The following is a 55,923-nucleotide window of genomic DNA, read 5'->3' on the forward strand; positions in this document are numbered from 1 at the left end:
GATGAACTGGCTGTTGAAGGTGCGCGGGAACTCGCTGCGACCTTCCGTGCTGAGGGTGTCAGCGGCCTGGTTCACAGTGCCCATGTAGTTGGCGATCATGCCGTCGTAGGCGGCAGTGTGTTCGAAGGCCTTGAGCATCAGGTCGAAACGCTGGGCGTAGGTCAGGCCGCCGGCTTTCAGGTTTTCCAGGACGCTGGCGTAGTCGCTGGCGTTGACCACGATGGCCACGTCCTTGTGGTTCTTGGCTGCCGAACGAACCATGGTCGGGCCGCCGATGTCGATGTTCTCGATGGCGGTCGGCAGGTCGCAGCCAGGCTTGCTGATGGTGGCTTCAAACGGGTACAGGTTGACCGCTACCAGGTCGATCGGCTTGATGCCGTGTTCGTTCATGATGGCGTCGTCGATACCGCGACGACCGAGGATCCCGCCGTGGATTTTCGGGTGCAGGGTTTTCACCCGACCGTCCATCATTTCGGCGAAGCCGGTGTAATCCGCGACTTCCACTGCGGCAACGCCGTTGTCCTGCAGCAGCTTGAACGTCCCGCCGGTGGAGAGGATCTCGACACCCAGGGCTTCAAGCTCCTTGGCGAATTCGAGGATCCCGGTCTTGTCGGAAACGCTGATCAAGGCGCGGCGGATCGGCAGGCGGGTAGTCTGGTCGGTCATCTCAATTTCCATCAAAAGCAAAGGAAGTCAGCAAAAAAGGCGACCGGTCTTACGCGGGCGCCTTTCTGGTTTGATTGAATGCTTACAGCAAATCGTACTGCTTGAGTTTCTTGCGCAGCGTGCCCCGGTTCAGTCCGAGCATCTCGCTGGCCTTGGTCTGGTTGCCCTTGACGTAGTTCATCACGCACTCGAGCAGGGGAGCCTCGACTTCGGAGAGCACCAGGTTGTACACGTCCGTGACGGCAGCGCCCTCAAGGTGGGCGAAATAATTGTGCAGCGCCTTCTCGACACTCCCGCGAAGGGTCTGGCCTTCTTCGCTTGGCGTATTGAGGTGCTGTTTCAAATTCACGTTGTCGCTCACGGGTGCAGTTCCACTCACTAAAGTCTCGGTCATCATCGTCATGCGGCCACCCCTTTTGCGTCCCCTGTCAGGCTCTTGAACCGTCCGGCAAAGAAGCCCTGGACGTTGGCGCATTGTGCTTCCGTATCTTCCAAACGATTGAAGTGGGCGCGAAACTCCCTGGCGCCCGGCAAGGTTGCGAGATACCAGCCCACATGCTTTCGAGCAATGCGTACGCCCATCACGTCTCCATAGAAGGCGTGCAGCGCAGCCAGATGCTCTAGCAGAATGCGTTCCACTTCGATCAGGTCCAGCGCCGGGAGCTTCTCGCCGGTGCGCAGGAAATGGTCGATCTCGCGAAAAATCCATGGCCGCCCCTGGGCGGCCCGGCCCACCAGCAGGCCGTCGGCACCGGTCGCGTCGAGCACGTACCGGGCCTTCTCTGGCGAATCGATATCGCCGTTGGCGAAGACCGGCATCGACACCGCCTGCTTGATCGCGGCAATGGTGTCGTACTCGGCCTCGCCGGTGTACAGGTCGGCACGGGTGCGGCCATGCACCGCCAGCGCCGTAATACCGGCCTGCTCGGCGATCTTCGCCACCGTCAGGCCGTTCTTGTTGTCCCGGTCCCAGCCGGTACGGATCTTCAGGGTAACCGGCACATCGACCGCAGCCACGACGGCCTGCAGGATCTCGGTGACCAATGCTTCATCCTTCAACAGTGCGGACCCGGCGGCCTTGTTGCAGACCTTCTTGGCCGGGCAGCCCATGTTGATATCAATGATCTGCGCGCCCAGCTCGACGTTGGCCCGGGCCGCATCCGCCAGCATCTGTGCGTCACCACCGGCGATCTGTACCGAGCGTGGCTCGGGATCACCTTCGTGGATCATGCGCATGCGAGACTTGCGGGTGTTCCACAGACTCATGTCGCTGGTGACCATTTCCGAGACTACTAGCCCCGCGCCCAATCGCTTGCACAGCTGACGAAAGGGTTGGTCGGTGACACCCGCCATCGGGGCGAGAATCAAGCCGTTGTGTAATGTGTATGGACCGATGCGTACCGCCGACATAGGACTTCCCTGTTGTGGGGCCGGATCATGAGAGTTCGAAAAAGGGTTGGCATGATACCCGCTCTCGATGACTGGATAAAGGCTGAATTGAACAAAATCTGAACAGTTATTCTGTTATCGCCAGCGGTTTGGTCCGCGCGGGCAAAGTCAGAAAGCCGTCGTCAATCGCCGGCCAGTGAATCGATTCACTCGGGCGAATGGAAGCTCAGGCTGTAATTCACCGCCTTGGCGCCTGGGTCGAGGATGTCCAGAGCGATGTGAATGGGCGTTTGCGGAGGCATTTCCACCCGGCCTTCGAGGTCGCCATTGAGGTACTCGCCGGGTTTGAAGCGGCGGCTGGCGATCAAGTGGCCATTGAGGTCGGCAAAACGCAGCTCCAGCAACGGGAAGGGCTGCGAGAAGGTGGCCCGGTTGTAGATGATCGCATCGACCACCAGGGCGCCACTGAACTCCGGGTGGCTTCGGACCACCAGGTTACTGCTCTTGATTTTCGCGATGTCGACCTTGGAGGGCACCGTGCAGCCGATTTGCGGGCACAGTTGCTGGAACCAGGGGCGGTACTGGTCCTGGCGCGCCAGTTCGTCGAAATGATAGGCGACATACTGGCCGACGAGTGCGCCGGCGCCCAGCAGTACCAACAAGAGCCAGAGCAGCCGGCGACCCCAGGGTGAGCGACGTTTTTGCCAGTCCAGTTGCAATGGGTCGTCGGTCAGGTCCTGCAGCACTTCTGCACGAACCCCGGGTTCGCTGCGCTCGCGGCGCTTGCGTGGCGGCTCGATCGACGGCAGGTCGTCGTCGATCGCTTCGGTTGCTGTCAGGCGTGGGTGATGCGCTGGGGTGTCGAGCGGATCGTTCAGGCGCAGTTGCGGGGGCTGCGGTTCATCGTCCAGATCCACTGGTTCCAGTGACAGCGATGGCTCGGTGCGCTCGGTTTTGCTCGGCTCGCTCGGTGGCTCCGGGGTATCCAGTGCGTCGAGCGTCTCGAGGGTATCAAGTGTGTCGGCCGCTTGGGCGCGATCGGCAGCCGATTCGCTGAACAGGCTGTCGGGCCAGGGGGCTTCGTCGTGCTCGGCGCTGTCGCGGCGAGCGCTGAGCGTGTCTTCGCGGTGCCGGCCGAACTCGGTGGTCGGCTGGATTTCCCGCTGTTCAAGCCGGGCGAGTTCTTCGTCCAGGTCGAGGCTGTCCAGGTCCAGCTCGGCGGCGCTCCATTGTTTTTGACTGATGGCGCGCGGCTGTGGCGGTTCGACAGTCTCCCGGGGTGCCGGCGTCGGCACGGGGGCTTCCTTGCCGGCCTGCTCCAGCAGTTGCTTGGCGGCGTTGAACACCTGCAGGCATGAGCCACAGCGAACAACCCCGCGCGCCACGCTCAATTGGGCATGGTTGACGCGGAAGCTGGTTTGGCAATGCGGACACTGGGTGACGAAGCTGTCGGTCATGCGGCAATCCGGTAGATGCAGACGCCCATTCTAGCGCCGACGGCCAGTGATGCGCACCCAGCCATCGCGATTGGCGATCGGGTCCAGATCGAAGTCCTTGGCGTAGGCGGCGGCCACTTCGTCGCCTTGCTCGGCGAGGATGCCCGACAGCGCCAGTCGACCGCCCGGCTTGACCAGTCCCGACAGCTGCGGCGCCAGGGAAACCAGCGGGCCGGCGAGAATGTTGGCCACCAGCACATCGGCCTGGACCTGCGGCAAATCTTGCGGCAGATACAGAGGGAACAATTCATCGGCGATGTTATTGCGCCCGGCGTTGTCGCGGGAGGCTTCCAGTGCCTGGACGTCGATGTCGGTACCCACGGCCTCTTTGGCACCCAGCAGCAGGGCGGCAATGGCCAGGATCCCCGAGCCGCAGCCGAAATCCAGCACGTTGCAGCCTTTGAGGTCCTGGCCGTCGAGCCATTCCAGGCACAGTGCGGTGGTCGGGTGGGTGCCGGTGCCGAAGGCCAGGCCCGGATCCAGCAGCAGGTTTACCGCGTCTGGCTCGGGGGCGGCGTGCCAGCTCGGCACGATCCACAGGCGCTGGCCAAAACGCATCGGCTGGAAACCGTCCATCCAGCTGCGTTCCCAGTCCTGGTCTTCGATCACTTCGCTGTGATGCTCGGGCAGCGGGCCGCCAGTCAGCAACTCAAGGTGGGCCAGTACCGGGCCAGGCTCGGTACCACCTTCGAACAGCGCCAGCAGGTGGGTGTGGGACCACAGCGGCGTGGTGTTGAGTTCAGGCTCGAAGATCGGCTGGTCTTCGGCGTCCATGAAGGTCACCGACACGGCGCCCACTTCAAGGAAAGCGTCTTCGTAGGTTTCGGCTTGTTCTGGGCTGATGGCGAGGCGTACTTGCAGCCAAGGCATGGCGGGCACCTTTGAAAAATATTGATTGCAGCCTAGCGGGCTGCGAGAAGCGCGCAAGTTTACGCGAGCGCGGAGGTTTTGTGGGAGTGGCTTGGTTTGAGCATCAACACATACCCTGTGGGAGCGGGCTTGCTCGCGAATGCGGTGGCACATCCAACATGGATGCCGACTGACCCACCGCTTTCGCGAGCAAGCCCGCTCCCACAGGGGGTGTGTTTGGGTTCCAGAAACAACAAAGCCGCCCGAAGGCGGCCTTGTCGATCGGGTCGAAGCTTAGTGCTTCTCGCCAGCCAGCTTGTGCTCGAGGTAGTGAATGTTCACGCCCCCTTTGCAGAAGCCTTCGTCGCGGGTCAGGTCGCGGTGCAGCGGGATGTTGGTCTTGATCCCGTCGACCACGATCTCGTCCAGCGCATTGCGCATGCGCGCCATGGCTTCGTCACGGGTTGCGCCGTAGGTGATCAGCTTGCCGATCAACGAGTCGTAGTTCGGCGGAACGGCATAACCACTGTACAGGTGCGAATCGACGCGAACGCCGTTGCCGCCTGGAGCGTGGAAGTGCTTGACCGTGCCTGGGCTCGGCATGAAGGTTTTCGGGTCTTCGGCGTTGATCCGGCATTCCAGCGCGTGACCGCGGATGACCACGTCATCCTGGGTGAACGACAGCTTGTTGCCGGCGGCGATGCTGAGCATCTCCTTGACGATGTCGATACCGGTGACCATTTCCGAAACCGGGTGCTCTACCTGGACACGAGTGTTCATCTCGATGAAGTAGAAGCGACCGTTCTCGTACAGGAACTCGAAAGTACCTGCGCCACGGTAACCGATGTCGATGCACGCCTTGACGCAGCGGGCGAAGACTTCCTGGCGAGCCTTCTCGTCGATGCCCGGTGCCGGCGCTTCTTCGAGAACTTTCTGGTGACGGCGTTGCAACGAGCAGTCGCGGTCGCCCAGGTGGATGGCGTGGCCCTGGCCATCGGACAGGACCTGGACTTCCACGTGGCGCGGGTTGGTCAGGAATTTTTCCAGATAGACCATCGGGTTGCCGAACGCTGCGCCCGCTTCGGAGCGGGTCAGTTTCGCCGAGGAAATCAGGTCTTCTTCCTTGTGCACGACGCGCATGCCGCGACCACCACCGCCGCCAGCGGCCTTGATGATCACCGGATAACCCACTTCGCGACCGATGCGCAGAGCGGTTTCTTCGTCTTCCGGCAGCGGGCCGTCGGAACCCGGAACGGTTGGAACGCCAGCGGCGATCATCGCGTGCTTGGCCGAAACCTTGTCGCCCATCAGGCGGATGGTTTCAGCTTTCGGGCCGATGAAGGCGAAGCCGGAGTTCTCGACCTGTTCGGCGAAGTCGGCGTTTTCCGCGAGGAAACCGTAGCCTGGGTGAATGGCGGTGGCGCCAGTCACTTCCGCCGCGGCGATGATGGCCGGGATGTGCAGGTAGGAGTGGGCGGCCGATGCCGGACCGATGCAGACGGACTCGTCTGCCAGGCCCAGGTGCATCAGTTCCTTGTCAGCCTTGGAATAAACGGCGACGGTCTTGATGCCCATCTCTTTGCAGGCGCGCAGAATCCGCAGTGCGATCTCACCGCGGTTGGCGATCAGAACTTTTTCCAACTTCGCAGTCATCAAAGGCTCTCCGCGGTTCAAACGATGGTGAACAGCGGTTGGTCGTACTCAACCGGCTGGCCGTCTTCGACGAGGATGGATTCGATCACACCGCTGGTTTCAGCTTCGATGTGGTTCATCATCTTCATGGCTTCAACGATGCACAGGGTGTCGCCTTTCTTCACGGTCTGGCCGACTTCCACGAAGGACGGCGAGGTTGGCGAAGACTTGCGATAGAACGTACCGACCATTGGCGAACGGGCAACGGTGCCGTTCAGCACTGGCGCGGCCGGGGCAGCAGGGGCGGCAGCGGCAGCCGGAGCGGCGGCAGCGACAGGCGCGGCAGCTGGAGCAGGCATTGGAGCCGGTGCGTAGTACTGCTGAGCCGGGGTCTTGCTATGACGGCTGATGCGTACGGACTCTTCGCCTTCCTTGATCTCGAGCTCGTCGATGCCGGACTCTTCCAGCAATTCGATCAGTTTCTTAACTTTACGGATATCCATGAATCATCAACTCCCAAGGGTCGGTCAGGGGCGTTTAACGCTTGTAGTTCAAGCTGTAGCCTGTTTTTCAAGCTGCTCTAGTGCAGCCTCCAGGGCCAGTCGGTAACCGCTGGCGCCAAGGCCGCAGATCACTCCCACCGCTACGTCGGAGAAGTAGGAGTGATGGCGGAAAGGTTCGCGTTTGTGCACGTTAGACAAATGCACTTCGATGAATGGGATGCTCACCGCCAGCAGCGCGTCACGTAATGCGACACTTGTATGCGTAAAAGCTGCTGGGTTGATCAGAATGAAGTCCACGCCTTCGCTGCGGGCGGCATGGATGCGGTCGATCAATTCGTACTCGGCATTGCTTTGCAGGTGCAGCAAATGGTGTCCGGCTTCGCGGGCGCGGCGTTCCAGGTCCTGGTTGATCTGCGCCAGCGTCGTGGCGCCATAGGTGCCCGGTTCGCGGGTGCCTAGCAGGTTCAGGTTGGGTCCGTGCAATACGAGTAGCGTGGCCATCGACTGTTCCTTGGTTATCCGTGTGCATTTGTCAGAACCCGGCGACTATGCCGCAAAGCCTTTATGACTGTCCAGTTCTCTGCAATAGCCAGCACGATGACCGATGTTTGCGCGAAATATATGACCGCGTGATTAAATCCGGTCATTCGCCGTGGCGACACGTTCGGCGAAGTCCGCCGCATTGATTTCGCCGATCACTCGCACATCGACGCGTTCGACACCGTCCTTGCCGAAAAACATCAATGCCGGAGGGCCGAACAGCTTGTAGCGATCCAGCAGGGCGCGTTGTTCGGTGTTGCTGGCGGTGATGTCGAAGCGCACCAGGCGATAGCCCTTGAGGCGTTCGACGACGATCGCGTCGTCAAGCACCTGGCGTTCGATGACTTTGCAGCTGATGCACCAGTCGGCGTACCAGTCGAGCAGCAGCGGGGTCCCGGACGCCTGGGCTTGTGCGAGCACGCGGTCGAGTTCTGCCGGGGTAGTGATGGTTTGCCAGGCGCTGGGCTGTTGCGTGGGCTCGTTGCCAACCACCATGGACGGCTGGGCGATCGGGTTGAACGGGTCGGTCTGACCGCTGAAGGCGCCGTACCAACAGGACAGCGCATAAAACAGCAGGAACATCCCGAGCAACTGCCCCAGGCGCTTTCGCGGCGGTTTATAGACGAACTCCAGTGCGCCCAGGAACAAGCCGACGCCAGCGGCCAGCAGGCCGATGAGCAGCAAGGTGATCTGCCCCGGCAAGACCCGGCTGAGCAAGCCGATCGCCAGCCCCAGCAACAGCACGCCTATCGCATTTTTCACGTAGATCAGCCAGGGCCCGCTTTTCGGCAGCCAGGCGGCGCCGCCGGTGGCTACCAGCAACAGCGGGGCGCCCATGCCCAGGCCGAGCATGAACAGCTTCAGGCCGCCCCCCAGCGCATCGCCACTGGCGCTGATGTAAAGCAGGGCACCGGCCAGCGGTGCCGAGACGCAGGGCGAAACCAGCAGGCTGGAGACCACGCCCAATACTGCGGCGCCCCACAGCGAACCGCCTTCGGTGCGGCCAGCAATGCGGTCCAGCCGACTGCTGATGGCGTGGGGCAATTTCAGTTCGAAGACGCCGAACATGGCCAGGGCGAACAGCGCAAAAAACATCGCGAACGGCACCAGCACCCAGGCCGATTGCAGTCGCGCCTGCAGGTTTAGCTGGGCGCCGAACAGGCCCATGAGCGCGCCCAGCAAGGCAAAACAGGCGGCCATCGGCAACACATAGGCCAACGACAGATTGAAACCACGCCAGCCGCCGACCTGGCCACGCAACACCACGCCGGAAAGGATCGGCAGCATGGGCAGCACGCAGGGGGTGAAGGTCAGGCCCAGGCCGGCCAGGAAAAACAGCGCCAGTTCGCGCCAGCTCCAGGCCTGGTTGGTGCTCGGGCCGCTGCCGTCGATGCTCAGGCGTTCGGTTTCGGGGGGATAACACAGGCCTTTGTCGGCGCAGCCCTGGTAGGTCACGATCAGCGTGAAGGCGCGTTGGTCGGTGCGCGGCAGTTCCACATCGAGCACGCCGTGGTAGACCTCGACGTTGCCGAAGTACTCATCGTGTTTCTGTTCGCCCTTGGGCAATTGTGCCGGTCCGAGGCTGACCTCGGCCGGGTCGGCGCGGAACTGGAAGCGATGCCGGTAAAGGTAATAACCCTCGGTGGCGACGAAGCGCAATTTGATCGATTGCGGTGTGCTGTCTACCAGGCTCAACTGAAAGGCTTCGCGCACCGGCAGGAAGTCGGCGCTGTTGTTGATCGAGCCCAGGGTCGAACTGGGGCGACTCTCCAGCAATCCGGCGGCGGTGGCCGGCAGGGCGAGCACTAGAAGCAGCAGGCAAAGCAAACGGCGCATGACGATCTCGCGTATCGGAATTGGGGGGATGATAGCGGACAGTCGCGGGGTGTGCAGGGCGCAGACTTCTGTATTGATGGTTCTGACGCCTTCGCGAGCAAGCCCGCTCCCACATTGGAATGCGTACTCCTGTGGGAGCGGGCTTGCTCGCGAAGACTATCTATCAGACGCGGAAAGCCTGGACGGCTGTATGCAGTCGCCCACCCAACACCAACAGATTCTCCCCTTGCTCGCGCCCCTGGCCGATACGCAGCAGGTTATCCCCACCCAGCTGGTGAATACGCTCACTGTGATCGCGAATCTCGCTGACAGCACCGCTCTGCTGGGCGGTGACATCGGCGATGCGCACCGCGGTGTCGGAGATGGTCTGGATCGCCCCGACGATCTTATCCAATGCACCGTCCGCCGCCTGGGCCTGGTTGGCGGTGGCTTCGGCGTGTTCGACCTGGGCGCGCATACCTTCGACCGATTGACGCGCTGCGCTCTGCAGGCCGGCGATCAGGGTCTGGATCTCGGCCGTGGCCCCGGCGGTGCGTTGTGCCAGCGAGCGCACCTCTTCGGCCACGACGGCAAAGCCGCGGCCCATTTCCCCGGCCCGGGCCGCCTCGATGGCGGCGTTCAGGGCCAGCAGGTTGGTCTGGTCGGCAATCGAGCGGATCACCGTCAGCACGCCACCGATGGTCGCGGACTCTTCGGCCAGGTGCTCGATCATCTGCGCATTGCCTTGCACTTCGCCCACCAGCGCATGCAGGCCGGTGAGGCTCAGGCCAATGACTCGCTGGCCGTGTTCGACCGCCTGGCCGGCATGGCGACTGGCATCGGCGGCCTGGCTGGCGTCGCCGGCCACTTGCTGGATGGTCGCTTCCAGTTCGCCCAGGGAGTCGCGGATCATCGCTGTGTCACCGGCCTGGTGTTCGGCGCCGCTGTGCAGGTCATTGCTCAGCTCGGCCAGGGTTCGGCTGCTGCCGGCGACCTGTTCGGCGTTGAGACGAATGGTCCCCACCAGGTCCACCAGATAGGCGCGCAGACGATTGAGCGAGGCTTCGATGTCATGCAGTTCGCGGTTGGTATTGCCCAGCTGAATGTCGCGGCTGAAGTCGCCTTCGGCCCAGGTCGACAGGGCCGGGGAGAGTCTGGTCAGGGTTCGCGCCAGTTTGCGTTGCAGGGTGTCGATCAGCAGGGCGATCAGCAGAATCAGGCCGATCATCACCCCCTGCATCAGCCGCACTTCACTCTGTATCTGCCCGTGCTGGGCGCGCACCACCGGTTCCAGCCCGGCGATGGCCTGTTGCACGGCGGCGATTTTCAAGTGTGTCGCGGCGCTGAGTTCGGCACGTTTGTGGATTTGCTCGCGAGTGCGCGCCAGTTCCGCCGGGTAACGGCTGAGCAGGCTGTTGAGCTCACGCTTGAAGCCGACGCCGGCATCTTCGGCCGCGGCTTTCTCGGTGTTTTCCAGGCCCATCATCGCAGCGAAATCATCGGTGTTCGATTCACCGCTGGCCGCCACGCCCAACAACGGCAGGGCGTCCAGTTGTTCGGCCTGGCTGCGGATGTTGGCGACTTCGCGCTCGACATCGGCGGCCAGTTCGCTGCGACCGCTGCTGACCAGTTTGTCCCGGGCCAGCGACAGCTTGCCCAGGTGCTGGGAAGCCATGAGCAGTGGGGTCAGGTAGCTCGCGTTGCCACTGGCGTACTGGCTGAGTTGATCAAGGCTGGCGCCCAGCTCTCGTTCAGCCTGCAGGAGCAGGGCCTGCGGATCGCCCGCGAGCTTGCCGGCGGCCAGCAGATCGGTTTTGCCGAATTCGTCCAGGTTGGTCAGGCTCGGGCGCAAGGTGTCCGCCAGGGCCGGTGGCAACTCGTCGAGTTCCTTGTGCAGTGTGTCGATGGCCTGGCTGGCGCTGCTCAAGCGCAGCGCATCGCCGCTGGCGAGGTAATCGACAATATTGCGCGCCACGTCACTCTGGAACTGTTGGGACAACCCCAGGTAGCGCTCCATCAACAGATAGGGGCGTTCGAGGGCCTTTTGCGACCACCAGAGTGTCGCTCCAAGGGCCACGCACACGGCCACCAAAAGAAGGGTGTTGAGATTGGTCAACAGTTTCAGGCGCATCAAGGACTACCAAAGGCGGAATGGTAAGTGCCTGAAGTTATTGCGTTTCTGTTACAGGGTTGTGACCGTATCGGTCTCTTCCGATAAAAAAGTGGCACTTTGCCTTGAGGTCCGGGCGGCCTGCACCCGGTTGCGTCCCGCGCCTTTGGCACGGTACAGCGCCTCGTCCGCCTGGCTGGCCATCAGCAGGCTGTCAGAGTCTTCGCTCATATCCACCACCCCGGCGCTGAAGGTGCACCAGAGATCCTGGGGTTGCGCGGGATAATGAATTTCGGCAAAACGCTGACGGATTTCGTCGAGCACTTTGCAGGCCGCTTCGAGGTCGGTGTCGGGCATGACAATAGCGAACTCTTCACCACCGTAGCGGCCGATGAAGTCGGTCTTGCGCAAGCGTTGCTTGAGGAACAGCGCCAGGCTCTTGATCACCCGGTCGCCCATGGGGTGGCCGTGGCTGTCGTTGACGCGCTTGAAGTGGTCGATGTCGAGCATCGCAAAGCTCAGCGGCTTGCCCTCGCGGCGCGCGCGAAAGCTGCAGTCTTCAAGCAATTGCAGGATGTGCGTGTGGTTGTACAGGCCGGTGAGGCTGTCGCGTACCATTCGCGCCTTGAGGTTGCGAGCCCGTGCCGCCCGGTTGCGCACGGTGGTGATCAGGTGCCGTGGCTTGATCGGTTTGGTCAGGAAGTCGTCGCCGCCCTCGCTCATGGCGTCGAGTTGCTTGTCGAGGTCGTCCTCGGCCGAGAGGTAAATGATCGGCACGCTGACATAACGGTCGTTATGGCGAATCACCTTGGCCAGTTCGGTACCGGTGCAGGCCGGCATGTACATGTCGAGGATGATCAGGTCCGGTTGAAAGTCCGCCAGCTCGGCCATGGCCTGGATCGGCTCGATCAGGGTCCGGGTAATGATCCCCGCGCTGTTGAGCAGGCGTTCGGTGTGCAAGGCCTGGGCGCGTGAATCGTCGATGATCAGCACTTTATAGGGCTCGTACTGGGCGACGCAGGTCAGGACTTCGATTTTTTCCAGCAGGCTCGACGCCTCAAGGGTGCCGGTGAGGAACTCCTGGCCGCCGGCGCGCACGGCGGCGAGGCGGGTCGGGGTGTCGGTTTCATGCAGGCTGAAAAACAGCAGCGGCAAACGCTGGTCGAGACCTTCCTGGGCTTCGGCCGCCAGTTTCAGGCCGACGCCGGGGCCGCTGAAGTCGACGTCCATGACGATGGCCGCTGGCAGGCGCTCGACCATCGAGGAGCGGAAGGCCGCCACGCTCTCCAGGGACTGGGCGCTGAGCCCGAAAAATTCCAGCTGCTTGGCCAGTCGCTCGGCACGGTCATGATCCTGCAGCATCACGTAGATCGGTTTGCGCAACGGCGGCAGGAACGTTTGGTCGAGCTGGTCGCCATGACGCAGGCCGGTGCGCGAGAGGCGTTGCATCAACCGGTTGAGGTCGCTGATCAGGCCGCTGCTGAGGCGTCCGCGATTGGCGTCGACAGCCTCCAGGGACTGGCCGATGTGGCGCGCCAGCTGGGTGTGTTCCGGTTGTTCGAAGCGTTCGGCGAAACGCAGCAGGCGCAGGTTGGCCTCGCTCAGTTCCGCCAGTTCCTGGGTCGACCATTCAGTGCGCTGCAGGCGCTGCCATATGTCAAGAACCTGACGTGCTTGATGAATTACCCGCTGGGCAAAGTGGTGCTTGAGGCGCTCGCGGCTGGGCTCTTCTGGCTCGGTCATATCCTGACTACTAGTTAGGGGGCAAGCTGAGGTCGACTGGTGGCTCTATGCTAGCATCTCTTTTCTGTTACATGAGTGTCGTACGTTAATAATCTTGGGCATCCATCTATTTAGTTTCTGACTGGTCGGTCGCCAATTGGCTGCTGATACTTGCAAAGGTCCCGTCAGCCATGGGCTTGGCCGGCTTCGAGTTGAGTCCTGAGGTTGTTGGCACCGGGCTGCGCGGGTCGCGTATCTGTTGCTGGAAGCCAGGCAGTTTTTCGTCTTTTATGGACTAAGGGATTCCCTTAGAAGGCATTGGATAAATTTCGCTGTAAAGCCATCCGCGGGTGCCGGGCAAAGGCACGTTGTTGTATGGTTGTGGTCGAAACGATGAACTCAAGTAATTGAAAGGATATCGCCATGCTGGACTGGAAAAACCGCGCCGGTAGCGCGCCTGAACGTGCCGCTGAACCGAAGTCGGCTACCCGCAGTTATCTGGGTGGCCTGTTTTTCAGCCGGGCGCTGGCCACACTGATTGGTATCTACCTGCTGGTGACGATTGCTCTGGGTTGGTACTGGAGCGCGGAACCTGACCTGTTTCCGGTACAGCAGAATGCGCAACTTGCTGCCGAACGGGACGGCAAGCAGATGGTGGTCGGCTACACCACGGTGGAAACCCTCAAGAGCGTCGCCGGTACCTTGCTGAACAAGCCAGGCGGCTACATTTCCAACGACCGCCTGCCGCCGGGCCTGTGGATGGACAACATGCCGAGCTGGGAATATGGCGTGCTGGTGCAGGTGCGCGACCTGAGTCGTGCGCTGCGTAAAGACTTCGCCCGCTCGCAGTCGCAGTCCACCGAGGACGCCGACCTGGCCAAGGCCGAGCCGCGTTTCAACTTCGACAATAAAAGCTGGGTACTGCCTTCCAGTGAGTCCGAGTTCCAGGAAGGGATCAACTCCCTGACCCGTTATCAGACTCGCCTGTCCGATCCGAACCAGAAGAGCGCGCTGTTCTTTGCCCGCGCCGACAACCTGAACAACTGGTTGGGTGACGTCGGTACCCGTCTGGGTTCGTTGTCGCAACGGCTGTCGGCCAGCGTTGGTCGGGTCAAGCTCAACACCGCGCTGAAAACCGAGGTCATTACGCCGGGGCAGGTGCCGCAGGTCGACGAAGAAATCGTCGAAACCCCATGGCTGCAGATCGACAACGTGTTCTACGAAGCCCGCGGCCAGGCCTGGGCCTTGTCCCACCTGCTGCGCGCCATCGAAGTCGACTTCGCCGATGTGCTGGCCAAGAAGAACGCCACGGTCAGCGTGCGCCAGATCATTCGTGAGCTGGAAGCGTCGCAGGAAGCGGTCTGGAGCCCGATGATCCTCAATGGCAGCGGCTTCGGCGTGCTGGCCAACCACTCGCTGGTAATGGCCAACTACATTTCCCGGGCCAACGCCGCCGTGATCGATTTGCGTCAATTGCTGAATCAGGGCTGAGCCATGGCCGATAGCTCCATCGATAACGCGCTCGAGGCCGCCCATCGGGCGGCCTCGGATGCCGAGCAGATCGCCTGGGTCGACGAGCAGGACAACCTGCTCGGCGCACTGGTGCGTTCCGACCTGCGCGAGCGGGGGCTGATCGGGCGCGGCACCTACATCATGTTGTTCAACTCCGCCGGTGAGCTCTGCGTGCACCGGCGCACCCTGAGCAAAGCGATCTACCCAGGTTACTGGGACGTGGCGGCGGGCGGCATGGTGCTCGCCAGCGAAACCTACGCGGAGTCGGCCGCTCGGGAGCTTGAAGAAGAGCTGGGCGTGAGCGGGGTGGAGTTGACCGTGCATGACCACTTTTTCTTCGAGGACACCGGCAATCGACTCTGGTGTTCGGCGTTTTCGGCCGTGTGGGACGGCCCGCTGGTCCTGCAACCGGAAGAGGTGCTGGAAGCGTGCTTCATGCCCGTTGAGCAAGTGCTGCGCGATATCGAGCAAAAGCCTTACTGCCCGGACTCTTTGGCCGCCTTGAAGCGCTATCTTCGTGCCCGTGGCGAAGACGTCGCAAAAGAGGCATAAATTGGCGCCGATTGGCTCTTAGCAATCGGCGTTTTTGCCGTTACACTGCGCGACCTTTTCAAACTGAACCGGTATTGCTGGTTGTTGTTGTAGGAGCGAGCTTGCTCGCGAAGAACGCAAGGACGACGCGTATAAACCGATTGCACGCATTATCGTTGACGTCCATCGCGAGCAAGCTCGCTCCTACAGATGGCGTCATCGTTCGTGAGCAATTGCGTTTCAGCAATGTTGTACCGTTTCAGTAGCGCTGCCCCTGCCTGAGTGGGGCTTCGCGGTCGATGGCACCTGCCCAGGTTGCCGCGACCAGTCTTTGTCCTCCCAAGAGGATTGCCGGTGGCCAAAAAAGCCGCATCCTTCGCCGCCCTTGGTGGCCTGGTATTTTCCACCGACGCAGGTCGTCATTGCCCGGAATGCAGCAAACCGGTGGACGCCTGCATCTGCAAACAGACCGTTATCCCGGCCGGCGACGGCATCGCTCGCGTGCGTCGCGAAAGCAAGGGCCGTGGCGGCAAGACGGTGACCACCATCACCGGCGTGCCGTTGGCGGAAGACGCGCTCAAGGAACTGGCCACGACGTTGAAAAAGCGCTGTGGTACCGGTGGAGCGTTGAAAGACGGGATCATTGAAATCCAGGGCGATCATGTCGAGCTACTCTTGGCTGAACTGATCAAGCACGGTTTCAAGGCGAAGAAGTCCGGCGGCTAGCAGCCTCTGTGAAAACCACCCGCGGCTTGATCCAGACCTGCCCACCTGCAGGCCTGGCGTCGTCACCATGGTTTTCACAGAGCCTGTTCATGACCGGTTTCTAAACTCACTGCGGTCGGCGAGGTCTATCCCTTCGTTGACGAACCGTCATTTTCATTCTTTAGACTGCGCCGGCCTGAATCCAGGCGACGCACTATGACTTCTTTATAGGGGACTTCAATGTCCGTACGACGCACACGCAAAGACGATGGCAGCCAATGGACAGTTGCGGACAGCCGCAGTGTTTACGGGATTCGCCATTGGGGGGCCGGGTATTTCGCGATCAATGACGCCGGTCGCGTCGAAGTTCGTCCCAACGGTCCGAGCAGTTCACCCATCGATCTGTTCGAGCAAGTCGACCAGTTGCGCAAGAGCGGCCTGTCCTTGCCATTGCTGGTCCGTTTCCCGGACATCCTGCAAGACCGCGTGCGTCAGCTGACCGGTGCGTTCGACGCCAACATCGAGCGCCTGGAATACCAGAGCAAGTACACCGCGCTGTACCCGATCAAGGTGAACCAGCAGGAAGCGGTGATCGAGAACATCATCGCCACCCAGAACGTCTCCATCGGCCTGGAAGCCGGCTCCAAGCCTGAGCTGCTGGCGGTGCTGGCGCTGGCGCCGAAGGGCGGCACCATCGTCTGCAACGGCTACAAGGACCGCGAGTTCATCCGTCTGGCACTGATGGGCCAGAAGCTTGGCCACAACGTGTTCATCGTGATCGAGAAAGAATCCGAAGTCGGCCTGGTGATCGAAGAAGCCGCCTCGCTCAAGGTCAAGCCACAGGTCGGCCTGCGGGTGCGCCTGTCGTCCCTGGCGTCGAGCAAGTGGGCGGACACCGGTGGCGAGAAATCCAAGTTCGGCCTGTCGGCGGCGCAACTGCTGTCGGTGGTCGAGCGTTTCCGCGCCGCTGGCCTGGACCAGGGCATTCGCCTGCTGCACTTCCACATGGGTTCGCAGATTGCCAACCTGGCCGACTACCAGCACGGTTTCAAGGAAGCGATCCGTTACTACGGCGAACTGCGCAACCTCGGCCTGCCGGTGGATCACATCGACGTCGGCGGTGGCCTGGGCGTGGACTACGACGGTACGCACTCGCGTAACGCCAGCTCGATCAACTACGACATGGACGATTACGCCGGTGTCGTGGTCGGGATGCTCAAGGAGTTCTGCGACGCGCAGAGCCTGCCGCACCCGAACATCTTCTCCGAAAGCGGCCGCTCCCTGACCGCCCACCACGCCATGCTGGTGATCCAGGTGACCGACGTCGAGAAGCACAACGACGACGTGCCGCAGATCGAGAACAAGGAAGCGCTGCCGGAAACCGTGCAGTGGCTGGTGGACCTGCTGGGCCCGACCGACATCGAGATGGTCACCGAAACCTACTGGCGCGCCACGCACTACATGAGCGACGTGGCTGCCCAGTACGCCGACGGCAAGCTGACCCTGGCCGAAAAAGCCCTGGCCGAGCAATGCTACTTCGCCGTGTGCCGTCGCCTGCACAACTCGTTGAAGGCGCGCCAGCGTTCCCACCGCCAGGTGCTGGACGAACTCAACGACAAGCTGGCCGACAAGTACATCTGCAACTTCTCGGTGTTCCAGAGCCTGCCGGACACCTGGGCCATCGACCAGGTACTGCCGATCATCCCGCTGCACCGCCTCGACGAAGAGCCACTGCGTCGCGCGGTGCTGCAGGACCTGACCTGCGACTCCGACGGCAAGATCAACCAGTACGTCGACGAGCAGAGCATCGAGACCAGCCTGCCGGTGCACTCGTTGAACGAGGGCGAGGACTACCTGCTGGGCGTGTTCCTGGTCGGCGCCTACCAGGAAATTCTCGGCGACATGCACAACCTGTTCGGTGACACCGACTCGGTGAACATCTACCAGAATGCCGACGGCAGCATCTATCACGCCGGTATCGAGACCCACGACACCATCGAAGACATGCTGCGTTACGTGCACTTGTCGCCGGAAGAACTGATGACCCACTACCGCGACAAGTGCGCCAGTGCCCGCATCAGTGCCAGCGAGCGCACCCAGTTCCTCGATGCGCTGCGCCTGGGCCTGACCCGTTCGTCTTACCTGTCTTCCTGAGGTAAGCACTGCTCTCATCAGGCCGTCTGAAAATTTACCGTTTGCGTCGGAAATTTCAGATGGCCTGGTGCGACATTTCTCTTTTTTCCAGCGAAAAGGACCGCGTCTCGGCTATCCAAGCTATTTCGTCCTCTTTTCGCGTAGGCCTTTTCCTAAGTTGTATTTCGCCTCTCTACTCGGCCATGTCTCTCGGCGAGAATCCCCGGCTGTCCCTCCTGTAGAGAAACGCCCATGGTCGATCCAGTCAACGAGCCGTCATTTCGTCTGGACGTAGCAGGTCTGTCCAATGCCTTCGAAGTTCTGTCCTTTGCCGGTAGAGAATCCATCAGCGAACCTTTCGTGTTCGACGTGGACCTGCTGATCGAAGACCCGACGCTCGACCTCGCCGGCTTGCTGTACCGCTCGGCCTCCTTGCTTTTCGGTCCGGCGGGAAACGCCATCCATGGACAGTTGCATGAGCTGGTCCAGCGCGATCACGGCCCGGGGATCAGGCTCTGTCAGGTGCGGCTGGGGCCGAAACTCGCCTGCCTTGCCCAGCGCTTCAGCCAGCGTATTTTCAGCGACCGCTCGGTGCCGCAGATTCTTGATCAGGTACTCAGGGAGCACGGCATCGTCGATCAGGATCGGCGCTTTGAACTGGTTGGCGATTACCCGCCCCGGGATTTCTGCACGCAGTACCGGGAATCGGACCTGCAGTTTGTTCAGCGCCTGTGCGCCCAGGAACGATTGCACTATCACTTCGAACACCGGGCTGACAGGCATTGCGTGGTGTTTGGCGAGGGTTCGGGGGATTTTCAGTTCGCTGAAGCGGCGCTTTTCAGTGTGGAGGGTGGGGAACCGGCAGTGCGTCGTTTTGAGCTCAAGCGCTGCACCGATGCCGCGGTGCAGCGCGTGGCGTGTGGCACTGACCTGTCAACGCTGCGCAGCGGCCAGTTCATGCCGCTGTCCGGGCATCCGGTTGCCGAATGGAACCGGCCGTGGCTGGTGACCCATATCGAGCATCAAGGCGCCCAGGGCGCGAGCCAGACCTACAGCAACCAGGTACGGGCGCAGCATCGGATATTGCCCTTTGAATCGCCCATCAGTGCGGTGAAGCCAGGGATGCACAGCCTCCAACGGGCATGGGTCGTGGAAGTCGACATGCCGCCCCCTGATCCATCCAGGCCAGTGGCGGTGCAGTTTGACTGGCTTTATCAAGGGGAGGGCGCGGCGCCCAGCCACTGCTGGTTGCCATTGGCTGCTGCGAGTGGCGCCCGGTTGGCCCAAGGCACGGAGGTGGTGGTGAGCTTCACGGAAGGTGATCCGGACCAACCGTTGATTACCGGGTTCCTGCAAGGTCCCGCCAGTGTCGAGGCAGTCGAGGAACAGGATACGGTAGCCGCCACCACGGTTGTCGAAGATTGTTCGCTCGACGGCGTGCAGCAGTGGCTGGGTTCGGGCGAGCCGCTGATGTTGCTGTGCCTGCTGCCCGGTGGTGGCAGTTTCAATCATTGCGCGCAGGCGCTGTGCATCTGCCGCACGGCGACACGCCTTGGCCAGAGCGGTGCGGCATGACGGTGGTCCAGGCGCCCGATGCGAGCCCGCAATGGCTATTGCTGGACATGCCCGGCGCGCCGCAGGCCGGTGTGGCCCTGCAAGAGACGTTTGCCGATGCCAGGCGATTGCGCTTGTTCGAAGACACGGAGTGGCAGGCATTGCAGGAGCAGGGGCCGCTACTCATCGATCTGCGGACCTGCCCGGCCCTGGCCGACCTGTACCGCGTCGACGGGCAGCGCTGGCGCGGCTTGCTGATATCCAGCGAAGCACCGGCGTCGACATTGCTGGCGCATTTAAGGCGCATGCTCACGGTCTCGTTCGACCTGCATCACCGGGCCTTGCTGAGTTACTACAACCCGAACACCGCCAGTTATTTTTTTGATGCCTGCGATGCCGAGGAGCTCAGTCGCTGGTTGGGGCCGATCAGCCAGTTGCGCTGGTTCGGCGGCACCTGGGCGGATCGCGCGCTTGGCTGTCAGGGCTGGCAGCAGTTGCTAAACCCGGGGCTGGCCGTGCGCCCTCTGGCGGTCGAGGAGGATCTGAGCCCATGGCAGCGGGAAAAACTGCAGACCTGCCTGCTGGAGCAGCATGCCTGGCGCTGGAGTCAATCCACGGGGACTGATTTCATGCGGTTGTGGGGCCATCTGGAAGAGGGCCTGGCATTGGGTTTCAGCGAACGTCCGGTGCTCGATGGCTGGATGTGGCTGCGCTTGCAGTACCCCGATGCCTTGCCGGTGCAGCCATTATCGGGGGCTACCCAGCAAGAGCGCCTCGAAAGCCTGCGCAAGCGATGGCAGAACGATTCACCCTGAGTTGGCACGGTTAAGGACTCCGGTTCAGTGAGCGCGGGCGAACCAGCCATCGTTCTGGCGCAGGCGCCAGGCAATCAAGCCGAGCGTCAGGCTGCGCAGCAACATGAACAGCAAAAAGGTTATCCACAAGCCGTGGTTGCCATAGCCCTGCAGCGCCCAGGCGAACGGCACCAGCAAGGCCACCGTCAACAGCATGCCGTTGCGCATTTCCCTGGCGCGGGTGGCGCCGATGAACAGCCCGTCGAGCAGGTAGCTCCAGACCGCGATCAGCGGCAGCACGGCAAGGTAGGGCAGGTACAGGAACGCGGTGTCGCGCACGCTGGTGATGTCGGTCTGCATTTCGATGAACAGGTGTCCGGCAAACATGAACAAGCCGGCAAAGCCCAAGCTTGCCAACAACGACCAGCCACAGGCAACCACCAGGGAGCGGCGCAGGGCATCGCGGTCGCGCGCGCCGATGGCGTGTCCGCACAGGGCTTCCACGGCATGGGCCAGGCCGTCGAGCGCGTGGGCGGTCAGCAGCAGGCCGTTGAGCAGCAGGGCATTGGCGGCGACGGTTGCATCACCCAGCCGGGCGCCTTGCACGGTGATCAGGAAAAACACCGATTGCAGCGCCAGGCTGCGGATGAAAATGTCGCGATTGACCGCCAGCAGCGGTCGCCAACTCTGCCAAAGCGCCAAGGCGGCCCAGACGATATGCCCGGGATAGGCGCGCAGGGCGTGGCGGGTCAGCAACAGGCCGATCAGCGCACCGGTCCACTCGGCGATCACCGAAGCCCGGGCCGCACCCACCACCCCCCATTCCAGGCCAAGGACAAACCACAGGTTCAGGGCAATGTTGACCAGGTTGGTCGTCAGCAGAATCACCAGCGGCGCGCGGGCGTTCTGCGTGCCGAGAAACCAGCCGACCAGCGCATAACTGGCCAGTGCCGCCGGCAGGCCGAACAGCCGCGTGTGGAAAAACTCGCGGGTCATCTGGTCCAGTTCCGCCGACGGTTGCATGAAGTGCAGCGCCACCCCGCTCAATGGCACGCCCAGCGCGCCCAAAACCACTGCCAGCCCCATGGCCAGCAACAGACCCTGCAACAGAATCTGCCGTAGCGCCGCGCCATCCCCGCGCCCTGCGGCCTGGGCGGCAAAACCGGTGGAGCCCATGCGCAGAAAACCCATGGCCCAGGCGAGGAAGGTATAGAGGCTGGCCCCGACCGCCACGGCTCCGAGCTGATGGGCATGGGGCAGGTGGCCAATAACGGTGCTGTCGACCAGTGCCACCAGCGGTACGGAAATGTTCGAGAGAATCATCGGCGCAGCCAGCGCCCAGACCCTACGATGGGTTGGGCGGTCGCGCCAGTCGGCGATCAGGTTGGACATGCAGGCTCCTTGGGGAGCGAGCATTGTAGCGACCCCTGCAGAATCTGCAGCGATCCATTGCCGGGGTCAGTGCATGATCCAGCTAAGCAACCACAACCCCAGCATCAACCAGATGATCCCCATGATGATCGAGGCGTTCATGAACGCGCGGATCGCCGACCACAACAGCACCAACCCGAGGATCAGGGTGACGATGCTGATGATCGAGGTGTCCATGCCCAGCGCCTCGGACAAACCTTCGACAAAATGGCTGCTGGCGCGACTCACCAGTTGGAACAGACCGCTGAGGGCGTCAACGATGAAACGGATGGCTGTGCCCAGGATCTGGCCAAGCCACTCAAAGAAACCTTCTACCTGCATGGAATGAACGTCCTGTCTTCTGTAGGAGCTGGCTTGCCAGCGAATTTTTACAGGCGCCGCCGAAACACGCCATCGACTGATTATGGTGCAAAGACTGTCACCGCTGCCAGGCACTTGCCTTCCCCCGTCATCCCCTTGAAGCTATACGCCTTCAGGAGAGCCCGATGAACCTTGTTGAACTGACCGAACGCCTGCACGCCATCCGTGATCGCAATGACTGGCGGCAATTTCACAGCCCGAAAAACCTGGCCATGGCCGCCAGTGTCGAAATGTCCGAGCTGGTGGAGATTTTCCAGTGGCTGAGCGAAGACCAGTCACGGCAGCTGCCGGCCGACAAGCTGGCCCATGCCGGGCAGGAAATCGGCGATATCGTGCTCTATCTGTTGTTGCTGTGCAGCGAATTGGGCCTGGACATGAATGAGGTCGTGCGCAGCAAGCTGGCGGACAGCGAGCGGAGGTTCAGCTGATGAGCGACCGTCATTTCGATCAACTGGCGACGCGCTTCGCCGAAAAAATCTACGGCGGCGCCAAAGGCGCGATTCGCCTGGCGGTGCTGCAGGCCGACTTGGCCGAGGCCCTGCCGGATCGGCCGCTGCGGGTGCTGGATATCGGCGCCGGCCTGGGCCACATGTCGTTGTGGCTGGCCCAGCGTGGCCACCAGGTGACCCTGGCCGAACCCGCCGAACCCATGCTCGAAGGCGCCCGCCAGCGCTTTGCCGACGCGGGACAGGCTGCCAGCTTCATCCAGGCACCCTGGCAGGAACTGCTCGGTCAGCTCACCGAACCCTACGACCTGGTGCTGTGTCATGCCGTGCTGGAATGGCTGGCCGAACCGCACGCCATCCTGCCGGTGCTGCATCAGCTGACCAAGGCCGACGGCTGGCTGTCCCTGGCCTTCTACAACCGCGACGCGCTGATTTACCGCAACTTGCTCAAGGGCCATTTCCGCAAGATGCGCAAGAATGACATGGCCGGTGAAAAGCAGAGCCTGACCCCGCAACAGCCGCTGGACCCGCGGGAGTTGGCGGCGCAACTTGACGGCCTGTGGCAGGTCGAAAGCCAGAGTGGCGTGCGGGTTTTTCACGATTACATGCCGGTGGAGTTCCAGGCCCGCGCCGAACTGGTGGATCTGCTCGAAATGGAGTTGGCCCACCGTCGCCATCCAAGCTTTGCCGGGCTTGGACGTTACTTGCACTGGATCTGTCGGCCGGTCTGATCGGAGCTCGAAATGAAAAGTCGTTCAGGGTTGCTGTTGATCTGCCTGGGCCTGTCTGCCTGCCAGGGCAGCAATCCGTACGTGGCAAGTTCCAGGCCCTTGCCGCCTGCCCCGCCTCAGGCGGCCACTACCTTCGATCGCAGCGCCTACCCGGCGCCACCGCGGGACTACGGGCGTTATCGCAGCTGGGCCTGGCTCAACGGGCAGCTGCCGCCGGGCACTACCTGGGCGGATTCGGCGCAGGTCGCCGAAGCGGTCAGCAACGCCCTGGACCAACGCGGCCTGCGGCCCCTGCATGACAACCGGCCGGCGGACCTGTTCGTCAGCGCTGACCTGCGCCTGGAAACCCGCTTGCGTCAGGTCCAGGACGATTACGGCTACTACGGCGGTTACGGCGGCTACAATCGATATGGTTATGGGCCGGGTTACGGCATGTACGGCAGCATGCCAATTGTGCGCACTTACGAGGAACAGGTCGTGGTGGTTCATGTCGACCTGTTCGACGCGCAAGACGGTCAATCGGTCTGGAGTTCCAGTGCGGAAACCAGCAACCGGGGGAGCCAGGGCGAGCGGGTCGACGCCATACGGGAGGCTGTAGAAAAGGCAATGTCGGCGTATCCTCCCAGTTAGCTTCCTGTGGTCAAGAAGCATTTCGCAGGTTCATGTCTTCTACCGGAGAATCATCATGTTCCGCCGTCTCGCTTTTCTGGCAGTGGCCGTATTGCTCAGTGCCTGCGCCGCCAATCAGGTCAATCATGACTTCGACGCCAGCCGCGATTTTGCCGCGTATCACAGCTGGAGCTGGAAAGAACCCGCGCTGCAATACCGTCCCGATGACCCCAGGATCAAGAGCGACCTGACCGAACAGCGCGTGCGCGAATCGGTAGTCGACCAGCTCGACCAACGTGGCCTGCGCCAGGCAGGCGCTGGCGCCAAGGGCGACTTGAGTGTGCAGACCTACCTGGTAGTCGAGGAACGCCAGCAACAGGTGACGACCAACTACGGCGGCGGTTGGGGTAACCCCTGGTACGGCTACTATGGCGCGCCGATGTACAACGAAACCCGCCTGGTGTCCTACAAGGTTGCGACGATCCAGATCGACCTGCTCGACGGCAAGGATGGCAAGCTGGTGTGGCGCGGCAGTGACGAGCAAATCCTCAGCCGCACCCCCAACCCGACGGACCGCAGCACTGCGATACACGAAACGGTCACGCGGATCCTGGCGAACTATCCCCCGCACCGATAAAACACCCTGTAAACATCCCCTGTAGGAGCTGGCTTGCCAGCGAAGAGGCCCTCAAGTTCTACGGTGTTCTGAAGGCCCTCATCGCTGGCAAGCCAGCTCCTATGTATGGACTCGCCCCCACTGTCTACCCGCTTTTAAAAAACCGTCGCCCCGTTGCATCTATGTATAAGGCCTATTCGTGGAAGCCGTCTTCGGCTTCTGGCCAAAATTGGAAAAGCTCGTGGTATGCCGATTACATTCAGGCCTCGAAGGCCAGTAGGAGCTTAGGCATCAATCCACGCCGGTCTTACCTGGGGTCAATTTTTTTCAGCAAAGGGTCGGACAGTTGGTACCTCGGTGGCAGAACTCTGTCGCTCAGTGGCTCATCGTTGCCTGCTGGCCATCTCCGGCGTGGCGACGATAAGTCTGGTCATTCTGTAGAAGCACCCAGACGATTCGCAGGTTGCGGTTGGCTAGCCTGATCGCAGCTTCCTTACGACCCAACCGGCTCATCCAGTGCAACAAGCGGCGGTCATCGGGTTGCTGGGAATCAGGTCGTAGTTGTTGCAGCACCGCGTGGGCTCCTTGGATCATCAGGCTGCGTAAATAAGCATCACCTCGCTTGGTCATGTCCCCCAGCCGGATCTTTTCCCCGCTGCTGTGCTGGTCAGGCACCATGCCAAAGTACGCGGCAAACTTGCGGGCATTGGGAAATCGCTCAGGCTTGGTTTCCTTGGCCACCAGGGCCGTGGCGGTGACTGGTCCGATGCCGCGCACAGTCATCAGTCGCTTCGCCGTCATGTCGGCGTTGGCGGCCACTTCCAGGCGTCCCGTCAGTACGCTGATGCGCTCGCCCAAATGGCGCCACTCGGCCAGCAGTTCGTCGATCAGTTCACGCAGCAGGGCCGGCACCGGCTGGGTAGCATCTTCCAGCACCCGCGGAATTTTCTGGCTGATCGCAACATCGCCTTGCGCCAAGGCGACACCGTGCTCGAGCAGCAGGCCGCGCATCTGATTACTGACGGCCGTGCGCCGACGCACATAGCCCTGACGGGCGCGATGCAACGCCTGCATGGCCAGCGCCGCGACGCTTTTGACCGGTACTGCGCAGATTTTTTCATCGCGACCAGCCCGCAGAATCGCCAACGCATCGTTGCGATCATTTTTTGGCCCGCTGCGATGTTTGGCCACCAAACCGGCTGGAAGAATTCGCGCCGAATTACCTTGGTCTTGCAGTTGCCGGGCCCAGGCTTGAGCACCCGGACCGGTCTCCATCAAAACCACAACATGAGGCGGCAACTTTTGGAGAAACTCATAGAACGCCTCGCGCGACTTGATCCGTTGCTCGAAGCGCACCTGGCCGAGAACATCTTCACCGGCGACCTGAAAAACCTGCTTGGCCAGATCGACCGCCAAGGTTGTGCAGGCCGACAAATCGGTAGAAGACAGGGATTGATCAATCGAACTATGCTTTTTCATGGACTCGCCCTCGCTGTCGTTGGCTGTTTAGACTGCCACCGTGGCGCATTGACGCCTCGGCTGGGGCGAGTCCATCCAATTACAGGGGATTTGTTGTTGCTGGGGGTGGCGAGTTGCCAGCAGTCGCGCCATCCCTTGTCTACACTGTCTTACACCCACGGAGGTCACGTTCGGCAGTACGCCGGCAAAGGAGTGCGTGATGTCGCCCCGCATCCAGTTTCGCGGCCCGGCCCGGCAAAGGGGGGCGATTGGCTTGATGGCGGCGGTGACGCTGGCGCTGGCGCTGGCATTCACGCTGCTGGTCATCGACAGCGGGCGGCTGTACCTGGAAAAACGCAACCTGCAGCGCATCGCCGACATGGCCGCCCTCGAAGCCGCCACACGGGGCGGTGATTGTTCCACCGGCGCAACCGCCACCAGCTACGCCACTGCCAGCGCCCAGCGCAACGGCTTCACCCTGCCCGGCGACGGGCGTGCACTGGCGGTCAGCTGCGGCGCGCTGTCCCTGGATGCCAACAGCCTTCGGGTGTTTGCCGTCGACCCTGCTAAAAGCGAAGCGATTCAGGTCATCGCCAGCCATGTCGTGCCGCAAAGTCTTGTCGGCGGCATCGGCGCACTGTTTGGCGGTGCAGCTGCGGGCTCGACCCTGACCCTGAAGGCCACAGCTGTCGCCGCGCTGCCGCCGCCTTTGGCCGCATTGACCATTCGCAGCACCGCCCTGGCATTCGATACCAGCAAGGCAGCCATCACCAGCTTGCTGTTCGGGGGCTTGCTGGGCGGCAACGTGACGATCAATGCCGCCGGCTGGAATGGCCTGGTCAATAGCAACATCAGCCTGCTCGGCTACCTCAATCGCCTGAAAATCGACCTCGGCCTGACCGCCGCAGGTTATGACCAGGTGCTGGCCAACAGCATCAACGCCAGCCAGTTGATCCAGGCCGCCATCAATGTTCTGGACCCCAACGGAACTCTGGCGGCGAGTGCCACGATCGTCAGCCTGAAGGCGTTGAAGGTGGCGGCCGGTACCACCAGCGTGGTGCTGGGCGATTTGCTGCACGTCGAAAGCGGCAGTGACATCTCGGCCCTGGCAGTGAACCTCAAAGCCTTCGACCTGATTGAAGGCGTCGTGCAGTTGGCCAACAAGCAAAACGGCCTGGTGGCGACCCTGCCGATCAACCTCGCGGGCCTGGCGCAGATCACCGCGCGGGTGCAGGTCATGCAGCCGCCGCAACTGTCGGCCGTGGGCAATCCGAAAAACGCCGCGCTGGCGCCGTTGGGGCCCAACCGCATCCATGTTCGAACGGCCCAGGTGAAGACATTGTTGTCGATCAACCTGCCGGTGCTGGACGCCATCACGCCCCTGGTCAATGCCGTACTGGACCTTGCGACGTCGCTGACCAGCTTCCTCCAGGACCTGTTGGGACTGCGTGTGGACAAGTTGCTGACCTGCGGCTTGGGCGCGCCGTGTGACACGCCTGAAACCAAGCTCCTGCCACCGCCGATACGACTCGATGTAGCCCTGGAGGCGGGCGGTGCCTGGAGTTATGTCACGGCCTACAGCTGCATCAGCGCGACCAACAAAAGCCTGACGACCAACACCACGACCACGCTGATCGGATTGAAAGTCGGGCAGATCGACCCGGCCGATGTGTTTGGCTCCGCTTTGGTCCCGCCGACCAATGACGTGAACCCGCTACAGCTCATCTATGTCGGCGTGCAGACCTGCCAGCGGCTGCTGTTTTTACCAGCGGTCTGCTACAACCACCGGCCCACCGGCGGCATCGGCATCCGGGTCAACACCTCGGTGGCGCAAAACCCCAACATGCTCCACGTGTATTCCGCGCCAGCCGCCGCCAACCTGCCGGAAATCAACCAGCCGCCGTTTTTCTTCGCCTATACCACCAACAACATCGTCAACAGCCTGGGCACCACGGTCAGCGACCTCGGGGTGAACATGTATGGGCCGTCGGGCAGCATCATCGGTGGCCTGGGCAGCCTTTTGAACGACGTCACCACCGCGCTGGGCAATGCGATCAACAGCGTGCTCAGCCCGCTGCTCGATACCCTCATCAACACCTTGCTGGCGAGCCTGGGCATCGACTTGAACAAGGTAGAAGTCGGCGCCAACCTCAGCTGTCACGCCGGTCGAGCGTCGCTGGTGATCTGATCGTCGGGCACGATCGGCAGCTCGATGCAAAACCGCGCGCCCTCGGTCGAGTTGCTGGCGCTGAGCGTTCCGCCCATGTTCTGCACGATGCCGTAGCTCACCGACAACCCCAGGCCGGTGCCAACGCCCACCGGCTTGGTGGTGAAGAAGGGTTCGAAGATCCGCTCCAGCAGACGCGGATCGATGCCGCCGCCGTTGTCTTCAACCCACAGGCGCACCGCGTGTTGATCGCGCTCGGCGTACAGCGCGATCCACGGCTTGAACTGCTGGTCGCTCTCACACTTGCCGAGCAGCGCGTCGCGGGCGTTGACCATCAGGTTGATCAACACCTGTTCAAGTTGATCGACATGCCCGCGCACCTGCACCGAAAACCCGCTTTCGCTGACCCGCAGTTCCACCCCTTTACCGCGCATTCCTTCGGCCAATAACGACAACGTGCCTTCGATGGCCTGGGCCGGGTTGAACGGGTGCTGCTCGATCTCCGAGCGCCGGCCGAACACGCGCATATGGTCCACCACCCGCGCCGCGCGCTGGACCTGAGTGTCGATGCGGTTGAGTTTGTCGGTCAGGTAATCGATCTGCAGATTGCCATTGTCCAGGCGCTTGAGCACATTGACGATCGCCATGCGCATCACGTTCAGCGGCTGGTTGATTTCATGGGCCAGGCCGGTGGCCATCTCGCCCAGCGTGGCCATCTTCGCGCTTTGGGTCAGTTGTTGCTGGGCGCGTCGAACCTCGGTGTTGTCGCGGCCCACGGCCTGGATTTCCAGCAGGCGACCTTCCTCGTCGAACACCCCGCGATCCGACCAGACCCACCAGGCGTGTTCGCGGCCGGGCAACTGCAGGTTGATTTCCGCCGTGCTCACCGGGAACTCCGGGCTCAATTGGCTCAGGCGCTGGAGGAAGGACTCGCGCTGCTGCGCCGACATCCAGCTGCCCAGGTTCACTCCCGGCAAGCCCTCGGGCGAACATTCCAGATAGGTCGCCAGCGGCCGGTTGCCGAAGGTCAGGGTCAGGTCCGGGCGGTAGCGGCAGATCATCGCCGGCGAGTCCTCTACCAACATCCGGTAACGCTCCTCGCTCTGTTTGACGTGCTCGGCTGCCAGCGTCGCTTCGGTGACGTCCAGCCACAGGCCGACGGCCTCCACCGGCAGACCCAGGTCATCGCGCAGCAACCGGGCTTCGTCGAGCAACCAGTGGTAATCGCCACGACTGTCGCGCAGGCGATAGCGTGCCCGTGCCGAACCTTCGCGCAGCAGCAGGCGGGTGCGTTCGAAATAGCGCTCGCGATCCTCGGGGTGAACACGTTCGATCAACGCCGCACCGGCACACTCGGCGAGCGTCCAGCCCAGCAACGGTTGCAGGCTGTCGCTGAAGAAGGTCGGTTGCAGCGCGCCTTCGACATAACGCTGCACATAAATTACCGCGGGCGAACTGGCAATCAGATTGTCCAGTCGCGCATGGGCGGCGGCGGCCAGTTGCTCCTGGTTCTTGATGTCGCTGATGTCGAGCATGAATCCTACCAGGCGCTGCTGGCTGCCCACGCCCAGGGCCTGGCCCTGCAAGCGATACCAGGTCGCCGGGGCGTTGCCGTCGGCGCGGTGCAGGCGTACGCACAACAGCAGTGGCGTGCTTTCGTGCTGCAAATCCTGCAGGCGGCTGCGCAACTCTTCGCGGTCGGCGGGGTGCACTTGCGCGAGCCAGTCCTGCAGCGGCAAACGCTCTTGCTGAAGATTCAGGGCGCGGGTCAGCGAGGGAGCCAATTGCACCTCGGCGCTGTCGCTGAAGACTTCCCACCAGCCGGTGCCGAGCAAGGCCTGCAACGCCTCCAGGCGCTCCAGCTGCAGATGGTGGCGATGTTCGCGCAAGCGTTCCAGCAAGGGGCCGGCGAGGGCGGCGGCGAACTGCAACCAGTCACGCTCGCTGACATCCGGGGCCTGCTGCTGGACCGGGTAACAGCCGCAGAGCAACCAGGCCACCACGCCTTGGGCATCGTGATAGGGCACGGCGAAACCCTCCGTGCTGGCAAAGATGCCTTGCAGGCGCGGATGTTCGCCCAGGTTCAGGTGATGCGGCGTGGAGCCGTTCAAGCTATCGAGACCGGTGCCCAGGCGCTGACCGGTGCGCCACAGGCTGGGCGTATCGAAGCCGGCGTAGTGCTGGTGAATCTGCCAACCCTGCTCTTGCTCATCGAGCAACGCCAGGGCGATACAGGGAATGTGAAAGCGTTGGGCCAGTGCCTGTAATTGGTCGATCAACACCTCGGGCAGGCGCGTCAGGCTGCACAGGCGCAACTGCTCGCCGATCTGTGCCGCGAGCAACTGGCACTGCTCGCGCAGGCGCGCTTGCCGGCGTTCCAGCAGCAAGTCGCCGATGTCCAGCAACTGCAGCAGCCAGGCGTCCGCCATCGGCTGCACCCAGCCACGCAGGTGCAGGGGCGGGCCGTTGAGGCTGTAGAAATCCAGGTCCAGGAGCTGGCCCTGCCAATCGGCGGGAGCGCCCTCGATGGCGAGGCTGCAATGGGGCAAGAGAAAATCCAGCAGGTGCGGCAGCTGTGCCGTGGGGACCTGCTGGGCTAGCTGATGCCGCAACGGGCCGGTCAGGAGCAGCACGCGTCCTTGGGCATTGAGCTGCATTTGCAGACCGACGCCGAGCACACTCAAGGGCTCCGGGATTTCCTGGGGCGCGGGCGGATGGCGATTGAGCAGACGCCCGAAGAGTTTGTCCCCGGCACTCAAAACTGCAGACTCGAACTGGCGGTGAGCGTCACCGGTAAACTCGGCACGGAGCCAATCCCCGGCAGGCTCAGAAACGGAATCACCGCGTTCAACTTTTGCGAGGGATAGTGGATGACGACCTTCAACACGCCACCTGTGTAAGTGGTGGTCGTGTCAGTGGCGACATCGAAATTCAGCCCGGCGGGAATCCAGGCCAACTGACGGGTCAGTTCCAGCTTGACGATGTTTTTCAGCGCAGCCTCGTAACCTGGCGTGTTCGGGTCCAGCGCCACGCTACGACGCACGGCTTCGGCCGTCGACTGGTTGAACGACTGCATCAGCAGCAGCGGCAGGCTGTAAGCGACGATGGCGTAGAACACCGCGAAAAAAATCACGAACACCAAGGCAAATTCAATCGCGACGGCACCTTTTTGCTTACGTGGGAGGCTGCTTTTCATGAGTGCGTCTACCCTGACAACTCGAGGTAATGTCAGCATAGAATCATTCAGCCAAAACGGACGTTTTTTACCGGATGCAGAGCTTTGTACTACTGATCTGGCTGACGCTATGCGCAGCGCAGGATGCCCGGGAACGGCACATCGCCAATCGCCTGACCCTGGGCGTCGGGGCGCTGGCTTTGGCGTATCTGTTATGGAGCGGCACCACCTGGATCGGCGCGCCGGCCGAGCAGGGCGGCTGGGCTGCGCTGCTGGCATTGGCGTTTACTTTGCCCGGCTATGCGATGCGCCGACTGGGCGCCGGGGACGTCAAACTCATGACCGCCCTGGGGCTGGCGACCGATGGTCGGCATGTGTTGGGGGTATTGATCGGCGCGGGTCTCGCCAGTGTGTGTTGGTGGCTGCTGGCGCCAAGAGTCTGGCTTCATATCGGTCAAGGGCTTAGAGGTCACCTGGTTTACCTGGAGCCTGGTCTGTCAAAGAAACAACCCTTTGCCCCCTTCCTCCTGGTGGGTCTGATGCTGACATTGGCCTGGTTCGGCTAGTCATCCGTTTTTGTACAGCGGCCAAAGAGCGACTACTTTCATTCAGAGGTTGTACAGCCTCAGGCTGTCGATAAAGGGACGGTCAGTCCTTGGCCTTGCAGGGAGTTGCACGTGAACAAGCGTACTTCGGCAGTAAAAGTCCTTGTGGTCGACGATCAGCCCCAGATCGTTGCAGAACTTTGCGAATTTCTTGAGAACAGCGGCTACCGTTGCGTTGCCTGCGAATCCAGCCATCAGGCGATCGAACGTTTCAACCAGGACACGGAAATCGGCCTGGTGCTCTGCGATTTGCATATGCCTGGCCTGGACGGCATCCAGATGGTCCAGGAGCTGCAACAGCTGTCCGGCAAGCACCGTGCTTTCGAGGCGATCATGCTCACCGGGCAGGCGGGCAAGCAGGATGTGATCAAGGCACTGCGCGCCGGCTTTGCCGATTACTACCAGAAGCCGATTGATCTGAATGAATTGCTCGAAGGCGTGCAACGCCAGGAAGTGGTACTGCAGGAGCGGCACAAGGCGTTGCAGTTGGGGCATCTGAATCAGAAGCTGCAATACCTGTCCGAGTCGCTGGATGATTTGTACCAGGACCTCGACCGGGTCAGGCGCACACCGTCTGCACCGGGTGCGGATGACGGCGCTGTCAGCGATGCCGGACGGGCCGAGATTCCGGCGATTTTCAATCAACTGTCGCCACGTCAGTTGGATGTGGCGCGCCTGGTGGGCAAGGGGCAGACCAACTACCAGATTGCCTGCGAGTTGGGCATTACCGAGAACACGGTGAAGTTGTACGTGTCGCAGGTGCTGCGGTTGACCCATATGCACAACCGCACGCAACTGGCGTTGGCGTTGACGCCGAGTAACTCGGGCGGGCGCCATCGGTTGACTGCGAACTGATCACCGCACCTGAATCTGTCGGATGTACTCGCCCTACTTGTAGGAGCCGGCTTGCTGGCGATGGCGTCGGTGAGGTTGGCGCTCGGCTTGAGGGCCGATCGCTGGCAAGCCAGCTCCTACAGGTTTGGCGGTGATCTCGATTATTTGTAGGAGCCGGCTTGCTGGCGATGGCGTCGGTGAGGTTGGCGCTCGGCTTGAGGGCCGATCGCTGGCAAGCCAGCTCCTACAGGTTCGGCGGTGATCTCGATTATTTGTAGGAGCCGGCTTGCTGGCGATGGCGTCGGTGAGGTTGGCGCTCGGCTTGAGGGCCGATCGCTGGCAAGCCAGCTCCTATGTATGGACTCGCCCCCACTGTCTACCCGCTTTTAAAAAACCGTCGCCCCGTTGCATCTATGTATAAGGCCTATTCGTGGAAGCCGTCTTCGGCTTCTGGCCAAAATTGGAAAAGCTCGTGGTATGCCGATTACATTCAGGCCTCGAAGGCCAGTAGGAGCTTAGGCATCAATCCACGCCGGTCTTACCTGGGGTCAATTTTTTTCAGCAAAGGGTCGGACAGTTGGTACCTCGGTGGCAGAACTCTGTCGCTCAGTGGCTCATCGTTGCCTGCTGGCCATCTCCGGCGTGGCGACGATAAGTCTGGTCATTCTGTAGAAGCACCCAGACGATTCGCAGGTTGCGGTTGGCTAGCCTGATCGCAGCTTCCTTACGACCCAACCGGCTCATCCAGTGCAACAAGCGGCGGTCATCGGGTTGCTGGGAATCAGGTCGTAGTTGTTGCAGCACCGCGTGGGCTCCTTGGATCATCAGGCTGCGTAAATAAGCATCACCTCGCTTGGTCATGTCCCCCAGCCGGATCTTTTCCCCGCTGCTGTGCTGGTCAGGCACCATGCCAAAGTACGCGGCAAACTTGCGGGCATTGGGAAATCGCTCAGGCTTGGTTTCCTTGGCCACCAGGGCCGTGGCGGTGACTGGTCCGATGCCGCGCACAGTCATCAGTCGCTTCGCCGTCATGTCGGCGTTGGCGGCCACTTCCAGGCGTCCCGTCAGTACGCTGATGCGCTCGCCCAAATGGCGCCACTCGGCCAGCAGTTCGTCGATCAGTTCACGCAGCAGGGCCGGCACCGGCTGGGTAGCATCTTCCAGCACCCGCGGAATTTTCTGGCTGATCGCAACATCGCCTTGCGCCAAGGCGACACCGTGCTCGAGCAGCAGGCCGCGCATCTGATTACTGACGGCCGTGCGCCGACGCACATAGCCCTGACGGGCGCGATGCAACGCCTGCATGGCCAGCGCCGCGACGCTTTTGACCGGTACTGCGCAGATTTTTTCATCGCGACCAGCCCGCAGAATCGCCAACGCATCGTTGCGATCATTTTTTGGCCCGCTGCGATGTTTGGCCACCAAACCGGCTGGAAGAATTCGCGCCGAATTACCTTGGTCTTGCAGTTGCCGGGCCCAGGCTTGAGCACCCGGACCGGTCTCCATCAAAACCACAACATGAGGCGGCAACTTTTGGAGAAACTCATAGAACGCCTCGCGCGACTTGATCCGTTGCTCGAAGCGCACCTGGCCGAGAACATCTTCACCGGCGACCTGAAAAACCTGCTTGGCCAGATCGACCGCCAAGGTTGTGCAGGCCGACAAATCGGTAGAAGACAGGGATTGATCAATCGAACTATGCTTTTTCATGGACTCGCCCTCGCTGTCGTTGGCTGTTTAGACTGCCACCGTGGCGCATTGACGCCTCGGCTGGGGCGAGTCCATCCAATTACAGGTTTGGCGGTGATCTCGATTATTTGTAGGAGCCGGCTTGCTGGCGATGGCGTCGGTGAGGTCGGCGCTCGGCTTGAGGGCCAATCGCTGGCAAGCCAGCTCCTACAGGTTTGGCGGTGATCTCGATTATTTGTAGGAGCCGGCTTGCTGGCGATGGCGTCGGTGAGGTTGGCGCTCGGCTTGAGTGCCGATCGCTGGCAAGCCAGCTCCTACAGGTTCGTTGGTGGTTCTCGATTATTTGTAGGAGCCGGCTTGCTGGCGATGGCGTCGGTGAGGTCGGCGCTCGGCTTGAGGGCCAATCGCTGGCAAGCCAGCTCCTACAGGTTTGGCGGTGATCTCGATTATTTGTAGGAGCCGGCTTGCTGGCGATGGCGTCGGTGAGGTTGGCGCTCGGCTTGAGGGCCGATCGCTGGCAAGCCAGCTCCTACAGGGGCGATGGTGGCGCCACTTATTCCTGCGAGCCGCTACTCACTTTTCCTCCCACATCCTGGTCAAAGAACTGCGGGATCTCATGCTGGTAACTTTTCAGCCAGCGCTGCATCGCCAGTTCGCGTTCGGTGGTGCTGGCGGTTTGCGGTTTTGTGGAGGCGGCTGCGTTGCTGCTTTGCAGTTGCAGCCAGCCTTCGGTTTCCTGTTGTTGTGGCGAGGCGGGGCCGGCGTCGATGGCGTGGGCGGCAAGGGGCAGGGCCAGCACGCCGAGGCAGGAAAGGGTGGTCGATTTCATCGGGGGGCTCCTTACTGAACGGCGGCGACGGTCGGACCGGACCTGCCGGGGGACTTGAGTTTCTCCGCGCGGGCCTGGGCCTGGGTGACTTGTACCGGTTTCAGGCCAAGGCGGCTGACCAGTTCGGCGGCGCGGTTCCAATCGTCCTGGTAGATCAACAGGGTCACCAGGTTCACCGCAGCCAATTGATCGCTCTGCTTGAGCTCGATGGCCGTGAGGAATTCGAATTTGGCGTCTTCGATGCGCAATTGATTGAGGTACACCACGCCCAGGTCGTTGCGGATTTTTTCGTCGGTGGGCGCCAGGCGTGCGGCCCGTTGCAGGTGTGCCTGGGCCAGGCCATGGTCACCCCGGGCGGCGGCGAGTTGGCCCAGACCGTGTTCGGCTTCGGCGGCCATGCAGCCGCCGAGCAGGCTGCGGTACAGCGGCTCGGCTTCACTGCGATCCAGCAGTCGATATACCTTGGCCTTGCGCAGGCGCACATCGGCGAAATTGTCCGGCAGGCTCTGCAGGTTGGCGAGGCTGGCGTGCAGCTTGCCGTCATTGGCCATGTCATCGGCCAGGTTCAGTGACAGCTGTTGTTCGGCGTTTAATTTGGCGCAACTGGCGGTGCCGGTCATGGCACTCCAGGGTGCCGGTCCGTTGCTCGCGCAACCCCCCAGCATCAGCAGACTCAAACCGGCAATCAATGCTTTCATCACGATTCCCCTAGGAAGCAAAAGCCCGGGCGAGGGCGGTGAAGCCCGGGCCGGCCAGTACGATCAACAACGCCGGGAAGAGGAACAACATCATCACGACGGACATTTTCGCGGACATCTTGGAGATGTATTCCTGCAGGCGTGACAGACGCTTGTCATCGAGCAACAGCTTGAGCGCCAGCAGGGATTTCATCGCACCGCCGCCCTGATGGATCAGCTGTTGCAGGATCACGCAGGTGTCAGTGAATTCGTCGACCGCCAGCAAGCGAGTGGCCTTGTTCAGTTCTTCGCCCAGCTCCAGGCCCGAGTCGACGCGTGCCAGCACCAGGCGCAGTTCGTGGGTCAGCGTGGGCATCAGCAGCTTGCCTTCATTGCTCAACACGCGCAGCGATTGCTCCACGGCCATGCCCGATTCGAACAGGATGCGCAGCAACGGAATGAAGGTGGAAATCTCGACCGCCAGTTTCTTTTGCCGATGGTGCGCGGCGGCGGCCAGCAGGCGCTTGGGCAGCAGATAACCGATGCCCAGGGCGAACGCCGGGACCAGCCACGGGCGAGTGACCTCGGGGAAGAACAGGCCCTGCACCAGCGCACTGAACGCCAGCGCCAGTACCGGGACACCCACCTGGAAGGCGGCGAACAAAGCCCGTTGCCGCGCGGTACGCCAGCCCAGGCAATTGAGCAGCGTCTGGGTTTCGTTGTCGAGCTTGACCGACTGCTGGCCGACACGGCTGCTGCCCAGCGCGTGCAGCCATTGGTTGAAGCGGTTTTTGCTCGGCGCTTTGCCGTCCAGGCGCTGCACCACCTGGCGGGCACGCCGACGCATTTGCACAATGACGCCGACAAACAAAGCCGATGCCAGCAGGAACAGCAGCGAGCTCAGCAGCATGGACAGGTTCATAGGCTACGCAACATCCGCCACAGCGCCACGCAGCCGAACACCTGGAGGGCAAGCGCGCCCACCAGCATCGTTTGCCCCGAGCTGTCGTTCCACATGCCCATCAGGTACTTCGGATTGGACACCAGGATGTAGCCGGCGAGTGCCACCGGCATCAGCGCCAGGACCACCGCCGTGACCCGGGTTTCGCCCGTCATGGCGCTTAACTGGCGAGCCGCCTGTTCACGTTCGCGGATGATCTTGATCAGGTTCTCCAACAGTTCACTGGCGTTGCCGCCGTAGCGGTGGTTGACCTTCAATCCCAGGGCAAACAGGCGCAGTTCGTCCTTGTCGTAGAGCTCGGCGAAGTCCGAGGCGGCGTCCGGCAGGCTGATGCCCATGTGCACCTGGCGCTGCACGCGCCCCAAGGCATTTTTCAGCGGGTCTTCGGCGGCATCGATGGCGCCCAGCACCGCGTCGGCCAGGGTGCGCCCGGATTTCAGGCTGCGCACGCTGTGATCGAGCAGCGCTGGCAATTGTTCGATCATGCGCTTGAGCCGGCGCTGGTAACGCCAGTCGACATACAGGCGCAGCAGCAGGGGCGGCACCAGTAACAGGGCGAACAAACCCGGCCAGCCGCCAGCGATGAAACCGAGCAGGACACTCAAGCCCCACAGCGTCAGCCACACACCCAGACGTTCAGTGGGTCGCCCGAGGCCGGCGCGCAAAAAGGCGCGATCCAGCCCCGTCCAGGATGTTTTCTGCACCACCCGCTCCGGTTGCCCCTGGCTCAGGCGCTCCAGCACGCGGCGAGTACCGGGTTCGCGCAAACCGCGGCTGAGCAAGCGCAACGACAGCCCCAGCAACGCCAGGCAAACGAGGATGAGCAGCAGCGGTTTGAGCATGCCGTGACCTTCAATATACCGAGGGAGAGAGCGCCGATTCGCGGCGCAGTTTGTCACCGGCGGGGTTGAGGGCTTCGCGCATGAAACCGAAGCCGCTGCGGCGATCGAGGCGAAACAGCGTATTGGTGACGTACACGTCTTCGCGGATGCCGATCACCTCGACCACTTCGCTGACGCAGCGCCGGCCATCGGGCATGCGCGTCAACTGGATCACCACGTCCAGCGCCGCGCAGATCATCTGGCGCAAAGTCCTTTCGGCAATGCTGCGGCCGGTCAGGCCGACCAGGGTTTCCAGGCGCAACAAGGCATCCTGCGCGTTGTTGGCGTGCACGGTGCTCATGGAACCGTCGTGACCGGTGTTCATGGCGGTCAGTACGTCGACCACTTCGACGCCACGGATTTCGCCGAGGATGATCCGGTCCGGGCGCATGCGCAGGGCGTTGCGAATCAGGTCGCTGGCTTTCACCTCGCCATGGCCTTCGGCATTCGGCGGCCGGGTTTCCAGGCGCACCACGTGGGGGTGGCCCAGTTGCAGTTCGGCGACGTCTTCGATGGTCACCAGGCGTTGGTGGGGATCGATCAGCTGGCTGAGGATGTTCAGCAGCGTGGTCTTGCCGGTGCCGGTGCCGCCGCTGATGAGGATGTTGCAGCGCTTGCCCACGGCGTCCTGAAGAAATTCGTAGATCGCCTGGTCGATGGTCTGCATGGCCATCAGGTCGGTGCTGTTGAGCATGTCCTGGCGGAATTTTCGAATCGACAGGCAGGGGCCGTCGAGCGCGATCGGGGGAATGATCGCGTTGACCCGGCTGCCGTCCGGCAGGCGCGCGTCGACCATCGGCGAGGACTCATCGAGCCGCCGGCCCAAGGGCGCGAGGATGCGCTGGATGACGCGCTCGACATGGTGCGCATCGATGAATCGCAGGTCGCTCAGGTGCAGGACACCATCGCGCTCGATGAACACGCGGTGCGGGCCGTTGACCAGGATTTCGGTCACTGCCGAATCCCGCAGCAGCACTTCCAGCGGCCCGAAACCTGTGAGCTCGTCGACGATCTCCTCGGCCAGGCGCTCCATCTCGTAGCGCGAAATCGCCAAGTGCAGGCGCGCGATGTATTCGGCCACCTTGTCGATGACGAACTGCGCCAGCACCTGGCGCGAGCCTTCGAGCAGGTTTTTCCCGGACTCCTCGATGGCATCGATGATGTAGCGGTGCAGCACCAGTTTCAGGCCTTCGTGGTCGGTATTGCCGGCCACCCCGCGGTGTGTCGCGCCGAACAGTTTTTCGCCGCTCATGGCGTACCTCTCAAACGGCTGAACCAGGACTTGGGTTTGGCCAGGCTTTCGGAGCGCTTGGCCAGGCGTTCGCCGAGGTTGCGCAGGCTTTGGGTGAGCACTTCCCGCGGGGCCAGTTCGAACAGGGTCACGCCCTGGTTCTTGGCGTTCAAGCGCACTTCGGGGCTGTAGGCGAGCGTGGCGATGACCTCCATGCCGAAGCTTTTGCCCAAGGCCTCGGAGTCCGGCGCGACGCTGCGCAGGTAGCGATCCACCAGCAGTTTGGCGTGGTCGAGCTTCATGCCTTTTTCGCGCCACAGGTTCAGTACCGCCAGGTTGCGGCGGCAGTCGAGCACGTTCTGGTCGGTGTACCACAGCAGCTTGTCGCAATGGCTGACAAAGGTGCGCAGGGCTTCGCTGTCGGGCTGGCCGGTGACATTTACAACGATGTGCTGGAAGTGTTGGCGCAGGGCGCTGAGCAGCATGTACAACTCGGCGGCGCTGGTGTGTTCCAGCGGTTCATCGTGGGTCGCGTAGGCGAGTATCCGCACCCCGGCTTCGCAACGGGTGAAGGCGCTGTCGATAAGGGTTGCGTCGAGGCGGCGCAAGTTGCGCAGCGCATCACCGAAATGAAACGAACTCTCCAGGCCGAGCAGGGCCAGGCTGTCACCGCGCGGCAGGCCGAGGTCGAGCAGCAGCGTTTGCTGACCGCTTTTTTGCACCACTTGCGCCATGTGGTTGGCCAGCAGCGCGCCGTCGGCGTTGCTCTGCACGCCGTACAGCACGGTCAGGCCGCCCAGGTGAGTGTTCGGCACTACAGGCGGCAGGCGTTTACTCTGGCGCCGCACCAGCCCGGCGACTTCACTGGAGCGCGATCCATACGCCACGAAATCCCGGGCCCCGGCGCGCATGGCGTTGAGCACCAACTGGTTGTCCATGCCGTCGCCCAGCGCAACGATTGCCAACCGCGGCTTGGCTTCCAGGGCGCCTTCGATCAGGGCGCACTGGGCCACCACGTGTTCACGGTCCAGACCCACGAACACCAGGCTGGCCAGGGTCACGTCCACCAGCGCCAACAGTTCGTCGAGGCTGCCGCCACCGGCACTGACCACCTGGCCCAAGGGGGCGAGAGCGCCTTGCAGCCATTCCAGGTCCGTGCTGTTGCGCGTGATCGCCAGGAAGGTCTGACTCAGGTTCTGGCTCATTGCGATAGCCCGCTGCGTTTATCGAAGTCGCCGTTTTCGAGGAAGTACATGCGATACCAGTTGGGGTCGTAATTGCGCAGTTTTTCACCCGGCAGCGACGGCAGTTGCGCATTGGCCGCCAGCGGCTGCACCAGGTGTGGCGTGACGATCATCAGCAACTCGCGTTCTTCGCGATTGATCGAAGAGCTGCGAAAGAACGCGCCGAGAATCGGGATATCGCCCAGCCCCGGAAACTTGTCCACCTGCGAGGTGTTTTGCGTGCTGATCAGGCCGCTGATGACGAAGCTTTCGCCATCGGCCAGGGAGATGCTGGTATCGGTGCGGCGAATGGTGAACGCCGGCACGGTGGTGCCGCCGATGGTCACGGCGTTGTTGTAATCCAGTTCGCTGACCTCGGGAGCAACCTTGAGGGCGATCTGGTCGTTGCTGACCACCGTCGGCGTGAGCGTCAGGCGGATGCCGAATTCCTTGTATTCGATGGAGTAGCTGTTGCTGTTGGCGCTGGGGATCGGGATCGGGATTTCACCGCCCGCCAGGAAGCTTGCGCTTTGTCCGCTGATCGCCACCAGGCTCGGGCGTGCCAGGGTGTAGGCAAAGCCACTGCTTTCCATGGCGTTGATGATGGCCAGGAAGTTGCCGCCGCCGGCGACGATGTTGAACATGTCGTTGGCCAACGGAATGCTCGGCACGGCAATCCGCGGATCAAGGTTGCGCAACGGAAACACCCGCGGCGTCACCGCCGTGTTGGGGACGGTACCGGGGGAACCGAACAGGAAATTCGAGTTTTTGCCGTAGATCGAGGTACTGGCTTCCTTGAGCTTGGTGCGACTGACTTCGACGAAGCGGATGTCGGTCTGCACTTGCGATGGCAGCAACCCATCATCGGACGGTGACTGCCTGGCACTGGTCATGGCCGCCGTCGCGCGGCCCTGAACGAATACCATGCTTTGCCGCGGTGCACTGGCACAGGCGGTCCAGACCATCAGGCTGGTGGCGCCGGCGCCCATGCCGGTGAGCAGGAACGCCTGGTTGCCATTGACTCGCACGTCGGCGATCTTCGGGTCGCCCACCGCGATCCGGGTGATCGCCACCGGCGATTGCACTTCCTGTTGCAGGCCTTCGCCCACTTCCAGTACCGCTGGCAGCGGGCCCAGCGCTGCGCAACTGCCGGTAGCTGCCAGTGCTGCCGTTACCGGCATGCCGCTGAGCAAGGTGGCGCAGATCAAGCCGTTGAACAACGGCATAATACGTCTGTGCATTAAAGCGGTTCCTTGCACGATTCAGGGGGTCTTTTGCGTTTCGTTGCCGCGGATGACTTCCACACCGGAGCGGCGCGGTGCGCCTGCGCTACTGGCGATTACAGGTTTGGGCGGTGCGGTCATGGCCAGTTGGTTGAACTGGATCAGGTCGCGATTGGCATTGGCGAGATTGGTCGCAGAATCCCGTTCCCCGGCCCAGTAGCGCGCCAGGCGTTTTTCCTCGGCGCTGCGCACGGCCAGGCGCAACACGCCGGCCTGGGTGGCGAGCATCAGGCGGCTCAACAGGGGTTCGGGGACGGCGAGCAGCACGGTGCGGGCGCTGGCGCGTTGTTGCTCCTGGCGGAGTTTTTCATCGTTGCCCTGGGCCGGGCTGGCAGGATGGCCGTCGTTGGTCAGGCCCAATTGCTCGCCCACCCCCAATACGCGCAAGGCCGGGATCGCGAGTTGGGCTGAGGGCTGAAGGTTGAGGTTGTCCGAGCGCAAGAACAGCAGCACATCGACATAGTCTCCCGGCGTCAATTGCCCGCCGGCATTGATCACTTCATCCACGGCAACAGCGAGTGCGCGCTCGTCGGGACGGATCATCCGCGCCAGCTTGCCGCCGGCTTCAAAACTTTCGTCGTTGAGCCAGCTGCCGGCGGGCAGGGCGCGCCAGGGCGTACGGCCAATGGCTTGATCGAGACGGGTCAGGCTGCCGGCCGGAACGGTGCGTAGTTTTTCCAAGGCAATGTCGGCGGCGGTGATCTGCACGAACGGTGGGATGTCATGCAACAACACCACGATCGGTTGGCGGGTATCTGCTTCTGGCTGGGGGACCGATGCTGGAGTGGCGGATGCCGCAGGGGCGATCTCGGTTTGCGCAACAGGGGCGGCGGCCGGCTGACGGGTCAAGGTAAAGCCCCAGTAACCGGCGATGACGGCGCCCGCCAGGGACAGTCCGGCCAAGCCTAGGATGACACGACTGTTCATGACGGCGCTTCCTTTCCTGGTGCATCTTTCCTGCTGCTCAAAGAACTCGTTTGCGCAACGAGACAACTTCGCAATCAGGCAGCTATGAACATGGAACTATTTGGCTATTTGAAGGTAGCGCAGCTAGAGCAAAACGCCATTACCCAAGGTGCAAAAATCCAACAAAAGTTAATGGTACAGAGCAAATACAGGGTTTTTTGACGTCAACGAAACGGTTAATACTTTGGTGTTAATGCGTTCTTACAGTTGTTTGGCGGGGAAATGCCGACAATGCTGATGCTGGCACAGGGGAATCATGTTGCGTCCGTGCAACACCCGCAGCCCTCAGGAGAACGTCATGTCTTTCGCCAAGCTGGTTCAGAAGGTCAAATCCGAAGTCGATTTTTACAAAGGGCTGGCCAAGGATACCGAGGGAGCTTCGGGTATCGAGTACGCCATCGTCGCCGCCATGGTTGCGGTGGTGATTGCCGGGCTCAGTGGCGGCATGGGCACGACGATCACCACGATCTTTGGAAAAATCACCGGTGCAATGGTGGGCGCCCCCACCGGTGGTGGCGGTGGTGGTGCTTAAGGCGGCTGTCACTTGCTAATGCACAAGGCGGGTTCTAATGTCAGCGCTTAGTCTATTCCAGGTGTTGCCCATGAACGCCCCCGCCCTGCCGCGCCAACAACTGCTTCTGGTCGATGACGAGGAGGATGCGTTGCTTGAGTTGGCGGAGTTGCTGGAGGGCGAGGGGTTCAATTGTTTCACCGCGACGTCGGTCAAGCTGGCGCTGCAGCATCTGACACGCCATCCGGATATCGCTCTGGTCATTACCGACCTGCGCATGCCGGAGGAGAGTGGCATGTCGTTGATCAAGCGCTTGCGCGAGCACACGGCGCGCCAGCATTTGCCGGTGATCGTGATGTCCGGGCATGCGGACATGGAAAGTGTCAGCGACATGTTGCGTTTGCAGGTGCTGGACCTGTTTCGCAAGCCGATCTATCACGTGCGCTTGCTGGAGACCCTGAATAACCTGTTCCCGCAGCCGTTGGGGGAGTTGGCCAATCGTTGAAGCAGGTGAGGGCCTTGTAGGAGCCCGGCTTGCCGGCGAAGGCACCCGAAAGACTGACGCAAGGTTCAAAGACGCCTTCGCCGGCAAGCCGGCTCCTACAAGGTGTATGTCATCCGATTCGCGTCAGGCGATGGGCCGCCAATGGCCCACCATGTGCTCCAGATCACCAGCCCCTATCAATTGCAAATCCCCACTGGAGCCCGCAGCGCTGGCCAGCAATGTCACCTCGCTGGGCAGGCGCACCGGCTTCTTGAATTGCACCGCAATCTCGATGTTCGCCGCCGGCAGATGCTCTGCAAGCGCGGCCAGGGTGCGGGCCTTGTTCCATAGGCCATGGGCAATCGCCGTTGGAAAGCCAAACATTTTGGCGCTCAGCGCACTCAAGTGAATCGGGTTGTAGTCGCCGGAGACCTTGGCGTATCGCCGGCCAATGTCTGTGGGCACGTTCCATTGGGCGACTTGCGTCAGGGGCAGCGTCGGGGCCAACTCCTCTTCGACGGGCTCGCCCTCAAGCTTCACCCCTCGGCACAGCATCTGGCTTTGCGCCTCCCAGAGCGGTCCCAGTTGATCATCCAGCGTCGTCACCAGATCGAAGGTCGCCCCCTTCGCATGGGGTTGCAGGTTCTCCACGCACACGCTGGCCCGCACCCGATGGACCCCACCCATGGGGCGCAGCACGCGGATGCGGTTGCTCAGGTGAATCAGCCCCAGCAGCGGGAACGGAAAGTCCCGGGAGGTGAGCAATTGCATCTGCAAAGCGAATGCGAGGATATGCGGATAGGTAGGTGGCAGCAGGCCGTTGTCGGCGAAGCCGCAGACTTTGCGATAGGCCGCCAGGCGCTGCGGGTCGACATCGAGCCAGCAGCGCAGACCCGAATGGGGCAGGGTGGTGCCGGTGATCTTGCGCCGCGTTGCCGCATGCACATAGAGCCCCGACAGGCTGGGTTCGCGATTGAGTGTGTGCCAGTCGATGATCATGCCTAGGCCCCCAAAACGCTTTGCCCGCAGACACGCAGTGCCTGGCCGGTAAACGCGCCGGTGCCCGGTTGCGCGAGCCAGGCCACCGCTTCGGCGACGTCCTGCGGCAGGCCGCCCTGGCCCAACGAGCTCATGCGCCGTCCGGCTTCGCGCAGGCCGAATGGAATGTGCGCGGTCATCTGGGTTTCGATAAAACCCGGCGCCACGGCATTGATGCTGATGCCCCGCTCATGCAACAGCGGCGCCCAGGCTTGCGCCAGGCCAATCAGGCCAGCCTTGCTCGCCGCATAGTTGGTTTGCCCGCGATTGCCGGCGATGCCGCTGATCGACGCCAGCAGGATCACCCGGCCATTGTCGCGCAGGGTGCCGCTGTCGAGCAGGGCCTTGGTCAGCACTTGCGGAGCGTTGAGGTTGACGGCGAGTACCGCGTCCCAGAATTCCGGGGTCATGTTGGCCAGGGTCTTGTCTCGGGTGATGCCGGCGTTGTGCACCACGATGTCGATGCCGTCGGGCAGTTGTTCGACCAGTTCCGTGGCGGCGTTCTCGGCACAGATGTCGAGGGTGATGCCACGCCCGCCGAGGCGTGCGGCGAGGGCGTCGAGGTCGTTCCTGGCCGGGGGGACGTCGAGCAGGATGACCTCCGCACCGTCACGGGCCAGGGTTTCGGCGATGGCGGCGCCGATACCGCGCGCCGCACCGGTGACCAGTGCCTTGCGCCCGGCCAGCGGGCGAGTCCAGTCCATTACCTGGGTGTCGCAGGCAGTCAGGTTGATGACTTGCCCGGACACGAAGGCGCTTTTCGGCGAGAGAAAGAACCGCAGCGGTCCTTCCAGTTGATCCTCGGCACCTTCGCCAACATGGATCAGCTGCAAGGTGCCACCGCTGCGCAGTTCCTTGGCCAGCGAGCGGCTGAAGCCTTCGAGGGCGCGCTGGGTACTGGCGGCGAATGGGTCGCTCAACGACTGCGGGTCACGTCCCAGGATCACCAGGTGGGCACTGTGGTCGAGATTTTTTATCAGGGGCTGGAAGAACTCGCGTAGTTGCTTGAGCTGGCCGACCTGCACCAGATCACTGGCATCGAACACCACGGCCTTGAGTTTCGGACCGTGTCCGGGAATCCACGCGGTCGCCATCGAGGGCTCGGTGCCGTAGGTGTAGATCGCGTCCGTCAGGCGGTTGGCGAAGGCGTTGACCTTCTCCGCCAGCGGTCCGCCGCCAATCAGTAAAGCGCCTTCCACAGGGCGCAATCGGCCCGCTTGCCAGCGTTCCAGGCGTACCGGCGAAGGCAGGCCCATGGCCCCGACCAGACGATGGCCGATGGACGAATTGGCGAAGTCGATATAGCGGTCGGACATGGAACGCGCTCCAGCAGATGAGGTTCAAAGTGTGGACCATGAATGGCAATCAGTCGTTCGATTTGCCAGATTCGGCCTACGCTTGCGGGTAATGGCCTTCACAGAATAGGAAGCTTTTCATGACTCAGCTGCGTCGCGTCGCGATCATCGGCGGTAATCGGATACCCTTCGCTCGCTCCAACGGACCCTATTCCACCGCCAGTAACCAGGCCATGCTCACGGCTGCACTCGAAGGCCTGATCGAACGCTACAACCTGCATGGACTGCGCCTTGGCGAAGTGGTGACGGGGGCGGTGCTCAAGTTGCCACGGGACATGGCGCTGACGCGCGAGTGCGTGCTCGGTTCGCGGCTGTCGCCCGCTACCCCCGCCTACGACATCCAGCAGGCTTGCGGTACAGGGCTGGAAGCGGCGCTGCTGGTGGCGAACAAAATTGCCCTCGGCCAGATCGACTGCGGCATTGCCGGTGGCGTCGACACCACTTCGGACGCGCCAATCAGTGTCAACGAAGGGTTGCGCAAGATTTTGCTGCAGGCCTACCGCGCCAGCACCACCGCGGAAAAACTCAAACCCTTCCTGCAGCTGCGCCCCCGGCACCTGATTCCCGAGTTCCCGCGCAATGGCGAGCCGCGCACCGGTATGTCCATGGGCGAGCATTGCGAGTTGATGGCGCAGGCCTGGAACATTCCCCGTGAAGAGCAGGATCAGCTGACGTTGCTGAGCCATCAGAACCTGGACGCGTCCTACGCCGAAGGTTGGCAGAACGATTTGATGACGCCGTTTCTTGGCCTCACCCGCGACAACAATTTGCGCCCGGACCTGACCCTGGAAAAGCTCGCCTCGCTCAAGACCGTTTTCGACAAAAGCGCAAAAGGCACCCTGACCCCCGGCAATTCCACGCCGCTGACCGATGGCGCATCCTTGGTGCTGCTGGGCAGTGAGGCATGGGCGAAGGAACGTGGTCTACCGATTCTCGCCTACTTGCGTGACGGCGAAACCGCCGCGGTGGATTTCGTCCATGGCGCCGAGGGCCTGCTGATGGCACCGGTGTACGCCGTGCCGCGCCTGCTGGCGCGCAATGGCCTGACCCTGCAGGACTTCGATTACTACGAGATCCATGAAGCCTTTGCTGCCCAGGTGCTTTGCACCTTGAAGGCGTGGGAAGACCCCGAGTACTGCAAAAGCCGCCTGGGCCTCGAAGCACCGCTGGGGTCCATCGACCGCAGCAAGCTCAATGTCAAAGGCAGCTCACTGGCGGCCGGGCACCCGTTTGCGGCCACGGGTGGGCGCATCCTCGCCAATATGGCCAAGTTGCTTGATGCGGCGGGGAAGGGGCGTGGCCTTATCTCAATTTGCGCCGCAGGCGGTCAGGGGGTAACCGCCATCATCGAGCGATAGGGGCGTCCGGTATTGAATGGATGCGTGACATGGCCTAACGTCGGCCCATCAGCCGTCTCGCAACACAAGGCCAGGTTATGCCGACTAACGGACAGGTTTCCCTCGAGCGCAGCATCCCGCCCCTCATCACGCTGCCGCGTCCGTTGTATGCCCGGGTGGAAAGCCTCAATGCCGGGTCATGGACGCCGTCCCATCGCCACGACTGGGTGCAGTTTTCCTATGCCATCAGTGGCGTGCTCGGCGTGCACACCGCCGAGGGCAGTTTCTTCGCGCCGCCGCAATGGGGCATCTGGATTCCGGCCGATCTGGATCACCAGGTCGTGACCTCGATGCGCGCCGAGATGCGCAGCCTGTATGTGCGTCGCGAGGATTGCCAGTGGGCGGACGGGCGTTGCCGGGTGCTGGAAGTGACGCCGCTGGCCCGGGAGCTGATCAAGAGTTTTTGCCTGCTGCCAGTGGAATATCCCCAGGGTGACAGCCCGCAGGCGCGGTTGGTGAGTGTGCTGCTCGATCAGTTGGCGACTTTGCCGGAAGTCGGGTTTTCCCTGCCGTTGCCCCGCCATGAACGGTTGCTGGGGTTGTGCAATGAGCTGATCGGAAATCCCGAGAGCAATGTGACCCTGTACCAATGGGCCGAGCGTTTGGGCACGTCGGAGAAAACCCTGATGCGCCTGTTTCAGCGTGAGACCGGGTTGAGTTTTCGCGGCTGGCGCCAGCGTATGCGCTTGCTGTCGTCGCTGAGTCTGCTGGAGGAGGGCGACAGCGTGACCAATGCCGCGCTGGCCTGTGGATATGACTCGACGTCGGCGTTTATTGCGGCGTTCAAGAGCCTGTTCGGGTTTACCCCGGGAGAATTGTTCAGGCAATGATGGCCCCATCGCGAGCAAGCTCGCTCCCACAAGGACAGTGCAAATCCCTGTGGGAGCGAGCTTGCTCGCGATTGACCGCGCAGCGGTCACCGGTCAGGTACGGAACCGGCGCACCAACCCATCCAGCTCATTCGACAACCCGGCCAGGCTCTGGGAATCCAGGCGCGCCGAGTTCGCCAGTTCAGCCACCAATTGCGCATCGCCATGGATCTGGCTGATGTGCCGGTTGATGTCTTCGGCCACCTGATGCTGTTGTTCCGCCGCCGTGGCAATCTGGGTGTTCATGTCACGGATCACATCCACCGACTCGCGGATCTGCCCGAAACTGTTGCGCGCTTCACCGATGCGCGTCACCGATTGCTGGGACACCTCCAGGCTCGCGTGCATCTGCTGGGTCACCTGGCTGGTGCGCTTGGCCAGGTTGCCCAGCAGTCCGTCGATTTCCGCCGTGGAGTCGGCCGTGCGCTTGGCCAGCGCCCGCACTTCATCGGCCACCACCGCAAAACCACGGCCCTGCTCACCGGCCCGCGCCGCTTCGATGGCGGCGTTCAGCGCCAGCAGGTTGGTCTGCTCGGCGATCGAACGAATGGTTCCCAGAATCGACTGGATGTCATTGCTGTCGCGTTCCAGCTGTTGCATCGACTGGGCCGACTGCTCGATTTCCTGGCTCAGGCGATCGACGCTGCTCACGGCCGCGTCAATTTGTTGCTGACCTTCACGGGCCTGGCGCTGGCCGCTGTCGGCGGACTCGGCCGCCTGGCTGCAGGAGCGTGCCACTTCGTTGGCGGTGGCGACCATTTCGTGGAATGCCGTGGACACCATGTCCACCGCTTCGCGCTGGCGTCCAGCGGCTTCAGCCATGTCGCTGGAGACCTGGGTCGAGCTCCTGGAGGTGGCCAGGATCTTGGTCGCGGCGCCACCAATGCTTTGTATCAGGTTGCGAATCGCGGTCAGGAACTGGTTGAACCAGTTGGCCAGTTGCGCGGTTTCGTCACTGCCACGGATTTGCAGGTTCTTGGTCAGGTCGCCTTCACCCTGGGCGATGCCTTCCAGGCCGTCGGCCACGCTGCGGATCGGCCGCACGATGACGCTGGCGAAACTGGCGCCGACGATGGCGAAGACAACGGCCAGTACCGCAGCGATGATGGCGATCAACCAGGTCAGCTGGGTCGCGGTGCTCATCACGTCGCTCTGCTTGATCAGGCCGATGAAGGTCCAGCCCAGTTGCTCCGACGGCCAGACGTTGGCCATGTAGCGTTCGCCGTTGAGCTCGACTTCAACCAGGCCCTTGCCGGCCTTGGCCAGTTGCGCATAACCCTCGCCGAGGCTGTTCAAGGCCTTGAAGTTGTGTTCCGGTTGCTTCGGATCGACCAGCACGGTACCGGTGTTTTCCAGCAGCATCAGGTAGCCGCTTTCGCCGAGCTTGATCTGTTTGACCAGTTCGGTGAGCTGCTTGAGCGACACGTCGATGCTGACCACACCACCGTTGGTGCCCAGCTTGTTGTCGATGGTGCGCACGGTGCTGACGTAGGAAGTATCGTTTTCGGCCCAGTAATAGGCCTCGGTACGCAACGGCTTGCCCGGTTTCGCCTGGGCCGCCTTGTACCACGGACGCTGGCGCGGGTCGTAGTTGGCCAGCTTGGCGTCGTCCGGCCACGACACATAACCACCGGCGGCGGTGCCGAGGATGGCGTAGGCATAGGATGGATGGGCGTTGCCCAGATCCTGCAGGAAGCCAAAGACTTTTTTGTCCATCTCGCCCTGTGGAATGCTGGCGGCGTTGGCGTTCATGTAGGTCTTGAGGCTGTCGTCGGAGTTGGTGATCAGCGGTTGTTTGGCCAGGTACTCGACGTTCTGGCTGATGCCGTCGAAGAACAGTTGCATGGCATTGCTGACCTGACGGATTTCGCGACCACTGCTGTCGACGAATCCTTCCCTGGCATCACTGCGCAGGTTCAGCGCGACGAGGGTGGCGACCAGTACCACCGGCAAGCAGGCGATGATTGCAAACGCCCAGGTCAGTTTCTGTTTGATGTTCATCCGCGCTCCAGATTTTCTTGTAGGCCCACGCAGTGCAGATGACTCGCGGTTTATTGGCAGCCGTAAACGTTGTCGATCAACCCGGGTCCGTGAGTGCGGTATCGTTGTTGTCAGGGAAACGATTGTCGGACAAATCACTTTGTCACTAAGGACTTCGGCTGTTGTCTGCGGAAATTGAGGGCTGTCCGGAAAAATCCCGCGAACGGTAGTGCCGGGGTGTCGGTTTCTGTCACAAATGCCCATGCAGCCCCGGACAACAAGCGCTTCAGGCTCGACTATGATCCAGAAGACCGGTGATGAACTGCAGGTTTTTGCGAGTAAATCGGCACATTGTGTGCATCTGCATGGTTCATAGGTCGGCACCCCCTCCCCCGAATCGGTGGATTGCCGTATAACGAATGACTTTCGCGTGTTTGGTAATAAAGGACCCACAATAAAAGCTGATGAAGACTCCAAAACGCATTGAACCCCTGATCGAGGACGGTCTGGTCGACGAAGTGCTGCGCCCACTCATGAGTGGTAAAGAAGCAGCTGTTTATGTGGTGCGCTGCGGCAACCAGTTACGTTGCGCGAAGGTCTACAAGGAGGCGAATAAACGCAGTTTCCGGCAGGCGGCCGAGTATCAGGAAGGCCGCAAGGTGCGCAACAGCCGACAGGCCCGGGCCATGGCCAAGGGTTCCAAGTTTGGCCGCAAGGAAACCGAAGACGCCTGGCAGAACGCCGAAGTGGCGGCGCTGTTCCGCCTGGCCAACGCCGGTGTGCGGGTGCCCAAGCCGTTCGACTTCCTTGAAGGCGTGCTGCTCATGGAGTTGGTGGCCGACGAGTACGGTGATGCCGCGCCGCGTCTAAACGACGTGGTTCTGGAACCGGACCAGGCGCGTGAATATCACGCGTTCCTGATCTCGCAGATCGTGCTGATGCTGTGTACCGGTCTGGTGCACGGTGACCTGTCCGAGTTCAACGTGCTGTTGACCCCGACCGGCCCGGTGATCATCGACTTGCCGCAAGCAGTTGACGCGGCGGGCAACAACCACGCGTTCAGCATGCTGGAGCGGGACGTGGGCAACATGGCGTCCTATTTCGGACGGTTTGCACCGGAGTTGAAAAAGACCCGGTATGCCAAGGAAATGTGGGCTTTGTACGAGGCGGGCACTTTGCACCCGGCCAGCGTCCTGACCGGCGAGTTCGACGAACCGGAAGAACTGGCGGATGTGGGCGGCATCATGCGCGAAATCGAGGCCGCGCGCCTGGATGAAGAGCGCAAGCAAGCCGCGCGTGCGGCTGACGATGCTCCCCCCAAGCCAGCCGAAGAACCGCCTCCACCGTGGATGCAGTGATCGGCTAAAGAAAAACCCGGCTTCGGCCGGGTTTTTTCTGGGTGAAGGGACTCAATGTTTATGGCGTCCGACGCACCGCCTTCGCGAGCAAGCCCGCTCCCACATTCGATCTGCACTGGACACAGAATTTGTGTTCGGCGACGATCCAATGTGGGAGCGGGCTTGCTCGCGAAGGCGTTAGCACAATCAAAATCATTGTCAGACGGGATCCGCGTTAGCACAACACCCCGACTCCAGATTCTTCAGAATCGGACAATCAGGTCGATGATCCCCCTGACAATGCTCCACCAGATCCTGCAACGTATCGCGCAATTGCCCCAGCTCCCACATTCGATCTGCACTGGACACAGAATTTGTGTTCGGCGACGGTCCAATGTGGGAGCGGGCTTGCTCGCGAAGGCGTTAGCACAATCAAAATCATTGTCAGACGGGATCCGCGTTAGCACAACACCCCGACTCCAGATTCTTCAGAATCGGACAATCCGGCCGATCATCCCCCTGACAATGCTCCACCAGATCCTGCAACGTATCGCGCAACTGCCCCAGCTCCCGAATCTTCTGGTTCAGTTCATCGATATGCTGGCGCGCCAACGCCTTCACATCGGCACTGGCGCGCTGGCGGTCCTGCCAGAGGGTCAACAGCTTGCCGACTTCCTCCAGGGAAAACCCAAGGTCCCGTGAGCGTTTGATGAACGCCAGCGTGTGCAGGTCGTCATCGCCGTAAACCCGGTAGCCGCTGTCGGTGCGATGAGCCGCCTTGAGCAGGCCGATGGACTCGTAGTAGCGGATCATCTTTGCGCTCAGGCCGCTGTGGCGGGCTGCTTGGCCGATGTTCATCGGTTGTCCTCCAGGTCCTCGGGTTTCCAGGTTTTCAACAGTAGTGCATTGCTCACCACGCTGACGCTCGACAACGCCATGGCTGCACCGGCCAGCACCGGATTAAGGAACCCGAAGGCGGCCAATGGAATGCCGATCAGGTTATAGACGAAGGCCCAGAACAGGTTCTGCCGGATCTTCGCATAGGTCTTGCGGCTGATCTCCAGTGCCGCCGGCACCCGCCGTGGGTCGCCATGCATCAAGGTAATGCCGGCCGCATGCATGGCCACATCGGTGCCGCCGCCCATGGCGATACCGATATCGGCCGCGGCCAGCGCTGGCGCATCATTGATGCCGTCGCCGACCATTGCGACCACGCCGGTTTTCTTCAACGCAGCGACAGTGGCGGCTTTGTCCGCCGGCAGGACCTCTGCGTACACATCCTGGATGCCCAGCGCCTTGGCGACCACGTTGGCACTGCCTCTGTTGTCACCGGTCAGCAGATGACTGCTGATATTGCGCGCGCGCAGTTGTTGTACCGCTTGCAGCGCGCCAGGCTTGAGCGTATCGCCGAAAGCGAACAGGCCCAACACTCTCGGCTCGGGACTTTGTTCGATCAGCCAGGACAAGGTCCGGCCTTCGGTTTCCCACGCGCTTGCCGAATCCGCCAGATTACCAGCCTCCAAGCCAGTTTCTTCCAGCAGGCGCCGATTGCCCAGGGCCAGGCAGCGACCCTCAAGGGTGCCGGCAATGCCTCGGCCGGTCAGGGATTGGCTGTCAGTCACGTCGGCCACGGCCAGGCCTCGCTCGGCGCACGCATCCAGCACCGCCTTGGCCAGCGGATGCTCGCTGCCGCGTTGCAGGGCGCCGGCCCATTGCAGCAGGCTGCCTTCGTCGCCATCGAGGGCGCTGAGGTGGGCGATACGTGGGGTGCCCGAAGTCAGCGTGCCGGTCTTGTCGAACACCACGGCGCTGACTTCATGGGCACGCTCCAGCGCCTGGGCATCCTTGATCAGAATGCCGTAGCGCGCCGCGACGCCGGTGCCGGCCATGATCGCCGTTGGCGTGGCCAGGCCCAGGGCACATGGGCAGGCGATCACCAGCACCGCCACGGCATTGATCAGCGCGGTCTCCAGCGGGGCGCCATAAAGCCACCAGCCGATCAGGGTCGCCAAGGCCAGCAGCAAGACCACCGGGACGAACACCTGGCTGACTCTATCCACCAGTTTCTGGATCGGCGCTTTCGCCGCCTGGGCGTCCTCCACCAGGCGAATGATCCGCGCCAGCACGGTTTCCGCGCCAAGGGCCTGGGTGCGCACCAGCAACCGGCCTTCACCATTGATCGCGCCGCCCGTGACCTTGTCACCAGTTTGTTTGGGCACCGGCAGGCTTTCGCCGCTGATCAAGGCTTCGTCGGCATGGCTCTGACCTTCGACCACTTCGCCGTCCACCGGGAAACGTTCCCCGGGCTTGATCATGACCAGGTCATCGAGACGCAGGGCGCTGATCGCCACCTCCTGCTCTCGACCATCGATCACCTGGATCGCCCGCTCCGGGCGCAGCGCTTCCAGGGCGCGAATGGCGCTGGCGGTCTGGCGTTTGGCGCGGCTTTCCAGGTATTTACCCAACAGCACCAGGGCAATCACCACGGCCGAGGCTTCGAAGTACAGGTGCGGCATGCGCCCGGCGGCGGTGGCCCATTCGTAGAGGCTCAAGCCATAGCCCGCGCTGGTGCCCAAGGCAACAAGCAAGTCCATGTTGCCTGCCCCGGCACGCACGGCTTTCCAGGCGGCCACATAAAAGCGCGCGCCGAAGATGAACTGCACGGGCGTTGCCAAGGCGAATTGCGCCCAGGCCGGGAGCATCCAGTGCACGCCGAACGGTTGCAGCAACATCGGCAATACCAGCGGCAAGGCGAGGGCAATGGCTGCGATCAACGCCCAGCGCTCGCGCTGCAGGCGGGTTTGCTGAGTATCGACGTGCGGCTGATCGTCCTGCCAGACGCTGGCGGCATAACCCGCCTTGCTCACGGCCGCGATCAAGGTTTGCGGGTCGACTTGCCCGAGCAGTTCCAGATGGGCGCGTTCATTGGCCAGGTTGACGCTGACACTCTTGACCCCCGGCACTTTGTTCAGCGCCCGCTCGACCCGGCCGACGCAGGAGGCGCAGGTCATGCCGTCGATGCTCAATTCCAGGCGCTGCCGAGGTACGCTGTAACCGGCTTTTTCCACTGCGTCCATCAAGGCCGGCAGGCTGTCGGCCGGCGCCTGGACCCGGGCCTGCTCGGTGGCCAGGTTGACGCTGACGGCACTGGCGCCGATGACTTTGCTCAAGGCGCGCTCGACACGCCCGGCGCAGCTGGCGCAGGTCATGCCGGCAATCGGCAGATCGAAAGTAGTGGATTCGGACATCGGTCACGCTCCCTGTAGAAGATGCCTACAGGATCAACCTTGCCATGCTGGCAAGGTCAAGCGCCATTTTTAAAGCAAAAGATCGCAGTACACCTGTAGGAGCTGCCGCAGGCTGCGATCTTTTACAGGCAACTCAATATCCAAGACCTGCACGCTTTAGATACATCCCATCCTGGGTCATCGCAATCCGGTACTTCAACACATCTCCGGCCCGCAACTGAATATCCTGCGAACCCGGCGCCAGCATCCCCGGGTTGCACCCCGGCGCCTGGCCGGGCAGCAGCTTGAGGCGCAGGGAGACATTGCCCGGCGGCAGGTTGAACGAGGTGCTTTGCTCCTGGAATAGCCGCGCCGCCAACTGGTCCTGGATGTACACGCCGATCTCGCAGCTGGTTGCGACTTCCAGGCGCTCGCGGGAAATGATCAGCACGCCATAATCCTCCCCGGCGGCATGGGTCGAGGTGGTGACGGTGAAAAGGCCGAGCAGGCCAAACAGGCTGAAAGCTGACCAGCGCATGGCTGAATCTCCTGGGTTCAAATCGTAAATACCCGCAGCTTGGCCGAGCGCGAAGCCGATTGCCAGCCCGGCAGGTCACTGCAGAACTTGACCTTGCCATGGTGGCAAGCTCAAGACTGCAGGTCACCTCTTTCGAATGGCACATTAAAGGAGTCATCCATGCAAGTGTTCAACGTTGAAGGCATGTCCTGCGGTCACTGCGTCAAGGCGATCACCCAGGCGGTGCAGGCCCGGGATCCGGCGGCGAGTGTGCGGGTCGACCTGGCGGCCAGGGAAGTCGGGGTCGAGAGCGCATTGAGCGCCGATCAAGTGATCGCGCTCATCAGTGAAGAAGGCTACAGCGTGAAATTGGCCTGACTTTTTAATAGTTAGCGAGCTAACTTAATGTTCAAGGCGTCCATGCGCGGCTAGACTGTCGGGCTGCCGACTTCTGTTCCATGGATGCCTGATGAATTTTCGTACAATCCTTATTCTTGGCGCCTTGAGCGCTTTCGGTCCGCTGGCGATCGATTTCTATCTACCGGCGTTCCCGGCGATGGCGCTTGCCTTCGGTACCGACGAACAACACGTCCAACTGACCTTGGCCGCTTATTTCCTTGGTTTGTCCATTGGCCAGCTGGCCTATGGTCCGGTGGCGGATCGTTTCGGGCGACGCATTCCCTTGTTGATCGGCGTCGGCTTGTTTACCGCCGCTTCGTTGGCGTGCGCCTATGCACCGAACCTGGAATGGCTGATCGGCGCACGCTTCGTGCAGGCCCTGGGCGGTTGCGCGGGCATGGTGATCTCGCGGGCGGTGGTCAGCGACAAATGTGATGCGGTGGGTTCGGCAAAAGTCTTTTCGCAGCTGATGCTGGTAATGGGCCTGGCGCCGATCCTGGCCCCGATGCTCGGCGGCTTGCTGGTCAACACCACGGGCTGGCAGTCGATCTTCCTCGCGCTGACCGGTTTCAGCGCCTTGGCAGGTCTGGCTGTGGCACTGGGTTTGCCGGAAAGCATGCCCGCCCATTTGCCACGCCAACCCCTGAGCGGGGCGTTCCGTCAGTACGCACGCCTGCTGAAGGACC

At 62.0% G+C, this 55,923-nt stretch carries 51 protein-coding genes and 1 pseudogene (2 of these 52 running past the window's edge); 20 read left to right on the forward strand and 32 right to left on the reverse strand.

Annotation, left to right across the window (positions count from 1 at the left end):
* The 11 genes from purH to DKB71_RS03645 all read right to left on the reverse strand — a co-directional run.
* Positions 1-666, reverse strand: partial view of a bifunctional phosphoribosylaminoimidazolecarboxamide formyltransferase/IMP cyclohydrolase gene (gene purH, locus DKB71_RS03595; protein WP_408599636.1) — the 5' portion only. 942 nt of this gene lie to the left of the window's left edge; 666 of the gene's 1,608 nt are visible here — the first part of the coding sequence; the start codon lies at positions 664-666; the stop codon falls past the left edge of the window.
* 82 nt (positions 667-748) lie between these two features.
* Entirely contained in the window at positions 749-1,069 is a 321-nt protein-coding gene (fis, locus tag DKB71_RS03600; RefSeq protein WP_046819701.1) for a DNA-binding transcriptional regulator Fis, read from the reverse strand.
* Positions 1,066-2,076: a tRNA dihydrouridine synthase DusB gene (gene dusB, locus DKB71_RS03605; RefSeq protein ID WP_046819700.1), complete on the reverse strand. Its 1,011-nt coding sequence runs from the start codon at positions 2,074-2,076 to the stop codon at positions 1,066-1,068. Before dusB ends, fis begins: the two co-directional genes overlap by 4 nt.
* A 185-nt stretch (positions 2,077-2,261) precedes the next feature.
* A complete protein-coding gene (locus DKB71_RS03610; protein ID WP_408599637.1) occupies positions 2,262-3,512 on the reverse strand; it encodes a DUF3426 domain-containing protein in 1,251 nt (416 codons plus the stop codon).
* Positions 3,513-3,542: 30 nt separating this feature from the next.
* A complete protein-coding gene (gene prmA, locus DKB71_RS03615; protein WP_274077486.1) occupies positions 3,543-4,421 on the reverse strand; it encodes a 50S ribosomal protein L11 methyltransferase in 879 nt (292 codons plus the stop codon).
* A 273-nt stretch (positions 4,422-4,694) separates the two neighbouring features.
* On the reverse strand, positions 4,695-6,053 hold the full coding sequence (gene accC, locus DKB71_RS03620; protein WP_034149716.1) for an acetyl-CoA carboxylase biotin carboxylase subunit: 1,359 nt from the start codon (positions 6,051-6,053) through the stop codon (positions 4,695-4,697).
* Between the two features lie 17 nt (positions 6,054-6,070).
* Positions 6,071-6,535, reverse strand: a complete 465-nt coding sequence (accB, locus tag DKB71_RS03625) for an acetyl-CoA carboxylase biotin carboxyl carrier protein (protein ID WP_034149717.1) — start codon at positions 6,533-6,535, stop codon at positions 6,071-6,073.
* Between the two features lie 48 nt (positions 6,536-6,583).
* On the reverse strand, positions 6,584-7,036 hold the full coding sequence (aroQ, locus tag DKB71_RS03630) for a type II 3-dehydroquinate dehydratase (RefSeq protein ID WP_274077485.1): 453 nt from the start codon (positions 7,034-7,036) through the stop codon (positions 6,584-6,586).
* 132 nt (positions 7,037-7,168) lie between these two features.
* Positions 7,169-8,911, reverse strand: coding sequence for a protein-disulfide reductase DsbD (locus tag DKB71_RS03635; RefSeq protein ID WP_408599638.1), 1,743 nt, complete (start codon positions 8,909-8,911; stop codon positions 7,169-7,171).
* Between the two features lie 163 nt (positions 8,912-9,074).
* On the reverse strand, positions 9,075-11,021 hold the full coding sequence (locus DKB71_RS03640; protein WP_408599639.1) for a methyl-accepting chemotaxis protein: 1,947 nt from the start codon (positions 11,019-11,021) through the stop codon (positions 9,075-9,077).
* A gap of 51 nt (positions 11,022-11,072) precedes the next feature.
* A complete protein-coding gene (locus DKB71_RS03645) occupies positions 11,073-12,743 on the reverse strand; it encodes a diguanylate cyclase (RefSeq protein ID WP_408599640.1) in 1,671 nt (556 codons plus the stop codon).
* A 402-nt stretch (positions 12,744-13,145) separates the two neighbouring features.
* Here DKB71_RS03645 and DKB71_RS03650 point away from each other — a divergent pair, with 402 nt between their 5' ends.
* The 6 genes from DKB71_RS03650 to DKB71_RS03675 all read left to right on the forward strand — a co-directional run bounded on the left by DKB71_RS03650 (position 13,146) and on the right by DKB71_RS03675 (position 19,972).
* On the forward strand, positions 13,146-14,213 hold the full coding sequence (locus DKB71_RS03650) for a DUF2333 family protein (protein WP_274077481.1): 1,068 nt from the start codon (positions 13,146-13,148) through the stop codon (positions 14,211-14,213).
* A 3-nt stretch (positions 14,214-14,216) separates the two neighbouring features.
* Positions 14,217-14,786: an NUDIX hydrolase gene (locus DKB71_RS03655; protein WP_323607417.1), complete on the forward strand. Its 570-nt coding sequence runs from the start codon at positions 14,217-14,219 to the stop codon at positions 14,784-14,786.
* 333 nt (positions 14,787-15,119) lie between these two features.
* The gene (locus tag DKB71_RS03660; RefSeq protein ID WP_007914613.1) at positions 15,120-15,491 is read left to right on the forward strand and encodes a translation initiation factor Sui1; all 372 of its coding nucleotides are present in this window, start codon (positions 15,120-15,122) and stop codon (positions 15,489-15,491) included.
* 219 nt (positions 15,492-15,710) lie between these two features.
* A complete protein-coding gene (speA, locus tag DKB71_RS03665; RefSeq protein WP_274077479.1) occupies positions 15,711-17,624 on the forward strand; it encodes an arginine decarboxylase in 1,914 nt (637 codons plus the stop codon).
* Between the two features lie 231 nt (positions 17,625-17,855).
* Positions 17,856-19,178, forward strand: a complete 1,323-nt coding sequence (locus tag DKB71_RS03670; RefSeq protein WP_408599641.1) for a contractile injection system protein, VgrG/Pvc8 family — start codon at positions 17,856-17,858, stop codon at positions 19,176-19,178.
* Positions 19,175-19,972 (forward strand): DUF4123 domain-containing protein, encoded by a 798-nt coding sequence (locus DKB71_RS03675; protein ID WP_408599642.1) that lies wholly within the window; start codon positions 19,175-19,177, stop codon positions 19,970-19,972. Before DKB71_RS03670 ends, DKB71_RS03675 begins: the two co-directional genes overlap by 4 nt.
* 24 nt (positions 19,973-19,996) lie before the next feature.
* On the opposite strand, the gene DKB71_RS03680 is transcribed toward DKB71_RS03675, so the two are convergent.
* Positions 19,997-21,343 carry an MATE family efflux transporter gene (locus tag DKB71_RS03680; protein WP_323607414.1) on the reverse strand — a complete coding sequence of 449 codons (1,347 nt, stop codon included), beginning with the start codon at positions 21,341-21,343 and terminating at the stop codon, positions 19,997-19,999.
* Between the two features lie 66 nt (positions 21,344-21,409).
* Positions 21,410-21,703, reverse strand: a complete 294-nt coding sequence (locus DKB71_RS03685) for a hypothetical protein (RefSeq protein WP_274077475.1) — start codon at positions 21,701-21,703, stop codon at positions 21,410-21,412.
* A gap of 164 nt (positions 21,704-21,867) precedes the next feature.
* Between DKB71_RS03685 and DKB71_RS03690 the strand changes: the two genes are divergently transcribed.
* Genes DKB71_RS03690 through DKB71_RS03705 form a run of 4 tightly spaced genes read left to right on the forward strand, consistent with a single transcriptional unit; the run spans position 21,868 to position 24,165 of the window.
* Positions 21,868-22,170 (forward strand): MazG-like family protein, encoded by a 303-nt coding sequence (locus DKB71_RS03690; RefSeq protein ID WP_095052972.1) that lies wholly within the window; start codon positions 21,868-21,870, stop codon positions 22,168-22,170.
* Positions 22,170-22,919: a methyltransferase domain-containing protein gene (locus tag DKB71_RS03695; protein WP_408599643.1), complete on the forward strand. Its 750-nt coding sequence runs from the start codon at positions 22,170-22,172 to the stop codon at positions 22,917-22,919. Before DKB71_RS03690 ends, DKB71_RS03695 begins: the two co-directional genes overlap by 1 nt.
* Before the next feature lie 12 nt (positions 22,920-22,931).
* Entirely contained in the window at positions 22,932-23,549 is a 618-nt protein-coding gene (locus DKB71_RS03700; protein WP_408599645.1) for a DUF4136 domain-containing protein, read from the forward strand.
* Positions 23,550-23,604: 55 nt separating this feature from the next.
* Positions 23,605-24,165: a DUF4136 domain-containing protein gene (locus DKB71_RS03705; RefSeq protein ID WP_408599646.1), complete on the forward strand. Its 561-nt coding sequence runs from the start codon at positions 23,605-23,607 to the stop codon at positions 24,163-24,165.
* Between the two features lie 354 nt (positions 24,166-24,519).
* Here DKB71_RS03705 and DKB71_RS03710 read toward each other — a convergent pair whose 3' ends face one another.
* Positions 24,520-25,578 (reverse strand): IS110 family transposase, encoded by a 1,059-nt coding sequence (locus DKB71_RS03710; protein ID WP_274078160.1) that lies wholly within the window; start codon positions 25,576-25,578, stop codon positions 24,520-24,522.
* 244 nt (positions 25,579-25,822) lie between these two features.
* Between DKB71_RS03710 and DKB71_RS03715 the strand changes: the two genes are divergently transcribed.
* Positions 25,823-27,790 (forward strand): pilus assembly protein TadG-related protein, encoded by a 1,968-nt coding sequence (locus tag DKB71_RS03715; protein ID WP_408599647.1) that lies wholly within the window; start codon positions 25,823-25,825, stop codon positions 27,788-27,790.
* On the opposite strand, the gene DKB71_RS03720 is transcribed toward DKB71_RS03715, so the two are convergent.
* A complete protein-coding gene (locus tag DKB71_RS03720; RefSeq protein WP_408599648.1) occupies positions 27,760-30,528 on the reverse strand; it encodes an ATP-binding protein in 2,769 nt (922 codons plus the stop codon). The genes DKB71_RS03715 and DKB71_RS03720 overlap by 31 nt on opposite strands.
* On the reverse strand, positions 30,525-30,965 hold the full coding sequence (locus tag DKB71_RS03725) for a TadE/TadG family type IV pilus assembly protein (RefSeq protein WP_408599649.1): 441 nt from the start codon (positions 30,963-30,965) through the stop codon (positions 30,525-30,527). The genes DKB71_RS03720 and DKB71_RS03725 overlap by 4 nt, the downstream gene beginning before the upstream one ends.
* Positions 30,966-31,039: 74 nt before the next feature.
* Between DKB71_RS03725 and DKB71_RS03730 the strand changes: the two genes are divergently transcribed.
* Both DKB71_RS03730 and DKB71_RS03735 read left to right on the forward strand, forming a co-directional pair.
* Positions 31,040-31,510, forward strand: a complete 471-nt coding sequence (locus DKB71_RS03730) for a prepilin peptidase (protein ID WP_408599650.1) — start codon at positions 31,040-31,042, stop codon at positions 31,508-31,510.
* 111 nt (positions 31,511-31,621) lie between these two features.
* Positions 31,622-32,404 (forward strand): response regulator transcription factor, encoded by a 783-nt coding sequence (locus DKB71_RS03735; RefSeq protein WP_408599651.1) that lies wholly within the window; start codon positions 31,622-31,624, stop codon positions 32,402-32,404.
* A 585-nt stretch (positions 32,405-32,989) separates the two neighbouring features.
* Here DKB71_RS03735 and DKB71_RS03740 read toward each other — a convergent pair.
* The 9 genes from DKB71_RS03740 to cpaB form a co-directional block, all read right to left on the reverse strand.
* Positions 32,990-34,048 (reverse strand): IS110 family transposase, encoded by a 1,059-nt coding sequence (locus tag DKB71_RS03740; RefSeq protein WP_274078160.1) that lies wholly within the window; start codon positions 34,046-34,048, stop codon positions 32,990-32,992.
* A 577-nt stretch (positions 34,049-34,625) separates the two neighbouring features.
* Positions 34,626-34,901, reverse strand: coding sequence for a DUF3613 domain-containing protein (locus DKB71_RS03745; protein ID WP_408599652.1), 276 nt, complete (start codon positions 34,899-34,901; stop codon positions 34,626-34,628).
* 11 nt (positions 34,902-34,912) lie between these two features.
* Complete coding sequence (locus tag DKB71_RS03750; RefSeq protein ID WP_408599653.1) at positions 34,913-35,599, reverse strand: hypothetical protein; 687 nt, start codon at positions 35,597-35,599, stop codon at positions 34,913-34,915.
* A 10-nt stretch (positions 35,600-35,609) separates the two neighbouring features.
* Positions 35,610-36,488: a type II secretion system F family protein gene (locus DKB71_RS03755; RefSeq protein WP_408599654.1), complete on the reverse strand. Its 879-nt coding sequence runs from the start codon at positions 36,486-36,488 to the stop codon at positions 35,610-35,612.
* A gap of 8 nt (positions 36,489-36,496) precedes the next feature.
* Positions 36,497-37,381 (reverse strand): type II secretion system F family protein, encoded by an 885-nt coding sequence (locus tag DKB71_RS03760; RefSeq protein WP_406592621.1) that lies wholly within the window; start codon positions 37,379-37,381, stop codon positions 36,497-36,499.
* 10 nt (positions 37,382-37,391) lie between these two features.
* Entirely contained in the window at positions 37,392-38,672 is a 1,281-nt protein-coding gene (locus DKB71_RS03765) for a CpaF family protein (RefSeq protein WP_274077778.1), read from the reverse strand.
* On the reverse strand, positions 38,669-39,856 hold the full coding sequence (locus DKB71_RS03770; protein WP_323629196.1) for a pilus assembly protein: 1,188 nt from the start codon (positions 39,854-39,856) through the stop codon (positions 38,669-38,671). Before DKB71_RS03770 ends, DKB71_RS03765 begins: the two co-directional genes overlap by 4 nt.
* Positions 39,853-41,115 (reverse strand): type II and III secretion system protein family protein, encoded by a 1,263-nt coding sequence (locus DKB71_RS03775; RefSeq protein WP_323607145.1) that lies wholly within the window; start codon positions 41,113-41,115, stop codon positions 39,853-39,855. The genes DKB71_RS03770 and DKB71_RS03775 overlap by 4 nt, the downstream gene beginning before the upstream one ends.
* 21 nt (positions 41,116-41,136) lie before the next feature.
* Entirely contained in the window at positions 41,137-42,084 is a 948-nt protein-coding gene (gene cpaB, locus DKB71_RS03780) for a Flp pilus assembly protein CpaB (protein ID WP_408599655.1), read from the reverse strand.
* Positions 42,085-42,421: 337 nt separating this feature from the next.
* On the opposite strand from cpaB, the gene DKB71_RS03785 reads away from it, so the two are divergent.
* Positions 42,422-42,655 carry a Flp family type IVb pilin gene (locus tag DKB71_RS03785; RefSeq protein WP_408599656.1) on the forward strand — a complete coding sequence of 78 codons (234 nt, stop codon included), beginning with the start codon at positions 42,422-42,424 and terminating at the stop codon, positions 42,653-42,655.
* A gap of 70 nt (positions 42,656-42,725) precedes the next feature.
* Positions 42,726-43,139 (forward strand): response regulator, encoded by a 414-nt coding sequence (locus DKB71_RS03790; protein WP_274077773.1) that lies wholly within the window; start codon positions 42,726-42,728, stop codon positions 43,137-43,139.
* Positions 43,140-43,262: 123 nt separating this feature from the next.
* Here DKB71_RS03790 and DKB71_RS03795 read toward each other — a convergent pair whose 3' ends face one another.
* Both DKB71_RS03795 and DKB71_RS03800 read right to left on the reverse strand, forming a co-directional pair.
* Positions 43,263-44,117: a MaoC family dehydratase gene (locus DKB71_RS03795; protein WP_408599657.1), complete on the reverse strand. Its 855-nt coding sequence runs from the start codon at positions 44,115-44,117 to the stop codon at positions 43,263-43,265.
* 2 nt (positions 44,118-44,119) lie between these two features.
* Positions 44,120-45,472, reverse strand: coding sequence for a 3-oxoacyl-ACP reductase (locus DKB71_RS03800; RefSeq protein ID WP_408599658.1), 1,353 nt, complete (start codon positions 45,470-45,472; stop codon positions 44,120-44,122).
* A gap of 119 nt (positions 45,473-45,591) precedes the next feature.
* Between DKB71_RS03800 and DKB71_RS03805 the strand changes: the two genes are divergently transcribed.
* A complete protein-coding gene (locus DKB71_RS03805) occupies positions 45,592-46,869 on the forward strand; it encodes an acetyl-CoA C-acetyltransferase (protein WP_323629189.1) in 1,278 nt (425 codons plus the stop codon).
* 77 nt (positions 46,870-46,946) lie between these two features.
* On the forward strand, positions 46,947-47,738 hold the full coding sequence (locus tag DKB71_RS03810; RefSeq protein WP_408599659.1) for an AraC family transcriptional regulator: 792 nt from the start codon (positions 46,947-46,949) through the stop codon (positions 47,736-47,738).
* A 93-nt stretch (positions 47,739-47,831) separates the two neighbouring features.
* On the opposite strand, the gene DKB71_RS03815 is transcribed toward DKB71_RS03810, so the two are convergent.
* Entirely contained in the window at positions 47,832-48,599 is a 768-nt protein-coding gene (locus DKB71_RS03815; protein WP_404821821.1) for a methyl-accepting chemotaxis protein, read from the reverse strand.
* A 90-nt stretch (positions 48,600-48,689) separates the two neighbouring features.
* Positions 48,690-50,021 (reverse strand): annotated as a pseudogene (locus DKB71_RS03820) (cache domain-containing protein); the annotation flags it as partial.
* A gap of 200 nt (positions 50,022-50,221) precedes the next feature.
* Here DKB71_RS03820 and DKB71_RS03825 point away from each other — a divergent pair.
* Entirely contained in the window at positions 50,222-51,115 is an 894-nt protein-coding gene (locus DKB71_RS03825) for a PA4780 family RIO1-like protein kinase (RefSeq protein ID WP_274077767.1), read from the forward strand.
* 423 nt (positions 51,116-51,538) lie between these two features.
* Here DKB71_RS03825 and cueR read toward each other — a convergent pair whose 3' ends face one another.
* The 3 genes from cueR to DKB71_RS03840 form a co-directional block, all read right to left on the reverse strand.
* The gene (cueR, locus tag DKB71_RS03830) at positions 51,539-51,952 is read right to left on the reverse strand and encodes a Cu(I)-responsive transcriptional regulator (RefSeq protein ID WP_408599660.1); all 414 of its coding nucleotides are present in this window, start codon (positions 51,950-51,952) and stop codon (positions 51,539-51,541) included.
* Positions 51,949-54,342, reverse strand: a complete 2,394-nt coding sequence (locus DKB71_RS03835) for a heavy metal translocating P-type ATPase (RefSeq protein WP_408599661.1) — start codon at positions 54,340-54,342, stop codon at positions 51,949-51,951. The genes cueR and DKB71_RS03835 overlap by 4 nt, the downstream gene beginning before the upstream one ends.
* 133 nt (positions 54,343-54,475) lie before the next feature.
* Complete coding sequence (locus tag DKB71_RS03840) at positions 54,476-54,859, reverse strand: hypothetical protein (protein ID WP_408599662.1); 384 nt, start codon at positions 54,857-54,859, stop codon at positions 54,476-54,478.
* A 159-nt stretch (positions 54,860-55,018) separates the two neighbouring features.
* Here DKB71_RS03840 and DKB71_RS03845 point away from each other — a divergent pair, with 159 nt between their 5' ends.
* Both DKB71_RS03845 and DKB71_RS03850 read left to right on the forward strand, forming a co-directional pair.
* Complete coding sequence (locus tag DKB71_RS03845; protein ID WP_274077763.1) at positions 55,019-55,216, forward strand: heavy-metal-associated domain-containing protein; 198 nt, start codon at positions 55,019-55,021, stop codon at positions 55,214-55,216.
* Positions 55,217-55,307: 91 nt separating this feature from the next.
* On the forward strand, positions 55,308-55,923 hold the 5' portion of the coding sequence (locus DKB71_RS03850) for a multidrug effflux MFS transporter (RefSeq protein WP_408599663.1). It continues 581 nt past the right edge of the window; 616 of the gene's 1,197 nt are visible here — the first part of the coding sequence; its start codon is at positions 55,308-55,310; its stop codon lies beyond the right edge, outside the window.

It is taken from the genome of Pseudomonas sp. PLMAX (assembly GCF_046042685.1).
GTDB classification, from domain to species: domain Bacteria; phylum Pseudomonadota; class Gammaproteobacteria; order Pseudomonadales; family Pseudomonadaceae; genus Aquipseudomonas; species Aquipseudomonas putida_AE.

What these genes read in the sequence shown, in the direction of transcription:
- fis (WP_046819701.1), bottom strand. Translation starts at nt 1,069, where the DNA reads ATGACGATGATGACCGAGACTTTAGTGAGTGGAACTGCACCCGTGAGC.
- dusB (WP_046819700.1), bottom strand. Translation starts at nt 2,076, where the DNA reads ATGTCGGCGGTACGCATCGGTCCATACACATTACACAACGGCTTGATT.
- DKB71_RS03610 (WP_408599637.1), bottom strand. Translation starts at nt 3,512, where the DNA reads ATGACCGACAGCTTCGTCACCCAGTGTCCGCATTGCCAAACCAGCTTC.
- prmA (WP_274077486.1), bottom strand. Translation starts at nt 4,421, where the DNA reads ATGCCTTGGCTGCAAGTACGCCTCGCCATCAGCCCAGAACAAGCCGAA.
- accC (WP_034149716.1), bottom strand. Translation starts at nt 6,053, where the DNA reads ATGACTGCGAAGTTGGAAAAAGTTCTGATCGCCAACCGCGGTGAGATC.
- accB (WP_034149717.1), bottom strand. Translation starts at nt 6,535, where the DNA reads ATGGATATCCGTAAAGTTAAGAAACTGATCGAATTGCTGGAAGAGTCC.
- aroQ (WP_274077485.1), bottom strand. Translation starts at nt 7,036, where the DNA reads ATGGCCACGCTACTCGTATTGCACGGACCCAACCTGAACCTGCTAGGC.
- DKB71_RS03635 (WP_408599638.1), bottom strand. Translation starts at nt 8,911, where the DNA reads ATGCGCCGTTTGCTTTGCCTGCTGCTTCTAGTGCTCGCCCTGCCGGCC.
- DKB71_RS03640 (WP_408599639.1), bottom strand. Translation starts at nt 11,021, where the DNA reads ATGCGCCTGAAACTGTTGACCAATCTCAACACCCTTCTTTTGGTGGCC.
- DKB71_RS03645 (WP_408599640.1), bottom strand. Translation starts at nt 12,743, where the DNA reads ATGACCGAGCCAGAAGAGCCCAGCCGCGAGCGCCTCAAGCACCACTTT.
- DKB71_RS03650 (WP_274077481.1), top strand. Translation starts at nt 13,146, where the DNA reads ATGCTGGACTGGAAAAACCGCGCCGGTAGCGCGCCTGAACGTGCCGCT.
- DKB71_RS03655 (WP_323607417.1), top strand. Translation starts at nt 14,217, where the DNA reads ATGGCCGATAGCTCCATCGATAACGCGCTCGAGGCCGCCCATCGGGCG.
- speA (WP_274077479.1), top strand. Translation starts at nt 15,711, where the DNA reads ATGTCCGTACGACGCACACGCAAAGACGATGGCAGCCAATGGACAGTT.
- DKB71_RS03670 (WP_408599641.1), top strand. Translation starts at nt 17,856, where the DNA reads ATGGTCGATCCAGTCAACGAGCCGTCATTTCGTCTGGACGTAGCAGGT.
- DKB71_RS03675 (WP_408599642.1), top strand. Translation starts at nt 19,175, where the DNA reads ATGACGGTGGTCCAGGCGCCCGATGCGAGCCCGCAATGGCTATTGCTG.
- DKB71_RS03680 (WP_323607414.1), bottom strand. Translation starts at nt 21,343, where the DNA reads ATGTCCAACCTGATCGCCGACTGGCGCGACCGCCCAACCCATCGTAGG.
- DKB71_RS03685 (WP_274077475.1), bottom strand. Translation starts at nt 21,703, where the DNA reads ATGCAGGTAGAAGGTTTCTTTGAGTGGCTTGGCCAGATCCTGGGCACA.
- DKB71_RS03690 (WP_095052972.1), top strand. Translation starts at nt 21,868, where the DNA reads ATGAACCTTGTTGAACTGACCGAACGCCTGCACGCCATCCGTGATCGC.
- DKB71_RS03695 (WP_408599643.1), top strand. Translation starts at nt 22,170, where the DNA reads ATGAGCGACCGTCATTTCGATCAACTGGCGACGCGCTTCGCCGAAAAA.
- DKB71_RS03700 (WP_408599645.1), top strand. Translation starts at nt 22,932, where the DNA reads ATGAAAAGTCGTTCAGGGTTGCTGTTGATCTGCCTGGGCCTGTCTGCC.
- DKB71_RS03705 (WP_408599646.1), top strand. Translation starts at nt 23,605, where the DNA reads ATGTTCCGCCGTCTCGCTTTTCTGGCAGTGGCCGTATTGCTCAGTGCC.
- DKB71_RS03715 (WP_408599647.1), top strand. Translation starts at nt 25,823, where the DNA reads ATGTCGCCCCGCATCCAGTTTCGCGGCCCGGCCCGGCAAAGGGGGGCG.
- DKB71_RS03725 (WP_408599649.1), bottom strand. Translation starts at nt 30,965, where the DNA reads ATGAAAAGCAGCCTCCCACGTAAGCAAAAAGGTGCCGTCGCGATTGAA.
- DKB71_RS03730 (WP_408599650.1), top strand. Translation starts at nt 31,040, where the DNA reads ATGCAGAGCTTTGTACTACTGATCTGGCTGACGCTATGCGCAGCGCAG.
- DKB71_RS03745 (WP_408599652.1), bottom strand. Translation starts at nt 34,901, where the DNA reads ATGAAATCGACCACCCTTTCCTGCCTCGGCGTGCTGGCCCTGCCCCTT.
- DKB71_RS03750 (WP_408599653.1), bottom strand. Translation starts at nt 35,599, where the DNA reads ATGAAAGCATTGATTGCCGGTTTGAGTCTGCTGATGCTGGGGGGTTGC.
- DKB71_RS03755 (WP_408599654.1), bottom strand. Translation starts at nt 36,488, where the DNA reads ATGCTGCTGAGCTCGCTGCTGTTCCTGCTGGCATCGGCTTTGTTTGTC.
- DKB71_RS03760 (WP_406592621.1), bottom strand. Translation starts at nt 37,381, where the DNA reads ATGCTCAAACCGCTGCTGCTCATCCTCGTTTGCCTGGCGTTGCTGGGG.
- DKB71_RS03765 (WP_274077778.1), bottom strand. Translation starts at nt 38,672, where the DNA reads ATGAGCGGCGAAAAACTGTTCGGCGCGACACACCGCGGGGTGGCCGGC.
- DKB71_RS03770 (WP_323629196.1), bottom strand. Translation starts at nt 39,856, where the DNA reads ATGAGCCAGAACCTGAGTCAGACCTTCCTGGCGATCACGCGCAACAGC.
- DKB71_RS03775 (WP_323607145.1), bottom strand. Translation starts at nt 41,115, where the DNA reads ATGCACAGACGTATTATGCCGTTGTTCAACGGCTTGATCTGCGCCACC.
- cpaB (WP_408599655.1), bottom strand. Translation starts at nt 42,084, where the DNA reads ATGAACAGTCGTGTCATCCTAGGCTTGGCCGGACTGTCCCTGGCGGGC.
- DKB71_RS03785 (WP_408599656.1), top strand. Translation starts at nt 42,422, where the DNA reads ATGTCTTTCGCCAAGCTGGTTCAGAAGGTCAAATCCGAAGTCGATTTT.
- DKB71_RS03790 (WP_274077773.1), top strand. Translation starts at nt 42,726, where the DNA reads ATGAACGCCCCCGCCCTGCCGCGCCAACAACTGCTTCTGGTCGATGAC.
- DKB71_RS03795 (WP_408599657.1), bottom strand. Translation starts at nt 44,117, where the DNA reads ATGATCATCGACTGGCACACACTCAATCGCGAACCCAGCCTGTCGGGG.
- DKB71_RS03800 (WP_408599658.1), bottom strand. Translation starts at nt 45,472, where the DNA reads ATGTCCGACCGCTATATCGACTTCGCCAATTCGTCCATCGGCCATCGT.
- DKB71_RS03805 (WP_323629189.1), top strand. Translation starts at nt 45,592, where the DNA reads ATGACTCAGCTGCGTCGCGTCGCGATCATCGGCGGTAATCGGATACCC.
- DKB71_RS03810 (WP_408599659.1), top strand. Translation starts at nt 46,947, where the DNA reads ATGCCGACTAACGGACAGGTTTCCCTCGAGCGCAGCATCCCGCCCCTC.
- DKB71_RS03815 (WP_404821821.1), bottom strand. Translation starts at nt 48,599, where the DNA reads ATGGCTGAAGCCGCTGGACGCCAGCGCGAAGCGGTGGACATGGTGTCC.
- DKB71_RS03825 (WP_274077767.1), top strand. Translation starts at nt 50,222, where the DNA reads ATGAAGACTCCAAAACGCATTGAACCCCTGATCGAGGACGGTCTGGTC.
- cueR (WP_408599660.1), bottom strand. Translation starts at nt 51,952, where the DNA reads ATGAACATCGGCCAAGCAGCCCGCCACAGCGGCCTGAGCGCAAAGATG.
- DKB71_RS03835 (WP_408599661.1), bottom strand. Translation starts at nt 54,342, where the DNA reads ATGTCCGAATCCACTACTTTCGATCTGCCGATTGCCGGCATGACCTGC.
- DKB71_RS03840 (WP_408599662.1), bottom strand. Translation starts at nt 54,859, where the DNA reads ATGCGCTGGTCAGCTTTCAGCCTGTTTGGCCTGCTCGGCCTTTTCACC.
- DKB71_RS03845 (WP_274077763.1), top strand. Translation starts at nt 55,019, where the DNA reads ATGCAAGTGTTCAACGTTGAAGGCATGTCCTGCGGTCACTGCGTCAAG.